This window comes from Nocardia sp. CA-084685, from assembly GCF_050955785.1.
Taxonomy (GTDB): Bacteria; Actinomycetota; Actinomycetes; order Mycobacteriales; family Mycobacteriaceae; genus Nocardia.
Genome location: NZ_CP192094.1, coordinates 5509606 through 5566279, shown reverse-complemented (window position 1 = coordinate 5566279; position 56674 = coordinate 5509606). Strand labels below are relative to the sequence as shown.

Annotated in this window: 59 protein-coding genes (2 of these 59 running past the window's edge); 24 read left to right on the top strand and 35 right to left on the bottom strand. The window is 65.9% G+C overall.

Translation table 11 applies throughout. The features are described 5' to 3' along the window. The 12 genes from ACQP2U_RS24890 to ACQP2U_RS24835 form a co-directional block, all read left to right on the top strand. On the top strand, window positions 1-285 hold the 3' portion of the coding sequence (locus ACQP2U_RS24890) for a hypothetical protein (protein WP_433709701.1). Its footprint begins 255 nt before the window's first position; 285 of the gene's 540 nt are visible here — the last part of the coding sequence; the start codon falls outside the window, past its left edge; its stop codon occupies window positions 283-285. Continuing rightward, window positions 282-1283, top strand: coding sequence for a hypothetical protein (locus ACQP2U_RS24885; protein WP_433709700.1), 1002 nt, complete (start codon window positions 282-284; stop codon window positions 1281-1283). The genes ACQP2U_RS24890 and ACQP2U_RS24885 overlap by 4 nt, the downstream gene beginning before the upstream one ends. 54 nt (window positions 1284-1337) lie before the next feature. After that, window positions 1338-2246: a hypothetical protein gene (locus tag ACQP2U_RS24880; protein ID WP_433709699.1), complete on the top strand. Its 909-nt coding sequence runs from the start codon at window positions 1338-1340 to the stop codon at window positions 2244-2246. 76 nt (window positions 2247-2322) lie between these two features. Then, a complete protein-coding gene (locus ACQP2U_RS24875) occupies window positions 2323-3261 on the top strand; it encodes a hypothetical protein (RefSeq protein ID WP_433709698.1) in 939 nt (312 codons plus the stop codon). A gap of 13 nt (window positions 3262-3274) precedes the next feature. Then, entirely contained in the window at window positions 3275-4255 is a 981-nt protein-coding gene (locus ACQP2U_RS24870) for a hypothetical protein (RefSeq protein ID WP_433709697.1), read from the top strand. 216 nt (window positions 4256-4471) lie between these two features. After that, the gene (locus tag ACQP2U_RS24865) at window positions 4472-5536 is read left to right on the top strand and encodes a hypothetical protein (protein ID WP_433709696.1); all 1065 of its coding nucleotides are present in this window, start codon (window positions 4472-4474) and stop codon (window positions 5534-5536) included. A 46-nt stretch (window positions 5537-5582) separates the two neighbouring features. Further along, window positions 5583-7460 carry a type IV secretory system conjugative DNA transfer family protein gene (locus ACQP2U_RS24860; protein WP_433709695.1) on the top strand — a complete coding sequence of 626 codons (1878 nt, stop codon included), beginning with the start codon at window positions 5583-5585 and terminating at the stop codon, window positions 7458-7460. Next, the gene (locus ACQP2U_RS24855; protein WP_433709694.1) at window positions 7457-8344 is read left to right on the top strand and encodes a DUF4913 domain-containing protein; all 888 of its coding nucleotides are present in this window, start codon (window positions 7457-7459) and stop codon (window positions 8342-8344) included. Before ACQP2U_RS24860 ends, ACQP2U_RS24855 begins: the two co-directional genes overlap by 4 nt. A gap of 420 nt (window positions 8345-8764) precedes the next feature. Then, the gene (locus tag ACQP2U_RS24850; RefSeq protein ID WP_433709693.1) at window positions 8765-9628 is read left to right on the top strand and encodes an MBL fold metallo-hydrolase; all 864 of its coding nucleotides are present in this window, start codon (window positions 8765-8767) and stop codon (window positions 9626-9628) included. A gap of 127 nt (window positions 9629-9755) precedes the next feature. Continuing rightward, the gene (locus ACQP2U_RS24845) at window positions 9756-10514 is read left to right on the top strand and encodes a hypothetical protein (protein ID WP_433709692.1); all 759 of its coding nucleotides are present in this window, start codon (window positions 9756-9758) and stop codon (window positions 10512-10514) included. A gap of 163 nt (window positions 10515-10677) precedes the next feature. After that, entirely contained in the window at window positions 10678-11115 is a 438-nt protein-coding gene (locus ACQP2U_RS24840; RefSeq protein WP_433709486.1) for a transposase, read from the top strand. Beyond that, a complete protein-coding gene (locus ACQP2U_RS24835) occupies window positions 11112-12125 on the top strand; it encodes a transposase (protein WP_433709485.1) in 1014 nt (337 codons plus the stop codon). Before ACQP2U_RS24840 ends, ACQP2U_RS24835 begins: the two co-directional genes overlap by 4 nt. A 375-nt stretch (window positions 12126-12500) precedes the next feature. Here ACQP2U_RS24835 and ACQP2U_RS24830 read toward each other — a convergent pair whose 3' ends face one another. Then, window positions 12501-13151, bottom strand: a complete 651-nt coding sequence (locus tag ACQP2U_RS24830) for a TetR/AcrR family transcriptional regulator (RefSeq protein WP_433709691.1) — start codon at window positions 13149-13151, stop codon at window positions 12501-12503. A 264-nt stretch (window positions 13152-13415) separates the two neighbouring features. Between ACQP2U_RS24830 and ACQP2U_RS24825 the strand changes: the two genes are divergently transcribed. Further along, entirely contained in the window at window positions 13416-15032 is a 1617-nt protein-coding gene (locus tag ACQP2U_RS24825) for an ISL3 family transposase (protein WP_433709690.1), read from the top strand. A 60-nt stretch (window positions 15033-15092) separates the two neighbouring features. After that, entirely contained in the window at window positions 15093-15374 is a 282-nt protein-coding gene (locus ACQP2U_RS24820) for a hypothetical protein (protein ID WP_433709689.1), read from the top strand. Between the two features lie 71 nt (window positions 15375-15445). Here the strand turns inward: ACQP2U_RS24820 and ACQP2U_RS24815 are convergent, their stop codons facing one another. The 8 genes from ACQP2U_RS24815 to ACQP2U_RS24780 all read right to left on the bottom strand — a co-directional run bounded on the left by ACQP2U_RS24815 (window position 15446) and on the right by ACQP2U_RS24780 (window position 20744). Further along, complete coding sequence (locus ACQP2U_RS24815) at window positions 15446-15616, bottom strand: hypothetical protein (RefSeq protein WP_433709688.1); 171 nt, start codon at window positions 15614-15616, stop codon at window positions 15446-15448. Next, complete coding sequence (locus ACQP2U_RS24810) at window positions 15613-16206, bottom strand: TetR/AcrR family transcriptional regulator (RefSeq protein WP_433709687.1); 594 nt, start codon at window positions 16204-16206, stop codon at window positions 15613-15615. Before ACQP2U_RS24810 ends, ACQP2U_RS24815 begins: the two co-directional genes overlap by 4 nt. Before the next feature lie 500 nt (window positions 16207-16706). After that, entirely contained in the window at window positions 16707-17015 is a 309-nt protein-coding gene (locus ACQP2U_RS24805) for a hypothetical protein (protein ID WP_433709686.1), read from the bottom strand. A gap of 37 nt (window positions 17016-17052) precedes the next feature. Beyond that, window positions 17053-17391, bottom strand: a complete 339-nt coding sequence (locus ACQP2U_RS24800) for a hypothetical protein (RefSeq protein WP_433709685.1) — start codon at window positions 17389-17391, stop codon at window positions 17053-17055. Between the two features lie 96 nt (window positions 17392-17487). Next, a complete protein-coding gene (locus tag ACQP2U_RS24795) occupies window positions 17488-18285 on the bottom strand; it encodes an aldo/keto reductase (protein WP_433709684.1) in 798 nt (265 codons plus the stop codon). A 34-nt stretch (window positions 18286-18319) separates the two neighbouring features. Then, the gene (locus ACQP2U_RS24790) at window positions 18320-18940 is read right to left on the bottom strand and encodes an AAA family ATPase (RefSeq protein ID WP_433709683.1); all 621 of its coding nucleotides are present in this window, start codon (window positions 18938-18940) and stop codon (window positions 18320-18322) included. After that, window positions 18937-19551 (bottom strand): 3'-5' exonuclease, encoded by a 615-nt coding sequence (locus ACQP2U_RS24785; protein WP_433709682.1) that lies wholly within the window; start codon window positions 19549-19551, stop codon window positions 18937-18939. The genes ACQP2U_RS24790 and ACQP2U_RS24785 overlap by 4 nt, the downstream gene beginning before the upstream one ends. Further along, window positions 19548-20744 (bottom strand): radical SAM protein, encoded by a 1197-nt coding sequence (locus ACQP2U_RS24780; RefSeq protein ID WP_433709681.1) that lies wholly within the window; start codon window positions 20742-20744, stop codon window positions 19548-19550. The genes ACQP2U_RS24785 and ACQP2U_RS24780 overlap by 4 nt, the downstream gene beginning before the upstream one ends. A gap of 383 nt (window positions 20745-21127) precedes the next feature. On the opposite strand from ACQP2U_RS24780, the gene ACQP2U_RS24775 reads away from it, so the two are divergent. Then, window positions 21128-22276 carry an XRE family transcriptional regulator gene (locus tag ACQP2U_RS24775; RefSeq protein ID WP_433709680.1) on the top strand — a complete coding sequence of 383 codons (1149 nt, stop codon included), beginning with the start codon at window positions 21128-21130 and terminating at the stop codon, window positions 22274-22276. Between the two features lie 18 nt (window positions 22277-22294). Beyond that, window positions 22295-23008: a creatininase family protein gene (locus tag ACQP2U_RS24770; RefSeq protein ID WP_433716574.1), complete on the top strand. Its 714-nt coding sequence runs from the start codon at window positions 22295-22297 to the stop codon at window positions 23006-23008. Between the two features lie 264 nt (window positions 23009-23272). Here the strand turns inward: ACQP2U_RS24770 and mobF are convergent, their stop codons facing one another. The 21 genes from mobF to ACQP2U_RS24665 form a co-directional block, all read right to left on the bottom strand. Further along, on the bottom strand, window positions 23273-29293 hold the full coding sequence (gene mobF, locus ACQP2U_RS24765; RefSeq protein WP_433709679.1) for a MobF family relaxase: 6021 nt from the start codon (window positions 29291-29293) through the stop codon (window positions 23273-23275). Between the two features lie 342 nt (window positions 29294-29635). Next, window positions 29636-30052, bottom strand: a complete 417-nt coding sequence (locus ACQP2U_RS24760) for a DUF4326 domain-containing protein (RefSeq protein ID WP_433709678.1) — start codon at window positions 30050-30052, stop codon at window positions 29636-29638. A gap of 87 nt (window positions 30053-30139) precedes the next feature. Beyond that, a complete protein-coding gene (locus ACQP2U_RS24755) occupies window positions 30140-30535 on the bottom strand; it encodes a hypothetical protein (RefSeq protein ID WP_433709677.1) in 396 nt (131 codons plus the stop codon). Window positions 30536-30642: 107 nt separating this feature from the next. Beyond that, on the bottom strand, window positions 30643-32226 hold the full coding sequence (locus ACQP2U_RS24750; RefSeq protein ID WP_433709676.1) for a hypothetical protein: 1584 nt from the start codon (window positions 32224-32226) through the stop codon (window positions 30643-30645). A gap of 430 nt (window positions 32227-32656) precedes the next feature. Further along, a complete protein-coding gene (locus ACQP2U_RS24745) occupies window positions 32657-33091 on the bottom strand; it encodes a hypothetical protein (RefSeq protein ID WP_433709675.1) in 435 nt (144 codons plus the stop codon). A gap of 17 nt (window positions 33092-33108) precedes the next feature. Further along, window positions 33109-33630: a hypothetical protein gene (locus ACQP2U_RS24740; protein WP_433709674.1), complete on the bottom strand. Its 522-nt coding sequence runs from the start codon at window positions 33628-33630 to the stop codon at window positions 33109-33111. Between the two features lie 88 nt (window positions 33631-33718). Next, window positions 33719-33928 (bottom strand): hypothetical protein, encoded by a 210-nt coding sequence (locus ACQP2U_RS24735; RefSeq protein WP_433709673.1) that lies wholly within the window; start codon window positions 33926-33928, stop codon window positions 33719-33721. 240 nt (window positions 33929-34168) lie between these two features. After that, window positions 34169-34699 carry a single-stranded DNA-binding protein gene (locus ACQP2U_RS24730; RefSeq protein ID WP_433709672.1) on the bottom strand — a complete coding sequence of 177 codons (531 nt, stop codon included), beginning with the start codon at window positions 34697-34699 and terminating at the stop codon, window positions 34169-34171. Between the two features lie 58 nt (window positions 34700-34757). Continuing rightward, window positions 34758-35069, bottom strand: coding sequence for a hypothetical protein (locus tag ACQP2U_RS24725; protein WP_433709671.1), 312 nt, complete (start codon window positions 35067-35069; stop codon window positions 34758-34760). Between the two features lie 22 nt (window positions 35070-35091). Beyond that, window positions 35092-35505 (bottom strand): hypothetical protein, encoded by a 414-nt coding sequence (locus tag ACQP2U_RS24720; RefSeq protein WP_433709670.1) that lies wholly within the window; start codon window positions 35503-35505, stop codon window positions 35092-35094. Beyond that, on the bottom strand, window positions 35502-35729 hold the full coding sequence (locus tag ACQP2U_RS24715; protein ID WP_433709669.1) for a hypothetical protein: 228 nt from the start codon (window positions 35727-35729) through the stop codon (window positions 35502-35504). The genes ACQP2U_RS24720 and ACQP2U_RS24715 overlap by 4 nt, the downstream gene beginning before the upstream one ends. A 150-nt stretch (window positions 35730-35879) precedes the next feature. Then, the gene (locus ACQP2U_RS24710; RefSeq protein WP_433709668.1) at window positions 35880-36311 is read right to left on the bottom strand and encodes a hypothetical protein; all 432 of its coding nucleotides are present in this window, start codon (window positions 36309-36311) and stop codon (window positions 35880-35882) included. Window positions 36312-36814: 503 nt separating this feature from the next. Beyond that, entirely contained in the window at window positions 36815-38320 is a 1506-nt protein-coding gene (locus ACQP2U_RS24705) for a YifB family Mg chelatase-like AAA ATPase (protein ID WP_433709667.1), read from the bottom strand. A gap of 168 nt (window positions 38321-38488) precedes the next feature. Continuing rightward, entirely contained in the window at window positions 38489-38698 is a 210-nt protein-coding gene (locus tag ACQP2U_RS24700; protein WP_433709666.1) for a hypothetical protein, read from the bottom strand. After that, window positions 38698-39921, bottom strand: a complete 1224-nt coding sequence (locus tag ACQP2U_RS24695; protein WP_433709665.1) for a DUF4192 domain-containing protein — start codon at window positions 39919-39921, stop codon at window positions 38698-38700. Before ACQP2U_RS24695 ends, ACQP2U_RS24700 begins: the two co-directional genes overlap by 1 nt. Window positions 39922-40610: 689 nt before the next feature. Further along, window positions 40611-41471, bottom strand: coding sequence for a bifunctional DNA primase/polymerase (locus ACQP2U_RS24690; protein WP_433709664.1), 861 nt, complete (start codon window positions 41469-41471; stop codon window positions 40611-40613). Continuing rightward, a complete protein-coding gene (locus ACQP2U_RS24685) occupies window positions 41468-41800 on the bottom strand; it encodes a hypothetical protein (protein WP_433709663.1) in 333 nt (110 codons plus the stop codon). Before ACQP2U_RS24685 ends, ACQP2U_RS24690 begins: the two co-directional genes overlap by 4 nt. Before the next feature lie 116 nt (window positions 41801-41916). Further along, window positions 41917-43785: a ParB/RepB/Spo0J family partition protein gene (locus tag ACQP2U_RS24680; protein WP_433709662.1), complete on the bottom strand. Its 1869-nt coding sequence runs from the start codon at window positions 43783-43785 to the stop codon at window positions 41917-41919. A gap of 104 nt (window positions 43786-43889) precedes the next feature. Further along, a complete protein-coding gene (locus ACQP2U_RS24675; RefSeq protein WP_433709661.1) occupies window positions 43890-44201 on the bottom strand; it encodes a hypothetical protein in 312 nt (103 codons plus the stop codon). A gap of 258 nt (window positions 44202-44459) precedes the next feature. Continuing rightward, a complete protein-coding gene (locus ACQP2U_RS24670; RefSeq protein ID WP_433709660.1) occupies window positions 44460-44678 on the bottom strand; it encodes a hypothetical protein in 219 nt (72 codons plus the stop codon). 74 nt (window positions 44679-44752) lie between these two features. Next, entirely contained in the window at window positions 44753-45991 is a 1239-nt protein-coding gene (locus ACQP2U_RS24665) for a hypothetical protein (protein ID WP_433709659.1), read from the bottom strand. A 525-nt stretch (window positions 45992-46516) separates the two neighbouring features. Here ACQP2U_RS24665 and ACQP2U_RS24660 point away from each other — a divergent pair. Continuing rightward, window positions 46517-47530: an AlbA family DNA-binding domain-containing protein gene (locus tag ACQP2U_RS24660; RefSeq protein WP_433709658.1), complete on the top strand. Its 1014-nt coding sequence runs from the start codon at window positions 46517-46519 to the stop codon at window positions 47528-47530. 435 nt (window positions 47531-47965) lie between these two features. On the opposite strand, the gene ACQP2U_RS24655 is transcribed toward ACQP2U_RS24660, so the two are convergent. The 3 genes from ACQP2U_RS24655 to ACQP2U_RS24645 all read right to left on the bottom strand — a co-directional run bounded on the left by ACQP2U_RS24655 (window position 47966) and on the right by ACQP2U_RS24645 (window position 49171). Next, window positions 47966-48502, bottom strand: a complete 537-nt coding sequence (locus tag ACQP2U_RS24655; protein ID WP_433709657.1) for a hypothetical protein — start codon at window positions 48500-48502, stop codon at window positions 47966-47968. 182 nt (window positions 48503-48684) lie between these two features. Further along, window positions 48685-48954 carry a hypothetical protein gene (locus ACQP2U_RS24650; RefSeq protein WP_433709656.1) on the bottom strand — a complete coding sequence of 90 codons (270 nt, stop codon included), beginning with the start codon at window positions 48952-48954 and terminating at the stop codon, window positions 48685-48687. A gap of 49 nt (window positions 48955-49003) precedes the next feature. Next, entirely contained in the window at window positions 49004-49171 is a 168-nt protein-coding gene (locus ACQP2U_RS24645) for a hypothetical protein (RefSeq protein ID WP_433709655.1), read from the bottom strand. A 261-nt stretch (window positions 49172-49432) separates the two neighbouring features. On the opposite strand from ACQP2U_RS24645, the gene ACQP2U_RS24640 reads away from it, so the two are divergent. Continuing rightward, a complete protein-coding gene (locus tag ACQP2U_RS24640; RefSeq protein ID WP_433709654.1) occupies window positions 49433-50782 on the top strand; it encodes an AlbA family DNA-binding domain-containing protein in 1350 nt (449 codons plus the stop codon). An 89-nt stretch (window positions 50783-50871) separates the two neighbouring features. Here ACQP2U_RS24640 and ACQP2U_RS24635 read toward each other — a convergent pair whose 3' ends face one another. Next, window positions 50872-51090, bottom strand: coding sequence for a hypothetical protein (locus ACQP2U_RS24635; RefSeq protein ID WP_433709653.1), 219 nt, complete (start codon window positions 51088-51090; stop codon window positions 50872-50874). 240 nt (window positions 51091-51330) lie between these two features. Between ACQP2U_RS24635 and ACQP2U_RS24630 the strand changes: the two genes are divergently transcribed. Beyond that, window positions 51331-51912, top strand: coding sequence for a hypothetical protein (locus tag ACQP2U_RS24630; RefSeq protein ID WP_433709652.1), 582 nt, complete (start codon window positions 51331-51333; stop codon window positions 51910-51912). Between the two features lie 26 nt (window positions 51913-51938). On the opposite strand, the gene ACQP2U_RS24625 is transcribed toward ACQP2U_RS24630, so the two are convergent. Next, window positions 51939-52121, bottom strand: coding sequence for a hypothetical protein (locus tag ACQP2U_RS24625; RefSeq protein WP_433709651.1), 183 nt, complete (start codon window positions 52119-52121; stop codon window positions 51939-51941). Window positions 52122-52182: 61 nt separating this feature from the next. On the opposite strand from ACQP2U_RS24625, the gene ACQP2U_RS24620 reads away from it, so the two are divergent. The 5 genes from ACQP2U_RS24620 to ACQP2U_RS24600 form a co-directional block, all read left to right on the top strand. Continuing rightward, entirely contained in the window at window positions 52183-52728 is a 546-nt protein-coding gene (locus tag ACQP2U_RS24620) for a hypothetical protein (protein WP_433709650.1), read from the top strand. 259 nt (window positions 52729-52987) lie between these two features. After that, window positions 52988-53809, top strand: a complete 822-nt coding sequence (locus ACQP2U_RS24615) for a hypothetical protein (protein ID WP_433709649.1) — start codon at window positions 52988-52990, stop codon at window positions 53807-53809. A 958-nt stretch (window positions 53810-54767) separates the two neighbouring features. Continuing rightward, window positions 54768-56120, top strand: coding sequence for an MFS transporter (locus tag ACQP2U_RS24610; protein ID WP_433716573.1), 1353 nt, complete (start codon window positions 54768-54770; stop codon window positions 56118-56120). A gap of 30 nt (window positions 56121-56150) precedes the next feature. Continuing rightward, window positions 56151-56564, top strand: a complete 414-nt coding sequence (locus tag ACQP2U_RS24605; RefSeq protein WP_433709648.1) for a carboxymuconolactone decarboxylase family protein — start codon at window positions 56151-56153, stop codon at window positions 56562-56564. Window positions 56565-56577: 13 nt separating this feature from the next. Beyond that, window positions 56578-56674 carry the 5' portion of an NAD-dependent succinate-semialdehyde dehydrogenase gene (locus ACQP2U_RS24600; protein ID WP_433709647.1) on the top strand. The gene runs 1370 nt beyond the window's last position, so 97 of the gene's 1467 nt are visible here — the first part of the coding sequence; it begins with the start codon at window positions 56578-56580; the stop codon falls past the right edge of the window.

Below are 56674 nucleotides of genomic sequence, written 5' to 3'. Positions count from 1 at the left end.
GACCCCAGGTTCGCTGAGCGCGCGGAGTCCGCGGCCCTGGTGTGGGCACCGCTGAGCGCCACGCAATGGCAGCAATGGCATACCACCGCCACCCCAATCATCGCATCCGCTGGCGTGAGCAGCGACGACCATCCCACCGACACCGCGACCACGGCCGACCGCGTGCTGGCCGTGGACCTGCAACCCGGTGACCTACCCCCGATCAGTTGGGCGGTGTACGCCCACGCCACCCGTACCACTGCCGCGTCGGGGTGGGTGTTGTCGGGATTGGAGGTGTTTTCGTGAGTGGCGATCCGGTCGAAGAGAGCAGTCAGGCGCTGCGCGGCGGTTTCGTTCAGGCGTTGCAAACCGCGCACACCACCGCCGCTCTGATGCGCGGGCGTGGTGGGGAAGCGCGGTCGAAGACGGAGTCCGAGCAGCGGGTTCGCCACGCAAGCGCCAAGGAGTGGCGCTCGTTCCTCGAACACCGTCTCCGCGTGATCGACGCCGTAGAGGAAGCGAGGCATAAGCGCGACCTCAACGCCGCCAAGGTCGATGAGGTGCGAGCGCGTATCGAGAGCGGCGGGCGAGCACATCAGATGGAGCAGTGGCAGAAGTGGCGCCAAATCCAGCGTGCCGATACCGACCTGTCCCGCCGAAACAAAGCAGCAAAGCTCGAACGCAAACACTTGACTAACCGGGAGACGCGCGCGGTCGAGCTGCACAAGCTCGATATTGAATACAAGGAGCTGTTGATCGAGATCCGCCGCCGTGCAGCGGGTTTCAGTGACACCCTGACCGCGCAGGGGGAATCCGGCGAGGCGAAGGCTTCGGCAGCCGCGTTCGCCGCCGCAAAGGGCGCGAAGGGACTATCCGACCAACACGATCGCGATGCCGACGCCTTCGACGAGCGGTTCGTCGAGGACACCGGCGCCGACTACACCGAGGTCGTCGATGCGACGCTGGTTGCCGATATTGGCACCGAGAGCGAAATCATCGAGGCCACCGTCGTCGACGATTTCAGTGGCTTCGATGACCTCGACGCGGGAGCGTGGGAGCACGCCATATCGGTGGGGATCGAGGACGTTGTCGCTCTCACCGAGGAGCTCAGTTTCGCCACCCACCTCACCCACGAGTTCGCTGATTTGTCCGGCGACGAGGGAATCGAGCCCGATGAGGGTTCAGTGATCAGCGAGGCGATCGACGCGACCGGCGCCACTGGCGAGGGAATCACCGAGGCCATGGATTTCGATCTGGACGCCGAACCACCCTCAGCGGCACCGGATCTGGGGATTGAGCCATGACCAGCGAAACCAGGATGCCGGCGGTGTGGCTGCTACATGGCGGGGGTCGGTGAGATGGATACACCGACGCCGCTTCAGGCGCATCTGCTGAAAACGGTGCAGAACATCGCCTACGACAACCAGCAGCGCCTCGAGCGAACTCGCCATGCCGGAAACGTCAGTGTTCCGCCAGAAGTGTTGCAGCACTTGCGTATCGGTGAGCATTCGCTTGAACAGCTCGAGGCTGTGGCATTCGCGGTCGGTGTGCCGAAGGCATGGATCGACTACGTCCGCGCTGCGGGTGAGCGTGGTGGGCAGTGGCAGCCGGGACAAGTGCTGCTCGGGTCGGGACAGGTCGATCGGGCCGCACTGACCGACGCGTTGGGCATTGAGGTACGCGGCTTGCGGGATATGGCGGGTGTGGCGGCCGCCTACATCCGCCATGGCGAGCTGAATGTCGATGCGGTGTCGCGGTTTCGGCGCGTGATGGGGATGACCTGGCAGCGCGTCGGCGCGGTCTCGCACGCCTTGTCCTTGAGTGAAGAAGAACGCCACCAGGTATGGCAGCGCGGCGCGCAGCATTGGCCGACCGCGGTCGCCGGGAAGTTCGCAGAGCACAGTGACCGGCAGCTCGCGGCGCGATGGAACCAGGTGGCAGACACCGACTTCACCGCTCTCACGATGCCAGTCATCGTGCTGCAAACCGCCGGAATCACCCACGACGACATCGCTACCCACATGCCGATCTCCCCGGACCGCATGGTCGAACTCGCCGTCGACGCAATCAGGACCCTCGATCGGCGTCCCAGGGAGCCCGCGGTCACTGATCCCGACTGCGAGCGCTATGGCGCGCGAATCAATGCTGCGATCGAGGCCGCCGGAATGACCGGTGACCCACCGGCGGCTCTCGGGCCTGCCGAGCTCACGACCGACGGGCCGCACGCCTTGGCAGCGGCCGAGTCCGACCAAGGCCATGACCCGTGACCCTGGATCGTTCGTCGCCTCGCGGAGGCCGGAAACGACCGAACACCAATCCCTTTCAGGAGAGAGGCAGTTAGCCATGAGTGAACCGATACCCGGGATGGAGGGGCTGACCAACTGGAAGATGCGGCTGCTCGAACGCATCCAAAACACCGCCGCCGACCACGTGCGGGTCCTACTGCAGGGCCACCCGACCTACGAATCCCACTACGGCAGAGGCGAAATCCAGATGCTGGCCTGGCGTACCCACCTACGGGCGCTGGCCGCGGATCGCCATGAGATCGAGATCCACGCCAGCGCCGTCGGTCTTCCGCCCGAGGCGATCACTCAGGCACGGGAGTTGGGAGAGCGGGGACTGCGATGGGGCGATAGCGTGCATTACCCACCTACCATGCGCCACGGGGAGGACCCTGTGCGCGGCGACATGGTCGAAGGCGTCGCAAACGACGTGTGGCAGCTCGAGCATATGGCTGCGATCATCGTCGCCCACCGACTCCGCAGCCGCGACGGCCGATTTCCTCCTGACCCCGAGGCGCAACAGCAGTTCGACCGGAACATGTCCGCCCTGTGGACCCGCGCGAACGAGGCAGGCTACGTCATCGGCCTGACCGCCGACGAGCACCACCAGTTGTGGGGCCGCGACCAGGCTGGGTGGGCACAGTTGGTGGCAGCGACGGTGCACCGCTACGGCGACGCCCCGCTGCACGAACGATGGCGTACCTACACCTGGCGCGGCATCGAACACGAAACGCGGCGCAGCATCGACAACCTCGCAGCAGGCCGGATGCAGGGATCAGAGGTGGCGCCGTCCCCAACCCCGAACCAGCTCATCGAACGCGCCACCCAAGCCCTCACCGGAAGCACCACACCGAGCCAGGCCAGCGCCGACAGAAGCATCGACCGAGCCGTCGACGTGGCGCTACCGGTTGATCCGGTGGCGGGATGGGACAGCGAACCGGCGTCGGAACCCGATATCCGTCCACCCGAACCTGGCTCCTCGGTCGGCTTTGAACGGTGAAACGGGGACGACGATGACAACTCCCGAACCCGAATTCTCCCAGCCACCGACGGTATCCCGATGGCAAGCTCAGCTGCTGATGCGCATCCGATTCCTAGCCGCCGAGCACACGCGCATCCGCGACACCGGATGGGAAAACTTCGAAGCCCTCACCGCAGACGGCAATCCGCAGACATCGTGGCAAAAACATTTGGACGGGCTCGAGGCCGAGCGTGAGCAGACCGAACAGACCGCGCTCAGCGCGGGGATCGAACCGGCCTGGATCGAGGACGCCCGCGAACTCGGCATCCAGAGCACTCGCCCGCGCGTAGATGCCGGAGTCCGACAGAATCCGGTGCGCGATAACGCCGCGCAGGACTTCTACGTCGACATGCTGTCATTAGACCTTTGGCATCTGGAACGGATGGCCGGTCTATCCGCGGCCCGCGCGGACCGCATCGCTACCGGACGGTGGACTTTCGGTACCAATCCCATTGCGGCAGCGCAGTTCGCTCAGAACATGAGGCTTTACCACGAGCGGGTCACCGCGCTCGCACACGCAGCGCAGATCACCGCGACCGAAGCCGACTTGCTGTGGGGCTCGGGTGCCGACAGCGACCGACGCAGCCATGCGGTCCATCTCGAAACATATGACGAACTGACGCTCGTCAACGAATGGAACTCCTACGCGACTGCCCGCAGCGACCTCGCGGTCCCGCCCTACATTCCTACCGGCTCCGATACCGGCATCCCCGTCGCTGGCATCGAAGCCATTCCACCGACACCGCAACAGATGATCGACGCCGCTTCCGTGTCGCTGCGCGCGGAATTCGTCGACGCGGCCATCAACAGTGCCGCCAGCGAATCGGATCACAACGCCGAGCCCACCGCCATCACCGAGGCCATCGCCACCGCCCTCCCCGAATGCGCTCACAGCTGGGACATCGAACCCGACCACGGCGACCAGATGACAAACCCATACCGCCCGACCGAGCTGGGCACAGACCCCTACTAGCTACCTATCGAAGCACGCACCGACTACTGATCCGCTAGAGACGCTCGTAGCACACGCTTTTCGTCGACGCACCGGTCACGGGTACTGACCGGAACGCCGAAACTGTACTGCCAGGGGACATCCGAACACCGCCGCACCGCCGATAGCCGGTTCGCGGCACACGCCCTTCCCTCACCGGAGGTCGACGATGTCCACCACATCCGAATGGGCTGCGCGATGAGCTGGCCCGAACCACGGTACGCAGCCACCGATCCGGCCTACTACCACGACGCAGCCGATCAGACCGAAGCTCAGATCCGGGCCGATTTCACCCGCTACTACCAACTGCGGCTGTTCGCGCCATTCGCCGAAACACCTGAGCAGAAGCAAGAGTTCACTACCCAAGCCGATCAGCTGGCAGCCCAGTGGGGCCGCCACGAATCCATCGAGCACCGCAGACAGTGGGAACAACTACAAGCGGCGGTCTCCGGGTGGGAGCTTCGACCGGAAGCCACCCGCGCCGCCTACACCCAGATCGACCAAGCCAAAGCCGCAGGCGAACTCGGTGTCGATGAGGTCGTATGGCGCAACCTACGCCAAGCCGCCGAAGTTACCGGTCACGTCGAAACCACCATTAACGGCTCCAATCAAGACGGCGTGCGCTGGCGGCCCCCGGACCACTCCGCCGGACACGACGCCGAGCACACCAGCCTGCTGGACCGAGCCCTCGGTGGCCGCGGTCCGGAGCTGGCCAGTCTGGCCGAGGTCGACGCGATCATCGCCGAAACCGATCAGCTGCTCGCGGCCGAGGAAGAACTCGGCGACCTCGACACAGGCGCCGACGAACGCGCCGCACGCCAGCACGCCGCGTTGCGACGACTCCAGGATCTCGCCGCCGAACACGCCTGGCTGTCGCAGCGATGGGACGGCACTCCCGAACAGGACCAGGCTCACATCGCACGCCTGGAGTCCCTGCTCGCAGAGGCCCGCACCGCCCGCGTCGACGCCGCAGATGCCGGTGTCCCGCCCGACGATATCGAGGCGGCCTACCGGGCAGGACGCGACGGCACACTGTCGCAACGTGTCCTGCCCGTTTCCGAGCCCGTGCACGAGGGGATCGAGAACTTCAGCCGCGACGGGCTACCGCGCACCGACCGGGGTGGTGGCGCGGCCATCGATGACGCCACTACAGCCGCTCTGCCTGGCGCGGACTTCGCAGAGTGGAGCACCACCGACGGCGTCGAGGAAAGCGCCGTGACCACGCACCGCACCCACAGTGTCGATGCCGACGTGACGTTGTGAAAGCCGTTTCACCCCAACCGTTTACATCATTTGGAGGATTTTGGCCATGATCTCGACACGAGAGACCCGTCGCCGCACCAAACGCGGTCTGGGTGAGGAAACCGCGCTTCTGCTGGCGTTCCTGGCGTTGATGGCTTTCGCTCTGGCGTTGTGGGCGGCGTTGAGCCTGGGCAGCTGGTGGGCCGGACTGCCTGTCACCGGCCATCCGGTGACCGCGCTGCTCGAAGTCGTCGCTGGACAGCACCGTTGGCCGTGGCAGGCCAGTGTGCTGGCTGTCGTCTTCACCGCCGCGGGAGCCGCGCTGGTCGTCGCGGGCTGGCGGGCATTGAGCGCTCGCAGTGAGATCGACGCGGCCGCGCGCACGATGCAACGCCCGGCCGCGATTCGGTTGGCCCGCGCGAGCGATAACGCGGTCGCCAACGAGCGACTCCTCCGTGACGCCGACCCAGCGATTCAAGCCCTCAAGGGTCCACCGCTAGGAAAGACAGTGATCGGCGGCGTAGATCTATTCGTACCAGCCGAAATGTGCGTGACACTCGCAGCCGGCGCCCGCACCGGCAAGACGATGGTCTGGGCGGTGCCTGCGGTTCTGGCCGCCTGGGGGCCGTGCCTGGCTACCTCGATCCGACCGGACCTGTACCGGCACACCGTCTATGGGCGCGAACAGCGAGGTCGGATCTGGCTGTGTGATCTGCAAGCGGTCACCGGCACGATCGAGTGCGGGTTCTGGGTTAACCTGCTCACCCAGGTCACAAACTTGCCCGCCGCCCGAAAGCTGGCCGGGTTCTTCGTCTCTGCCGCCTCTGGATCAGCGTCGCAGGCCGCCAACGCCAAAGTCGACAGCTATTTCGACGGCGGCGCTCAAGAGTTACTGAGCCTGTATATGTACGCCGCGGCGTGCGCGGGCGGGGATCTGCTGCACGTCGCCGAATGGCTCGGCAGAGACCAGGATCAGACCGCGGCGTTGCTCCTGCGTCACTACGGCCATCAGCGGCCCGCCGAACGCATCCTCGAATCCCAAGCCCTGTACGCCCGCCAACGTGACGGCCTATTCGATATGGCCAGGCGGTATTTGAACGTCCTGTCCGACGAGGGCTACGCCCGGATGATCACCCCACCACGACGCCAGCTCCTGGCGGTACGGGAGGAAACGGACAAGAAGACCCGCAAAACCCGCGTCGTAACCGACAAGACCGAACAGGACTCGACCCACAGTCTGCCGGAATTCAAACCTGCTGAATTTGTGACGTCGACTGACACGTTGTATGCGCTGTCGATGGCCGGTCCCGATGGAGCCACGCCGTTGACCTCGGCGTTGGTCGGCCAGATTCTCGAGGCTGGGCTCGAGGCGGCGCGGGCACGACCGGATGGGCGGCTGGCGGTGCCGCTGCTGGGGGTGCTCGACGAGGCAGCCAACTGCGCCCGCATCTCGGAGTTGCCTTCCTATTACACCTACGCCGGTGGCTGCGGGATCATCCTCATCACGATCCTGCAGGTGCTCGAACAAGGCGAAGACCTCTGGGGCGCAAACGGTCTCAAGACGATGCGCGCCCAATCCATCGAGGTCTACGGCGGCGGGATCGCCGCGGTCGACTACCTCGAACACTGGTCGGCGATGACTGGGGCCCATGATGTGGCCGACCGCTCCCGCAGCCACGGCGCCGGGGGAGTCAACCGCACCCTGACCTGGCGGCCCGAACCCATCCTCGACGTCGCCGTGCTGGCCGCACTGCCCAAAGACCGTGCCCTGGTTCGACTCCCCAACCACGGACCGGTAGTCGTGCGCAAGATCTGGTGGTCCGATACCGAATACGCACCCCTGATCCGGAAATCGTTGGAGCGCTTCGCGAAAGCCGCCCACCCAATCAATGGGGCAGCTGAAGTCATCGACGACGATCCGGCAGACGGTGGTAGGCAGTCATGAGCGCGTCGACCGCGGCGGCGGGCAAAAAGAACCCGATGCCACCGGCATACCGGCATTTCACCGAGTTCACCGAAAAATGGCTGCTTCCCACGATCAACGTCCGGTTGGCCGAAGCGAACCGGGAGAACACTTACACCTGGTGCAGCAAATGGTGGGCCCACCGTAGCGTCGCCGTGCGAATTGCGCACCTGCACAGCGCGTTCGAAGCCCAACGACGCGCTCAAACTGCCAACGGACTCAGCACGTTCCTGCTTTCACACCTCGACGCCCACTTCAAAGTCATCCTCGACGCTGCCAACGGCCCACTGCACCGCTGCACCCGCAGTACCCACCACGCCACACCCTCGCTGCCGTTCGAGCCCGTCCCGGCCGGGTGGTTCGCTCCTGCGAACCACCTACCCGATACCGCCCCCGAGGGCGAGGAACAGGGGCCGACCAAGCCGCCGCCGCGGTTCGCCCACTACAGCGTGTTCGTGCAGGACTGGTTGCTGCCGGTCACCGCGGTGCGGATCGCGGGCTCCAACCGGGAAGGCCAGTACAGCTGGTGTCGGGAGTGGTGGCGCCACCAAGCGGTCGCGGTCCGCTTCGCCGGCCTGCACAGGATTTTCGAAGCAGCGGGCCTGGCCGAGGACAAGTCGGCTATGAGCGCGCTATTCGTGCGCCACATCGACCCCCACATGCGCTACATCCTCGACGCCGCTAACGGCCCACTGCACCGCTGCACCCCTGACCAACACCTCGACATCCCAGGACTGCCCGCCGAACGGATCCCCGCCGCCTGGTTCGGTGCCCCCGGTGCGAAGACCCGCATCGAGCACCTGGGATTCGGCCCCGATTTCAGAGCCTTCGCAGTTAACAGTGCGGCGGGAAGGCCGGAGTTGTGACCACGCCGACGCGGCCGCAGGCGCGGGTGCTCTGGTCCCCGCAGAACGAGTCGGTCGCGGTCGCCACCATGCTGGCCGAGGCGACATACGGATGGGACGCATCAGCCGAGTTCGACAGCGGTGATTACGCCGCCGTCGACGCGTATCCGAACGCGGGACCCGACCCGTATCAGCCGGTAGCGGTTGTCCACCAACAACTTTCAAGCGAGGCGATATGCATTCAGCGAACGTTGCCACCACCACCGGCGTCGTCGCGGGTCAGCAGTCGGCGACCACGGCGCCCTGCATGTTCGCGCCATGACACGGCCACCCGCCCGTCGTGACCAGCGTCGTCCCAGAGCTCACACACGCCACGCTCGGCCCGATCCCGCGCACCGCCTCCCGCGTCCGCCCCAAACCAATCCGACAGGAGCCTCCACTATGACCGTGAGCCCGGAACACTTCACCCGGTCCGCAACAAGCCGTCAGCGCCAGCTAGGCGATCACCGCGTCACCTACCTACCCGACGGGGTCGCTCTGCTCGACCCCCGCGAATGGCTGCCCAGCTCTGATGACCGGATCTTGGCCGAGCACGCGCATCTGATCAATCCCGACGGATACCTGGTCGCGAGTATCGGCGCACTGCTGATCGAACATGGCAACCGGACCATCCTCATCGACACAGGCTTCGGACCACTAGCAGTGCCCACTCCCTACGGGCTGATGCGCGGCGGGCAACTACTCACCAGCCTTGCCGCCGCAGGCAAGACCTTGGCCGACATCGAACTGATCGCTATTACCCACCTGCACCTGGACCACATCGGCTGGCTATGGCAATCCATGCCCGAGACCACCGCTGGCCCTTTCGCCGATATCCCGGTCCTGGTCGGTGACACCGAATGGGGCCAGCGCGACCACGCCGCCACCGCCGGAATCAGTGCAGAAATGCTCGACACATTCAGCGCCCAAGTCCACACGATCGCCGATGGCGAAGAAATCTTCCCGGGAGTGCGTGCTCTCGCCACCCCCGGGCACAGCCTGGGCCACCTCGCCTACGAAATCACCTCGTCCCGCCACCGGCTGATCGTGTTCGGCGACGCCATGCAAACCCCACTCCAGATCACCCACCCCGATCTGAACGCCGCCGTCGACGCCAATCCCGCCGAATCCACGGTCACCGCTCGTCGACTGATCGACCAACTCACCCAACCTGACACCCTCGGCTTCGGAATTCACTTCGCCGACGTCCAACTCGGCCGCGTCACCGTCGACACTGGCGGGGAACGGGCATGGCAACCCGAATAGCCACCCTCCCAACATGATTCGGAGTCACGGAGCTATCACACCTCCCATCGACCTTCCCGCAAGTCTGACAGGGCTCGAACCGAACTTCTTGCCGTTGCGGCGCAACTCCTGCACTTGACGGCGACGGGTGCCCGCCGCGGACCGTCAAGTGCGGTTTGATTATTTGGGGACCTGTGCGAAAGTGCGGCGCGCCAATGTGATCGCTTCGGATTGTCCGGCAGCGTCAGTGAGTCGAATCATAAGACGTCAACATCACATTCCGTACCAGCACAATGACTTCCACAATGTCGATCGCCGCGGGCCCAGACGCCGACCTATCCCCGATACTCTCGACTCTATGATCATCTGGCTGAACGGAACATTTGGTGCCGGAAAGACCACGACCGCAACAGGATTGAACGCTCTGCTGCCCCAGTCGCGGATCTTCGACACCGAGGAGGTCGGGCTCATGCTCCGCCACGTCCTCGGCACCGAGATCGTCCGGGACTTCCAGGACTGGCAGCCCTGGCGAGGACTGGTCGTCGCCGCAGCCACCCAGATCCTCGATTACGTCGGCGGTGTTCTCATCGTTCCCCAGTCAGTCCTTGTCCACCAATACTGGCAAGAAATCCGCGCCGGACTCGAAAACGCCGGCGTCCCACTGCAACACTTCGTTCTTCACGCCGAACGCGACGAACTCCTGCGCCGCATCGAAACCGACCCCGCAAAACCGAACTCTCCATGGCGCCTCGAGCACCTCGACGACTACGACGCCGCCCGCGCATGGCACAACCGCGAAGCCCACGTCATCGACACCACAAGCCTGCAACCACGCCAAGTCGCCGAACTCGTCGCCGCTCATGCCGAGCACGCCCGAACATCAACGACGGGGCGACGAAGGGAATGAGCGACGATTCGGCTCAGCGTCAATGACAAACCACTACATCACCGACTGCCACTGAAACTGGGCCACCCTGGTCCCTACCTGCCAAACTCGGATGAGACCATGCGGTCTGTATCTTTCCTGTAGATGATGTAGGGCGAGTTCAGGGACAACGAGCAAGGTGACGATGGGTGCGGCCGATCTGCCCGCCGACAACGGCGCGGCGAAGAAGCCGAAGAAGAAGGGGACGAATTCGGCGCGGCCGAAGCGACGATCGTTCACGCCGGAGTACAAGGCCGCGATCGTGGCCGAGTACGACTTGCTGACCGAGCCGGGCGCGCGGGGCGCGCTGCTGCGCAGGGAGGGCCTGTATCACTCTCATGTGATCGAGTGGCGGCGGGCGCGGGACGCGGGTGCGTTGAATGCGTTGGCTGCCAAGACAACCGGGCCGAAGCCGGCGAAATCCGAGGCCGATCGCCGGGCCGAGAAGCTGGAAGCGGAGAACGCGCGTTTGCGGGCGGAGCTCGAGCGCAAGGACAAAGCGATGGCCGTGCTGGGAAAAGCTGTCGAGCTGCTGGAGATGCTCTCCAGCAGCTCGGATTCCGAGCCGAAGCCGCCGAAGTGATCGACGCCGCGACCGGCGAGTTGGAGGTGCTGGTCGGCCAGCGCGCGGCGTGCCGGTTGACCGGCAAGTCGCGGGCGACCCTGCACCGGCACCGAAACCCGAAACCACCAGTCCAGGGTCCGCGGCGGCCAGCGGTGCATCCGGCCGCCCTGACCGCGGCCGAGCAGGCCGCGGTGCTGACCGAGCTGCGCAGCGAGCGGTTCGTGGACAAGTCTCCGGCGCAGGTGTGGGCGATCCTGCTCGACGAGGGCCGGTATCTGTGCTCGGTCTCGACGATGTATCGGCTGCTGCGCGGTCACGGCGAGGTGGCCGAGCGCCGACGCCAGGCCACCCACCCGGCCCGGACCAAACCGGAGCTGGTGGCCACCGGCCCGAACCAGGTATGGAGTTGGGACACAACGAAATTGGCGGGACCGGGCAAAGGAATCTACTACGTGCTATTGGTGATGCTGGACATCTTCTCCCGCAAAGCGATCCGCTGGCGGGTGGTCCCGCGTGAATCCCAGTGGATCGCCAAGCAATTCCAGCTCGACGCGATCGCCGCCAACGACGGGGTCGTGCCCGACTACATCCACGCCGACAACGGCGGCCCGATGATCAGCAAACCGGTCTCCGAGCTGCTGATCGACCTCAACATCACCCGCTCGCACTCGCGCCCGCACGTGTCCAACGACAACCCGTACTCCGAGGCCAACTTCAAGACCCTCAAGTACTGTCCGGCCTTCCCGGACCGCTTCGCCTCCATCCGCGAGGCCCAGCGCTTCTGTGAGGCGTTCTTCACCTACTACAACAACCATCACCGGCACTCCGGCATCGGATTGCACACCCCCGCAACGGTTCACGACGGCACCGCCCACCAGATCCGCGCCGAGCGCGCCACGGTGCTGTCCGCCGCCTACGCAGCCAACCCCGGCCGGTTCCGGCGGCCTCCCACCCCACCCAAGCTGCCCAGCGCGGCCTGGATCAACGAACCGGCGAAGGAGAACATCAACACAGAATTCGTGGCATGACCGGTCTCATCCGGTTTGACAGATTCCGGGTCACAGCAGCGAAGTCGCTCAACCTCGTCGGCAACGGGCAGGTGTGTCAGGTATATCGTCAGCTATCGGCAGCACCTCGGTGTCATCGTCCGGATCGCCACCCCACGACCACTGCGACCGCCATCCGGGTCGACGCTTCGGCACCTCGGTCGTATCATCGCTGTTCTCGGCTGCCAGCGCATTGCCTGGTTTCCACGGATCGTCCTGTCTCGGTACATTCCCTACCGTATGCCGTCCCTGGAGCCGGGTCCCGCGCCACCAATATCCCGCGGGAAACGCAAGCACGGCAGTGAAGATCAGCGACACTGCCCAAAGGATGGCGATAAGCATCGACAGACCCGAGCCCTAGTTTTGCCCAGTTCGGCTGTGGGCGGGGATATTTCGTCGCAGCAGGTGCTGCACCAGCGGCCGAACGGTGGCGGTGACCGTGGCCGGTTCTTTGTTTTGGATGACCAGCCCGAAGACCACCGATACCAGTCCGGTCGTGATCGTGTCCAGGTGGACGGTCAGGTCGGCGCTTGTGGCGGTACTCGTAGTGGCGAGGTAGTCGTGGGCGGTGGTGCGGAGAAGCGCCAGGCGTGCAGCTCGCCAGAGCTCCGCCTCGCAGTCGTGCGGTCGTTCGGCGATCATGTCGAGTTCAAGCTGTTTCCATGCCGGGCGCTCGATTATTGCCGTTTCACACCACTCAGTGACAAGTTCGATCAGCTGCTCCCCTTCGGTGACCTGCTCGGCTGACCGCAGCTGTGCCAGCTGCGTGGCTACCTGGGCGATGGCGTGGCGGCTCAGCGGGTCCAGGACTGCATCTGCCAGTTGGGCTTTGGTTCCGAAGTGGCGTTGGGCTGCCCCTCGGGTGTACCCGGCGGCTTCGGCGATGCCGTCGACGGAGGTTGCCCTGTAACCGTTTTCGAGGAAGAGGGTGGTCGCGGCGGTGAGCAGGCGCTGATGTGTATGTCGTCGTTGCGCGGTGCGGGTGAGGCGTCGGCGTGTCTCTGGCATGAGGGTGGGACGGGCTCCAAGGTGAAGGGAAGATGTGAGTGAGACGAAGGGGCGCGCTGTGCGGGACAACTAATAATGCGCTGGTGATTGTCGGCTGCCAGGAGGAAGGGACCACTTCGGAGCCGTTTTTGCCATGAGTATGGGTTCTGGCGCAGGAACCGTGATGGCGCTGGTTGGAGTGTTGCCGTTCAGCCTTGCTGCTGGTACTAATTGCACGGGTGCACTGGTGATCTTGTCCGAAAGTTGTTGCCGCACTTGGCTTGTGTGGTGATCAATAATATCCAGAGCGACGGCGATCGGGTCGTCGTAGAGGCTGTTGTTGCCACGCCGATGGCCCAGTGTCCCGGGTGTGGAACAGCATCTGAGCGTGTGCATTCCCGCTACCGACGCCGGTTGGCCGATGCAGCGGTTGCTGGGCGGACGATGGTGCTGTCGCTGGTCGTGCGGCGCTTCTTCTGCGGACATACCGAATGTGCGGCAAGGACTTTCGCTGAACAGGTGGACGGGCTCACCACCAAGCGGTCACGCCGGACCAACCAGCTGACCTCGATGCTGACCTCGATCGGGCTGGCCCTGGCCGGACGCGCCGGTGCACGCTTGGCGCGGCGGCTCGGGTTGTCGGCCAGCCGCGACACGCTGCTGCGACTGGTCCGGGGAATGCCCGATCCGCCGGTCGGCGCGGTAAAAGTCCTGGGTGTCGACGATTTCGCTGTCAGACGCGGCCGCAGGTATGGCACCGTGCTGCTGGATATGGCCACGCATCGCCCGATCGATGTCCTCGACGATCGGGAGGCCGACACCTTGGCGGCGTGGCTGTCGGCGCATCCAGGGATCGAGATCATTACTCGAGACCGTGCCGGAGCCTATGTCGAGGGAGCCAGACGCGGTGCGCCGCAGGCCATTCAATGTGCCGATCGCTGGCATATCTGGCAGAACCTCGGCCAGGCGGTGGAGAAGACCGTCATCGCGCACCGTGATTGTGTGCGTGAATCATTCACTGCAACAACACGTTCCCGCCGCCAAACTGCCCAATCGGACAACGCCGACGCCGCTGATTCTATGGCAAAGGTCGATATCTCCGGGGTCCGGGATCGGTTCGTCCAGTTGCGGGCCCGCACCATCGAGCGTTACGACGCGGTGCAACGGTTGCGCGGTCAAGGCATGGGCCTGCGCACGATCGCGAAAGAGCTTGGCATCGACCGGAAAACGGCTCGGCGGTTCGCCGCCGCGTCCGATCCGGAAGACGTGATCGCCGCTGCCACCTCCCGGGCCGCGCTGCTGGACGACTTCGTTCCGCACCTGCTCACGAGCTGGAACGCGGGATGCACCGATGTCGCAGTCCTCACCCAGGAGCTTCGCCAGCTCGGTTACCGGGGCAGCCAGCGCACCGTCTACCGCTACTTGCAGCCTTACCGCGCTGGCCGGAAGAAGACCCGGATAGCCGCTGTCCCGGCGGCGCCGAAGATCCGCGCCGTGACCGCGTGGATCATGCGAGATCCCGACACTCTCGCCGGCGATGACGCTCACCAGCTCGCCGGGATTCTGGCCGGCTGCCCGGAACTCGAGGCCACCCGCCACCACGTCGGCGCGTTCGCTGTCATGATGCGCGACCTGCGCGGTAATCGCCTTCCCGAGTGGATGGCGCAGGTCCGTGCCGATAACCTGCCAGCGCTGCACTCGTTCGTCACCGGGCTCGAACACGACTTCGCCGCAGTCACCGCCGGGCTGACGCTTCCGTGGAGCAACGGCCCTGTTGAGGGCACCGTTAATAAACTGAAACACCACAAGCGCCAGTGCTTTGGTCGGGCCAAACTGGATCTGCTACGCAAACGCTTGCTGCTCAGCCACGCGACCGTCGATCAGCATCCGCCAATGAAATGATCACGGTTCCTGCGCCAGAACCCTTCAGGCTGGCAGCCGACATGGTGATGGAGACGCGAGATGACGGCGGCGCGAAGTTCAGGCGTCTGTTTCCAGCAGGAACATCGCGACCTGGAGGTGTACGAAGCGGTCATCCGCCCGATGCGTTCAGTGGATGTACTGAAGCCCGAGTGTCCGCGGGACGGTCAGTTCGATGAGATGGACAGGGCGCCAGCGCCCTACCAACTTGCCGTCCGCGTCGACGAACTCGCTGCGCCCCAATGGATCTGGCAGTGCTGGATCGTTCGACGCAACAACAGAGTGATTGTGCCCGTTGGTGATCCGGTTAGTTGGATCGGCTAGCACGGGCACCGGCATGGTCGCAGGCGTTCGGTCAGTTGGGAGCATGGGAAACCTCGTCGGTGTCTTCGGCGTCAGCAGTTGGCGTGGGGGTTATGGATGTCGAGGGTTTGTAGGCCGGTCAGGATTTTCTCGAGGACCGCTATGTCGGTGACGACCGGTGCTGCGAGTACTCGAGGTGCGTCGGCTGTGGTGGGAGTGCTCGGATCGCTGTCGCCGCCGTCGGGTGCGGGTGTGGGATTCATGCCAGTACCGCGTGAAGGATGCGTTCGATGTGTGGTCGTATCGCCGAGGGGACGGTGAGTCCGGGAGCGCGTTGATCGGCCATCCCGACGGCGATCGATGCAAGGAGCGTCACCATGGTCTCGACATCGACGCTGGATGTGGCGGATTTTATTGTGGTGGTGAGCAATTCGGTAACAGCGGCACGTAGATGAGTCAGGCGTCGGCTGGTCTGGGCATGGCTGTCGACGCCCAGATTCGCGAGGTCGAGTTCCAGCCGCGCCCACCCCGGTCGCGTCGCCAGAATCGTCGTCCACATTGCCAGCGTGGTGATGAGCCGATCGGTATCAGTCGGGTGGAACCGGTTGATTCGCTGGAGTGCTCGGAGATACAAGGTTTCGGCGACGTCGTGGCCGATGACCGCTTTGCGGCTGAAGTGGGTGAAAAACGTGTTCCGGCCGCATCCTGCGCGTTCGGTAATCCGTTCGATCGATGTCGCGGTAAACCCTTCGGCCAGAAACAGTTCGGTCGCGGCGTGCGCGAGTCGTTGCCGCATCAGTTCGGCATTGATGCGCGGCTGGGCGGCCTTGCCGGATGTGGGTGCTTCACGCACGTCACGAGCGGGTGTACTCGCTGGACGGATAGTGGGCATGGCAGATGGATGGTCCCTTCTGTCGATTGGGTCGGATGACGGTGTCGGACTGCGGATCTCGGGTCAGGCACCCCGCCGCAGTGAGTGGAGGCAGCGCTGATTCTCGGGCGAAAGGTCCGGCAATGCGGCTGGAAGCCCGGATGCCGCGGCCGTCCTGGTCGAGGCGCAGGCGTGTCAGCGGAATGCGGCGACGGAGGTGGACGGACGGAGACGGGCGTCGTTGTCTCTGTCGAAGGTCAGGCTGCCCAAGCGTTGTGACAGCGCGTAGTCGGCATCTGGCGATCAGGGCATACCCTCGGCCGATTCGGACTACTACCGGCTTCATCGGGTGCTCCCACGCAATAGCAGCAGGTGCTCGAGGTGGTTGTATTCACGCTGCGCTTTGAGGACGCCGATCCTGACTGGTCAGGCTGTCACCGCGCAGGTGAACCTGTTCGGCGTGGGAATGAAGCACGCGTCGGTCAAGGGGTCGGTGTCCAACCGCCAGTGCGGGGGATGGCGAGGTTGGGGATGACGAGCGTGTAGGTGTGAGTGATGGCTTTGGGGCTGGGCCCGAAGTGCTGCAGGTTGGGGGCGATCATCGCGACGGCTTGATACCGATGGGCGGTGGCGACGATCAGCGTGGTGGGCATGTAGGTGTCGGCATTTATGGTCAGTATCTGGGCGAGGAGGTAGCCGCGTTTGTGGGCGAGGTCGCGGATGAGTTGTTCGTCGTCGAGGGCTGATTCGGTAAGGCTCGTATTTATCACTCCGATTGCATTGCCAGGCAAGCTAGTTCACTCCGATCTTTGTCGATGTGTCTGGTCATCATCTGCGCGCCGCCCGCCGTTGCCGTCCGGGTTCAGGAGGTCGCATGCGGCCAGCGGCGACGAGGGTGCTGATGGCAGACGCCTTCGCTCCGCAATTTCCTTGGGTACAGGCGGCGTGGCACTGGGTGATCTTGTGTGCCTCTGGCACTGTGTAGGGGCGGAAAGGTGCGGCATGCGGGTTGGGCAACGGCTTGGGGCTGTCGGGCTCGGTGCCCCAGGACTCAGTTTCGGCAGGGCTGGCGCGGTCGACGAGTTTGGGTATGACTCCAAAGAGCAGTCCCAGCGTCGCGGCGACGGCCGCGACGACGATTAGGACGGTCTGGAGCTCGCTGGGCATCTCCTTCACCTCTCACTGGTGAGGACGGCGGGCGTGGTCATCGCACTCCTGGTCGATTTCGTCAATTCCCGCCTCTGTCATCGGGACCCAGCTGCCTTACTTGCTGGCCGCGGTGGCGTTCTGCGTTAGATGTGCGAGTGAGGCGGTGCCGGGGATCGGCAGTACGGCAGGCGATTTGTCCAGCAGCCACTGGATCGAGTGGGTCGCGGCGTCTGGATTGTCCCGCTCGATCACCAGGGCTCCGGCGGCGAGCGGTGCGTAGGCAACGAACGCAGTGCGGGTTTGGGTGCAGTAGTCGAGGACGGCGTCGTCGCCCTCGTCGAGGAGGTTGAAGCGGTTCTGCACAGCGGCGATAGGGGTGATCTTCTGCGCTGCTTCGATCTGGGAGACGGTGACCTTGGACAGGCCGACGTGGCGGATCTTGCCCTGGCTGCGCAGGTCGTCGAGGGTACCGATCTGGTCCTCGAACGGAACTCGTGGGTCGATGCGGTGCAGGTAGTAGAGGTCGATGCGGTCGAGTTGGAGGCGTCGCAGGCTCATTTCGACGCATTGGCGCAGGTATTCGGGCCGCCCGACCGGCGCCCATTGGTTCGGTCCTTGCCTGGTCATGCCGCCTTTGGTGGCGATGACCAGCTCGTCTGGGTATGGGTGCAAAGCCTGGCGGATCAGGTGTTCGGCGGTGGTCGGGCCGTAGGCGTCGGCGGTGTCGATGTGGTTGCAGCCCAGGTCGATGCCATGGCGCAGGAGTTGTTTAGCTTTGTTGGCGTCGGCCGGACGGCCCCAGTGGCCGGCGCCGGTGAGTTGCATTGTGCCGTAGCCGATTCGGTTGACCGGCAGGTCGCCGCCGATCGAGAAGGTGCCGCTTGCTGCTGCAGGCAATGTGTGGATGGACATCGCTGGCCTTCCGTTGCGATTAGGGATGTCGGGGTCAGTGGTCGTCGTTCTCATCCACCCCGTCGAGGCGGCCCTTGACGAACGTCGTCACTTCGACGAGGGCGCGATCGTGCCCATCCGACGGCAGCAGGTCATGTCCTATGTCGAGTCGTTCGAGAACCTTCGCGACGTGCCGGTCAGCGAGCGCCCGGAACTCCGGGTCGGTACCCCGAGGTTTGCTCAGGTCCAGCGGGATCGTCGGGTCGAGCACCGTGCGCACAACCAGGTCATAGTGGCGGACGTGCCGGGCGACCAACTGCTCGAGTTGGTCGATATTCGCTGGATGTGGTTGAGCGCCACGGTATTCGAGTGCGGCTTCGTAATACCCGAGTGCATCCGACACCGGCCGGTCGATCAGGACCACGTCGGCCTGTGTCCACGCATGCGCCTCCAGCGACATTCCACGCGTGATGATCCACAGTGTGGATGCCCAGGTGTGTTCGTGCAGGATCGGCAACCCGTGCTCGGCGGCCTGCGCGCCGAGGTCGGCGACGACTGCCACCTCGACGCGGTCGCGATGCAGCTGTTCGGCGATCCGCTGGAGAAACGTGCTCTTGCCGGTCGAGTGCGTCCCCGTGACGGCGATCGTCACGGGGCGCACGAAATCGGTGTTCACCACAGTCGCCCTTCCGGTTCTCTGGGCTGAATGAACTCCGCTGGCGCTGCGGCTTGCACGAGTTCGTCCCAGCCGAATCCGCTGTCGTCGACCAGCCGAACCAGCAGCTGCCAGGCTGCCCAGGTGTCCCACCCGGCGCGGTGATGGCCTTGGTCGGATATCGCGGTGGTGTCCAGTTCGGCGTGGGTGACCAGCTTCTCCAACGCGTAGCCGCCGATGCCGGGCCATACCGTCTTGGCGAGTTTCAGCGTGTCGAGCACCATCGGTGGCGTCCAGCCCGGCAGGTGTTCGGAGATAACCCGTCGTTCCAGATTGGCGTTGTGCGCGATGAGGATCCGATCGGTCAGTGTTGCCTCGATCTTGTCCGACACCTCCGGCCAGGTCGGGCATTCGGCGACGTCGGTGTTGGTGATGCCGTGCACCTTTCGGGTCACAATGGGGGTGATCGGGCGGGCGGGGCGGATCAGCCACGACCGCATCTCGTCGGCCTCCACCGTCTCGCCCGATACCGCCAGGATCGCGATCTCGATGATTTCGGGCGGTGTTTGTCCGTTGCCTTCGACGTCGACCACGGCGAAGTCTTTGCCGTGCAGTGCGTTTGGAACGATCATCGTGCTGTCTCCTGAGTGTGAGTCCATCCGATGTCGGCGCGACCGTGGCGACCGATATGGTGCGGGCGCTTGATGTCGTTTACCTGGTACCCGAGATTGTGCTGGAGGAAGTTGCGTCGCCCTTCGGGTAGGCCGTCCACGATCACGGCCCGGTTGGTGATCTCGAGCATGTTGCCGCCGAGGCGCTGAACCCACGCCGCGGTCGATTCCTCGCCTGGGCGACGCAAATCCTCAGCACAGCGTTTGATCTGCGCGACCGGGCAGATATCGCACAACTCCCGCGCGCCGTAGTGCCCGTTGTAATCGGCAACGCTGTGTGCGAACGTCACCCCGCAACTGGTCTTACGGAATAGCGGCGATCCGAACCCGGCACGGTTGGCCAGGATCCGCTGCTCGAGCAGTTCGGGGAAAATCTTGCGGGACGGGCCCCCGTCGTACAGCTCGGGAAGACCGTTGTCCCGGTAGTAGTCGCGGATCTGGTCTTTGAAGAAGAGGCCGGTGAACACGGTGGCGTGGGCGAAATGGCTGAGTTCACGCGCCCGGTCCAGGTGGGAGTCGGAGTCGTTGAGGCCCGGCACGATCGGCCGCCAGTACAGGATCACGCGATAGGACTCGGCGTGCTCGAACGCGGTCCGCAGGGACGCCGCCGCGATATTGGAGTCGACTGGTTCGATGCGCTCGTCATCAATTCCACTGTGTGTGACCAGGATCGTCAGCCGGATGTTGTGGAAGCTGTTGAGGACCGCGCAGTCCTCGGGTTCGATCCGCCACCGCGTGATCACTAGGACGTGGTTGGTGATGCCCTGCTCGTCGAGCAGCCGCAGCATTTCGAGGGTATGTGGCTTCACCGCGGGCAGCATCGGGTCGGTCGCCCTGTTCAACAGCTGGATCGGGGTCACGTGGGGTCGGAAGTGCTTGTTGCGCAGCAGCATCCGCGCAGCAGCTGCTTCGTCCATCAGCCGCCGGGGCACCTTCATCTCGAAGTTTTCGAAGGTGTGGCGCACGCAGTAGGTGCAATCCAGCGGGCAACCGATGATCCAGTTCGCCGACAGCCCGCTCTTGCGGTAGTCGATCACCCGTTGCAGTCCTGGATCGAGCTCGGCCTGCTGATCTGGGGTCAGGATGGGCAACGGCCTTCGGGTGGTCGCTCGAACTTCTAGCGGCACACTGATCGGAACTTGGGAAGTGCTCATGAAAAACGCCCCTTCATATGAAGCGAACCATCGTCGATCTGGTGGCTACGATTCTGGGGACCTGACCAGTGATGCAGAAGCGCTGAATATGCATATTTTTTATGCACGCGAGCAATACTCATGCTGACCGAGGGGGAAGGGCTTGTGTAATGGTCGATTTCGATACGCCACCTGACCTGTGTCCCCGGTGCGCAGGACCGGCACCGGCGGGGCTTCTCTGCGGGCGATGCCGAGGCGCTGACGAGCGGCTGCCACCGCTACCTGATCACGCATGGTGGTCAGGGGACCTTCGCCAGGCCCTCGATGCCCGCGACATCGGAAAGGCGATCCGGACATACCGACATCATCCCCACCACGGGCGCCATCGGATAAACCAAGAGGACATGGCGCGGTGGCTGTCGATCACCCAGGGACACCTTTCTCGCATCGAGCAAGGCCGCGTACGGGTGACCAACCTGGACACGCTGTCGACGTACGCGCGCATATTGGAAATACCGCCGCCACTGCTGTGGTTCGAACTCCCGCCTGATCGACAAGATCCAGCGCCTGCGCCGCCGCGATCGAGCATCGTGCTTCCAGAGCGGCTGGCCGCGGCAATCTCTACGCCGACGGACGTTCAACTGGCCGACGCGCTGCTGTCCACGTTGTCCGGGCACTCGGTCCGCGACCAGCTGGCCGGGCCACATGACTTGATTGGCGTTGTGCGGCAAGACATTGCATTTATCGACCAGCGCCTAGCCGCCAGCCGCAACGGCAGCAGAGGTCGTAGCCGACTGCAATACGTGGCGGGTCGCTATGCCGAACTGCTGGGCTGGCTACACCAGGACTCTGGAGATCTCGATGCCGCCGAATCCTGGTCCAGGATCGCCCTCGCGCACGCCAAAGACAGGGACGATGCCCAGTTCCACGCCTACGTGCTGATGCGCAGTTCCAACATCGCCACCGACGCCGGGAACCTGTCCACCGCAGAAGATTTCATCGACGAAGCGCTGTCACACGCTGATGCCCTCACTTCACAACAACGGGCTGTCTTGCTGCGCCAACAGGCAATCGTCAATGCGGCACGCGCGCGATCAGGCGCGCGCGCCGACGTCATGGCGTGTGTGGACGCGCTGACGCGGGCCGCGGAAGCAGCGTCCGAGCCACCCGACGGCCAGGATGATCTCGCCGGCTACTGCTCACCGGCATATGTGGCGATGGAGGCCGCGCACTGCTGGATCAAACTCGGGCACCCCGAGAAAGCGCTGACCATCCTGGAACAGCGGCTCAGTGACTGGAGTGCCGACAGCCGCCGTGATCTCGGGATGGGACTTGCCAGGCTGTCCACAGCGCACGCAGGAGTAGGTTCGTGGTCGGAGGCGGTGGAGGTCGCAGGGTATGCGGCTACCATCGTGGCCGACACCGGATCTCACCGCACGCTCAACCAGCTACGCACTACAGCGACCGTATTGCATGCGGCGGGCCAGACCGGTGCCGCGCGAGAGTTGACCCAGCAGCTACGCATCGCGCAACGCACGAGCCAGTCACGGTAGGAGCCTCGAGTGGAGTTGATGACCACCGCCAGTTCGACCGACGTCGCCGACAATGGCGCCCGTATCGCGGTGCTGCCCGTCGGCAGTTTCGAGCAACACGGTGACCACCTACCGCTCATCACCGACACCGTCATCGCCTGCCTGATCGCGCGGCAGCTCGCCGAAAACTACCCACTGCTGCTCCTGCCGCCCTTGACGATCTCCTGCTCGCATGAGCACGAGACGTTCGCCGGAACTGTCAGCCTCAGCCCGGCGACCGTGATCGCCGTCATCAGCGATATCCGTCGCTCACTCGCCCGATCCGGAATCACCACTCTGGTGCTGGTCAACGCCCACGGCGGAAACTACGTCCTGGGCAACATTGCCCAAGAGGCCAATACCACCGGCCGCAACGTCGTGGTCTATCCCGGTCGGGATGACTGGGACCGCGCGAGGGAGGCAGCCGGAATGGACACCGACTCCCACGATGACATGCATGGTGGCGAGCTCGAGACGTCGATCCTGCTGCACGCCAAACCCGACCTGGTGCGGCCATCGTTCCGGCAGGCCGATCACGAGGCGTCCGAACGTCCGCATCTCCAACTGCTCGGCATGTCGGCATACACCTCGAGCGGAATCATCGGACGCCCCTCAGCAGCGACCGACGTGAAAGGGAAGGCGGCGCTGGACGCCCTTACGAAGTCGTTCGGTGAATACTTCACGCTGATTACGCATGCAGAGGCGAAGGAGTAGGTCGACTCTCGACCGCGGCGTCAATCCTGCGCCATCGCTGCTGCGACTGTAGCCTCCCGTCCAGCAACGAAGCCTCCGCACTTCCCTGGACGCGCTATCTGCGACGCAACGGAGTCGCTGTCGACGAAGGCGTCGATGGTGCCGGACTTACCGGCATGAAGGGGCGAACCATCGGTTTGCAGACCCGTGCACGAGCTTTGGTGACGGGGCCGCAGGTGACCATCGAATGCTGTTCTGGCTCTGTGCGATCGATGGTTCCGCGCCTTACAGTCCGAGGTCATCCCCTGGCCACCGGTGAGATGTCTCGGCACGGTAGTCGATGATCTCTTGGGCGATATCGTCGGCGGTTTCGGTGTGGCGGTGTTGTTGTTCGTGCGCGAGTTGAGTTGGGCTGAGTGTGCGGCGTCGCTGTTGTTCGGCGCGGTATTGGTTGAGCTGTTGGTGGATGTTGGCGATGCGTGTCCGGATCTCGTTGTCGGCGTTTGCTCGTAGGTCGGTGCTGTCGTGCCGGTGGTCGCGAATGGTCGCGGCGTCGGTGTCCAGGAGTTGATCCCAACCGTCGGGGGTGCCGGCGAGGAGGATGGCGTCGCGGTTGGCTTGGCGTGCGGTGGCGCGTGCGGTGCTGTGGTTGCGGCTGCGGGTGGTTTGTTCGGTGATGAGGGAGTCGATGCGGGCTTGGAGGACACGGCGGTGGCTGCGGCGATAACCGGGTGTGGAGTCGAGTGCGGCGCGGGCATCGGCGAGTTCGGTGGCGGTGGCGTGGAAGGCTTTTGCGGCGGTGTGGAGTTGCTGGTCGGCGGTGCGGGCGGCGCGGATCGCCTGTTGCGCTGCGGTGTGGCGGCGGATGTGTTCGTCGGTTCCTGACTCATGATCTGGGGTGTGCTGGGGCGGGTTGAACAGGGCGGTGTCGGTGTCGGCGAGGGCTAGGGCTTGGTGCAGTTCGTCGATGTGGTGGTCGAGTTGGGTGTCGGTGAGCGCGAAGAGCGGATTGTTCACCGCTGGGTCGGTGACGGTTGCGGCGGTGGGTGTTTCAGGTGTGGTGTCGGGTAGCGGGTGGGTGCGGATCCAGGCTTCGATCGCGGCCCGGTGTGCTGGGTTGTGGGTGGTGCGCCAGTCGCGGCGCAGTATCGCGCGGGCGGCGGCGGGGGGTTTGGTGGCGGCGATGTGGGTGCAGCGTGCGTTGATGTGGTCGGCGGGGTCGTGGTCGGGGATGCCTTGCTGGTTACTGTCGCGGCATTCGCCGCATAGCCCGTCGTCGGCGCGGCGCGGTGGTATGGGGGAGGCGTCGGTGCGGGTGCGTTGGAGACTGCAGGCGACACAGCCCAATCCTCTGGTGTCGGGCAGGGCGGCGCGGTCGTAGTCGAGCGGGCGGTACTTCCGGCGCGCATCGGGTAACACTGGCCGGTAGTAGTGATTCGGAACCCCGTCCGGAATCACGTTGTCGTAGGGCTGGTCGTCGACGTCGGCGCGGGTGTCGTGGTAACCCTGCTCGGTTCGGCGGGCATCGATCTGTGCGTCGGTGAGCTGGTTGCGGCGTGTATCGGGGTCGAAGTGGGTGGGGTGGTCGCGGGCGACTTCGCGGCGCCGGTCGCGGCGGTAGCCGGGTTCGGCTGGGCGGGTGGGGATTTGGTAGACGTGCGGGTCGCTGGCTGGTGTGCATGCCTCGATGAGTGCACGATGCTCGGGCAGACGCTCGGCAGCCCACCGCAACCGTGCGCGGGCGACGGGAAAGGCATTGCGGTAGAGGGTTTCGGCGATGTCGGCGAGGACGATGTGTTGTTCATCGGTAGCGATATCGGCGAGCTCGCCGAATACATCGACGGCGGCAGCGATCTGGCCGTTGCGGAACAGTTCGGCCACCTCACGAATACGGTCAGGGAATTGCGCGGCGACGGGTTCAGTTCCGACGTCGACATCGGAGGCCGAAGGTGACGCAGGTTCGGGAGTCATTGTCTGACGGCCTTCCTGGTTGTATTCGGGTTGCGGTGGTGCAGCAGAGGGTGTGGTGGACTCGGGCGAATCCGCGTGATGAGGCGGATCGGCGGCGGGAGTGTCGGTGCGTGGGGTGGGTGTGTGGTGCAGGAGTGCGTCGATGCGCCAGGCCAAAGCGCTGGCGAGTTGGTCGGGGCGCAGGCCGGCGGTGTCGTCGGGTTGGGCAGCGAGGAGCAGTTCGTGCGCGGTGGTGAGTAGTTGCTGGGGTGTCCATGTGGTGCCGGTCGCGCGGTCGATCGCAGCGACCACACGCGGCCACGCCGGGTCGGCGATGACGCGGTCGGCGGCATCATCCCCGAGCACAGCGCGCAGATCGGTGATCCAGTCCGGGCGCAGGTTTCGGTGGCCGAGACCGGTGTCGAGCGCGGAGGGCTCCAACTCCAGGCGCGACCACAGCGCGGCGGCGGGCATCTGATCGGGCAGCGGCCGCAGCGCCGCGGCGTCGGTGAGCCGGGTGTGGATGTCGATTCCCGCGCGGGAGGCGACTTCGATCTTGTCCGCGAGTACAGGCCAATACGGATCTTTCACGACGCGGGCCTCCAACCGCTCGACGGTGGCGGCCCACTTGTTCACCGGCAAACGGATGTCGCCGAGCGCGTGGGTGACTCGTTCGTCGAGGAGCTGTTGGTGCTCACGTTCGAGCACGCCGTAGCGGGCTGCTCCGGTGGGGCGCATGTCGCGGTCGTCGACATGCAGACTGGCGCGCCAGACCGCGAGATCGCCGAGCAGCCGCGGATCGGTGCCGACGAGAGGTCGCGCCCAGTGCGGCGCTGTTACCGGAGTCCACTGGTGGCTGTCGCGGCGGATCTGAGCCGCGAGGTCGCCGACGATGCGGGCACGCGCGGTGAGTTGTGTGGAGTCGAGGTCTTCGCGCAGACCGCGCGGGATTGCTTGTGCCCACGGCAGCGGTCCGGTGCCGGTGGAGTGCACACCGGAGGGGTTCAGACGCCAGTCCAATACCGCGGCAACATCATCGGCGGTGTCGAGTTCCCGCGCCCCGGCTGCGGCGTGCAGAGCAGCGATCGGGTCGCGCCCCGACAGCGCGATCATCGCCAGATGCTGACGCAACACCGGGTAGGCCGGGCTGTCGGTGAGGTTGGGACGCAATGCTTCCGCTGCGGCGTCCAGACGCTCCAGACCATCAGCGCCGAGGGCATTTTCGGCGGCGACACCGAGGGCGTCGAGGTAGATATCGAGTGCGCGCCCGATCCGCGTGCGTGGGTCGAGTGCGTCGCGTAGTTGTGTGTGTGCCGATTTTTGTGCGCCGTCGTGGCCGAGGATGCGCAGCAAAACTTCGACGGCGGTGCGCGGAAACACCGCCGGTTCACTCCAGAACGAGCCTTCACTGCCGTCCAACGCGGTCGGGATGTAGGCGTGGTTGGCGTACACACCGCGGGTGAGTGCGACGTAAAGCTGTTGCCGGGATTCACCTCCAATGAGCGCGACATGACAGGTGTCGGCGGTGATTCCCTGCGCGGAATCGATCGTCGTGGCGTACCCGAGGCGCACATGCGCGGTCACATAGTCGGCGGGAAGCCGCACACTCGCACCGTGTTTTCCCCCGGAACGCAGGTGCGTGACGGTGAGGCTGCCGTCGTCGTGGACGGCGGTGACCCTCCAGGCGTAGCCGTTGCGCACCCAGTCGTGTGCGCCCAAACGTAGGCGTGGATTGTTGCGGCGGGTGCGGATCGTGTCACCGACCGAGGCCCCGAGACCGTCGGCGAGCACGCACTCGGCACCGACAACGCCGCCGGTTCGGGTGATGCGATCGGTGCGGGCGCGAGCGTTGAGCGCTTTGACCACGTCGTGGTTTGCGGTCAGCATGATCGCGTCGCGGCCCGCGAGATGGTCAGCAGCCCAGGCGGTGTAGGTGTCATCGTGGGTCGCGCCCAGGTGGCCCGCGTGCACGCGAGCATTGTCGAGATACCAGCCCAGAGCGGCCGGATCTCCTTCGCGCAGCGCCAAACTGGCCGTCGCTTCCGCCGTGGAGGCGAACCGCACAACGTGGGTCAGGGTCAGGGTGTGCTCGGGAGCGGCGTCATTCATGTCTGCGTCCGCGCCGCCGGCGTCGATCGCGGGCAGCTGCTGATCGTCACCGATACAGCGGACCGTCGCACCACGAGACGCCAGAAACCGCAGCAGCCGAAGCCGTTTAAGGTTACTGAGCTTGACATGCTCATCGACGATCACCAACGTGCCGGAGTCGATTTGCAACACCCATTCCGGCAGCGGCGGCGGGACATCCCGATCCAACGCCGGGTTGTCCGGACGCGGTGTGTGACGTGACAACACGTCGAGGACCTTGTCGACGGTCTCGACCCGGGCGCCGATCGACTCCCCGAGCACCGCAGCAGCGGACGCGGTAGGAGCCAGGCCGAGAACTTGGCCGCCGCTGGTGTGCCATGCATGGGTGAGCACGGCCATCGCGGTGGTCTTGCCTGATCCGGCGGGGGCGTTGGCGGTATGCACTCGTAATCCCGAGGTCGCGAATCCTTCGATCACACTGACCTGCCCGGCATTCAACGGCCTATCCGGGTGCAGCGTGTTGTAGTCGCGCACCGCCGCAGCCACGGTGTCGGGGGTGAGTTGGCGGGCGCCGGACTGCACCGACAGCTCGATCAGCTGCTTTTCCACCGACAACGTGTGCGCCGAGGTATACAGCTGCGAGCCTGCGGCCGTATAGACGCTGGAGCCGTCGCGACGACGCAACAGCTCAGGCACCGTACGCAATTCGGGTGCGTCAGCGATATCGGGGTCGCCGCGTCCGATCGACTGTGCCGGTGAGAGTGCCTCGGTCAAGACGGCTTCGGTGGCCTGTTGCCAATCCTGGCCTCGGATGCGGCCGCGGATCTGCCGCTCGGCTTCGGCGCGCACGTTGTTGGGCCGCCAGGTCGCTCGATGCTCCGCCACCACCTCGAGCACACGCTCGGCCGTGTTAGTGATCCACTGCGCCGACACCGGAACACGCGGCGCACGAATCGGATTCAACGCCGCCACGACCATCCGCGACAGCGGTTCCCGGCCGCCGAGCAGCGCGACGGCTTCGGTCCGCCAGTTGGTGCGTTGTTCGGCCAGTGAGCGCTGTTGGTGTTTGGCGGGGCGGGTTTCCAGGGTGGCGCGCTGGGCGAGGTCATAGATTTCGCCGGGGACGGGTTCGCGGCCGAACTGGTGTTGGAAGTCGGCGGTGAGCTCGCCCAAGCGCACTTTGATCGCGGCTTCGCGCCGTGACCACGCCTCGATCAACCTAGGTGGTATGCCGACGATTTCGCGGATCGGCCGTTTGGTGGGATCGGTTCCGGCGCGTTCGGTGAACTCCACGCCCACCGAATCTTCGAGATGATGCTCCAGGCGGGTGTTGTAGATCTCGGACACGGTGACCAGGCCCTGGTAGATCGCGCCACCGTAGAGGGTGCGCCAGCGCCCGTCCAGGGCGCGAACCCGGTTGGCGATCAGGACGTGGGTGTGCAGGTCTGGGTCGCCGGCGCGGCTGTCGCGGTGGGTGAACTGTGCTGCCACGATGCCCTCGACATCGACCTGCCGGATCCCATTGCGCCCCAACCGGGTGAACACCGCGTGCTGCTCCAGCCAAGCCAGTGCGTCACCGATCGCGGCCTGATGTGCGGCCTCGATCTTCTCCGCGACCGCGCGCGGCGCCAGAGCCCACAGCACTGACACCGACTTCACCGGCGAGAAAGTGATGTCGAAACCTGCGACCGCGGTCGTGTTCGGGCGAGAGTTCTGTGCCACCCACCCCGACAATTCACGCTCATTCAATGGCGCACGGTCGTAGGTTTCGATGAACATTTGTGTCGCGACAGTGGTGCGAATACGCGCCCGTTCAGTGTCGGGAATGGCGTCGTGCGGGTCTGAACCGCGCACAATATTGTGTTGCTCGAATGCCTTCGCGCACCGTTTCCGGAAATCGGAAACCTCGGCATAAACCCGAAACGGGTTACCCAAACGAGAGGATTTATCGGCTGCGCGGGCAGCATCTTTGTGTTTCGCGCCGAGGCGGATCTGTTCGTCATAGACAGCGGTTTCGATCACGTCGGCGTTGGGATGACGCCCCAAACCGAACAGCGATTTCATCTGCTCTTCGGTGACTTCATCACCCATGGTGATGCCGAGAGACCCCAGGCCGGTGCCGTGCCAGCGCCCCGGTGCCTCCCCGTGCGCGGAGTAGTAGTCGGCCAGGCTGGACCGGCCGCGAGCGGGATTATCGTTCGCGGCGACATTACGCAGGTAATACTGATAGCCATTGCCTGCCACGACTTTATGAATTGTCGCGGTCATATATCCATCAGGCACGTATCAGGCGATTACCGCAATGGGTTGGATTTGACTATTTTTTAGTCAAATCAAGCAAATCCCCAGGTCGTTACCAAACCGTTACCCTCAATGAAAGAGGTGTGCTTGTGAGGAAGAGATAAAGAGAGGAAGGAGGAGGGGGTAGTAGAAGAAGTGTACGGGAGGTGAGGTATGTAGATGGGTGGATGAGGGCGATGTGTAGAGAAGTGTTGGGAAGAGTGAGGCGACACGGCGGTCGGAGGGTGCTGGTGAATGGGGATGGAGCGGTTGATCCCGGCCCGCGCTGCGATCGGAGTCGTCGGCTGCCTGCGGGCGGGCCGGTCACACTCACCGTGGCGGTCGGGCGCGAAGTGCCGCGAGCGGGTCGAGGTCGGGGTCGAGGGTCAGGGCGGCGAGGGTGTGGCCGTGGCAGGGTTTGGGTGCGCACCAGCAGCCGAGGACTTTGTGGGCGAGTTCGCGGCGGCGGAGCCGGGCGAGGAGGTCGGGCCGGTCGGCGAGGTGTCGGGCGTGAGCGGTGAGTACGTCGTCGCGGTTGCCGTCGCGTCCGAGGATGTAGGGGTTGCCCCAGTTGCTGGTGCGGTCGACGGGCACGAACAGGCGATGGCGGCGTGCCCAGTCGATCAGGTGCGCGTGTCCGCTGGCGGCGCGCATCGACACCACGACTGGCCGCCCGGTGGCCAGGGTCTGGTGTAGGTCGGTGATGGTGAGGTGCGCGGGGTCGGTGGGCGGTGCGAGGTCGGTCATGGCGAGCGGGTTCCTTTCGGGTCGGGGGTGCTGCCGGTCTGGATACCCCCTGACCGGGCACCGAGGGTGGGGTGGTGGGAGGTGGGCTCAGCTCGCTGGGGCGGGAACCGGCGTCCAGCCGTGGGACTGGCAGGTGTAGTGGCGGTCGTCGAGCCCGACGAGGTCGCCGACCGAGAGTGAGCGGAGTCGCTTGGCGTACAAGGCGTCGGTGTGGGCGTGGTGGTCGTCGTCGTGTTCGGGATGGTCGTTGAACGCGGCGAAGACACGCTCAAGCAGAACCTCGTCGGTGTCGACCGCCGGGTCGACGCGCAGCACGAAGTCGTAGGCCAGCGCCACCGGTGCGCCGGGCCGGTATCCGGTCAGCAGGGCGGCGGGGTCGATGTTGAGGTAGACCCGCACCCGGACCCGGGTCGAGCGGGGTGCGAACACGGCGTCGCGTAGCGCGCGCATGGCGCGGCGGGCTCGGTTCGGGAGTCGATGCACGGTCGTGCTCCTGTCGGATCGGGGGAGGTTGGTGACCGGTCCGCCGCAGGGGTGTCGGCACTGCGGCGGACCGGCGAACAAGGTGAGGAGGGTCGAGCAGGGGAAGGTCAGGCCACCGACGCGGTGCGGGCGGTGGTGGGGACGAGGCCGAGGTCGATGCGGCAGTCGGTGCAGTAGTTGTCGGCGTGCACGATGGTGTTGCGTGCGCAGGCGTCGCAGCGTCCGATGCGCTGCCCGGCCCCGAGCGCGGCGCCGCCTCGGCGCGGCCGTCGCGCGGCGGGGCGGGGTGCGCGCTGCGGCTGTTCGAGGTTCATCGCCATCCATCGGGTGATCAGCCGCCAGGTCGGTCCGGTGTTCGCGGCGGCGGTCCGCACCCGGTCGAGCAACGCCCGCACCTGCGCGGGATGGGCGGCGGCGATGTACGCGCACCGGGATTCGACGAAGGTCCGCATGCCGAACCCGGCAGGAAGGACGGGGATGGCGGGGTGGGCGTCGGCGCGGCAGACATCGCAGAGCCCGTCGTCGCTGACCACAACCCCGTCACGGGCGTGGAAGGGTCGGCGGTCGCGGGCGGGTCGGTCGATCCAGCAGCCCACGCACGGCCACCCGAGATACGGGGTCATCGCCGCGAGGTCGTAATCCAACCCTGAGCCCTGCCAGGTGGACTCGCGGAGGTCGAGTTCGCTGTAGGGCAGGTATTCGTCGCGGTCGCTGGGGACCGGGATCCCGGTGCGGCGTTCGGCGAAGCGTGACTGGTCGGCCGGGGTGATCCGCGGCGGCAACTGCGGCCGGGTGCGGCGGGCACGCGCGCGCCGGATCCGCGGTTCGGGTTCGGTGCCGTGCTGGCGCAGGAATTCCCGCGCCGCGTCCTCGAGACCGGCGTGACGGCGGTCGTGGGCGATGTGGCGTTCGGGGAGCTCGGGTGCGAGCAGGTGCCGGTCGGCTTCGGTGTAGCACTCGGCGACGTGCAGGAAGTAGCTGCGGTCCCACAATTCGGCCTGCACGTGCGCCCACACCATCCCGGCCTTCTTCCGGGGTTCGGGCACCGGCGGGGTCCGGTCGTCGTCGACCGCGGTGTCGATCGCGTACAGCCGGTGGGCGGCATAGCCCGCGTACTCGCGGTGGCGGCGTTCGGCCACCGTCAGGTCACGCTCGCGGTGGCGCAGGCTCACCATGGCGAGGGTGGGGGCGGGGATTCGGGCACGGCGGGCGGCGATCGCCTCGGGTCGGTAGCGGGCGGCGTCGGTCGCCGCGGTGGGGGTGGCGGTGTAGCGGTCGCGGTATCGACAATCGCGGATGGAGCGACGCACCCATTCGGCCGCCTCGATCGAGATCTCCGACTGCTGGGGAAGCTCGGGCCGGTACAGCCCGGGATCACCCTCGGCGGTGTGATCGACGATCAGCGTGCGGAGCTCGGGGCGGGACTTGGCCATCCACCCGAGCTGACGCGCGGCGGTCTTCCACGGGGACCGGGTCATCAGGTCGGCGGCGCGGTCGAGGAATTCACGCTCGACCGGGGAAGCCAATGCCAGCACGGCGGTGAACCGTTCCCGCGCGGCGTCGGGATCGGTGTCGAGCAGGTACTCGATCTCCCCGAGCGCGGCGGCAAACGGGGAAACAGTCTGCGCGAGTTCGCCGACGGGCGCGGCAGTGGCGGTAACGGTGTCCGGTGCGTTCAACGTTGCGGTCATCACTGGGTTCCTGTTCTGTCGTGGAAACAGCTCGGCCCCGCACCGGAGGCACGCACACGCGTACGTAACCCCGGCACGGGGCTGGGCGGCTGGTCGTCTGACCCGCCTGAGTGCGGCCGACCAGGGTGGGAGCCCGACACGGCGGAGGGAACGCGGCGGGAACGGACGGCGCCGAATTCGCTGCGCACACCAGCCCTGGCCGGCGGATGGCCGGACATGCGGCGCGCCGGGCGAATTCGGTGACGGCCGGGCGCGGGCCCGCAGCGGTGGCGGGAGCCCACCCTGGTAGCACTCAGAAAGGCGGGGCAGACGGCCAGACGGTCAGCCCTCACCAACCGCCACCCCTGATCGCTGACGCGATCAGCAGCAACGCGAAGCCCTTCCGGTCGCAGCCGAGTCGGACCGGGATGGGCTCACGAGCCGGGCTCGGTCACCGCCCGCGGGTGCGGTGGTGCGGGTGCACGGATTCGATGAACCGCAGCGGCACCAACACCTGTGCCCGCCCGCGGTCGGTGCCGTGGTGGTGGAGGACGGCGTGACGGCGACCGACCGCGTCGATGTGCCCCTGGTGGTGATGGCCGCCGACGAGGGCGATCGTGGCCCCGGTTCCGGATCGCCGCAGCCGATGTAGTTCGACGGCGATCGAGGCGGCCCGCCCGTGCGCGATGTCGGTGCCGTGCTCGGGCGCGCCGGTATCGGTATCGGTGTCGGTGAGTACGGTCAGACGCCTGGTGATGACCGCGCGCAGACGCGCGATGGCTTCCCACGGCGCGGCCTCGCCGTCGAGAGCCTCGAGGCGGTCGAGCAGGTGGCGAAGGAACCGGATCCCGGTCGTGGCCGTCTCGCGCGGGTCGTCTGCGCTCATTGCATTGACCCTGGCCCTCAGGCCACCAACCGGTCGCCGGTCCCGGTGCCGGTCACCGCAGCGGTGACGGTCTCGATACCGCGACGGTGGCGGTGCCGGAGGGCCCGGTGGCGGGCGCGGCGCGCGATCGCCTCGTCGGTGGTGCGCATTGCGTCGGTGGCCGGGCTCGGTTCGGCGTGCAACCGCAGGTCGTAGCAGTCCTCACGGAGCGGGCCGCGCACCCAGTCGCGGACCTCGACCTCCATCGGGACCTCGACGCCGGGGAAAGGTCCCGACCTTTGATCGAGAGGGCGGGTGTCGGCGGTGCCGAGTCTGGCCGCGGCGGTGGCGAGGACTCTGGCCAGTGCGGCGCTCGGTGAATGGGCGTGGCCGCGATACAGCAGTCCCAGCCACGTCCAGTCCTCGGGAGCCAGCTCGGCCGACGCCGCGGCCATCGCGGCGCGCGCCCGCGAGGGCGCACGCTCGGCGAGTGCGATCAACGCCGCCGCCGCTGCCGAGGCGGTGACCGCGGTGGGTTCGGTGAGGACTGGCTCGGTCATCTGGGTTCTCCTGGTTGGGTGAGAAAGTGGTGGATTCACATGGCCCCCAGAGGATCCGCCGCTCTCGTCTCGAGATCGTGGGTTCGATTCAGGGCCGTTCTTCGCGCATCTGCGACTCGCGGCACACGCGCTGCCAGGTGCGCATGAGTCGATCACCGGCGCGCATGGCCGCGACGGCGTCGGCGCGGTCGCTGGACTCGCACCACAGCTGCCCGTCGGAGCCGAGCACGGTGTACCAGCGGGTCGGCTCCCAGTCGCCCTGGTCGCGGGTGTAGGTCGAATTCCCGGTATCGCTCACGCGGCTGTTGACCTTTCGACACTGGATCGGCGCACGGAAAGCTCAGGCGCACCGGATTGGGGATCGGTCCGCGACCGTCAGCCAGTGCCGCCCGCCCCGGGTGCGCGGACGTGGGTGAGACGGTGGTGGATACACCCGTCCGGGGGTGTCGGGTGTATCCACCACGCGCGCGCACCCTCCCCGCGCGGGCATCGCCACTGATGCGGGGTGGGCGGGGGCGCAGTCACGCAGCGCGCGTTTCTAGAACGGGGGCTCCTCGCCCCCACCGAATCCGCCCCCGAACCCTCCACCGAATCCGCTACCGGTGCTGGCCCAGGGATCGTCCCCGCCGTTCCGGTTGCCGGTGGCGGCGCCGACGAGTTCACCGGAGCGGTCACTGCTTTCGTTGCTCGTGTTGGTGCGGTTGGCTTTTCGCTGGGTGACCTTGGCGGTGGCATAGCGCAACGAGGCACCGACCTCGTCGACCTCGAGCTCGACGACGCTGCGTTTCTCGCCCTCGCGGGTCTGGTAGCTGCGCTGCTTGAGACGGCCACTGACCAGAACACGCGCTCCACGTGTCAGGCACTCCGCGGCATTCTCGGCGGCCTCTCGCCAGAGGCTGCACCGCAGGAACAGCGCCTCGCTGTCCTTCCACTGATTGGTGGCGCGGTCTAAATATCTCGGGGTGGAGGCGACGGTGAAGTTCGCGACCGCGACACCCGCGGGCGTGAATTTCAGCTCGACGTCGGCGGTCAGGTTGCCTATCACGGTGATGACGGTGTCTCCGGCCATGGGTGTGCTCCTTCACTATTCGCGGGATGTGGTGTGCGACCACGGCGTGGTGCGGTGGTCAGGGATGTGTGCGGGTCGTGGCGTCGACGGCGGCGATTAATTCGGTGACGGTGGTGACCACGCGGGCACGGATGTCGATCGCGGCGGTGACCGCGCCCGGCAAGGGGAGCGCCTGCCGGGGATGGTGACGATCTTCGTTGAGTTCGGGCAGGTTGGCCTCGATCCACGCCAGCAGTCCCCCGGCGTGGCTGATCACGTGGTGGGCCGATCGGCGGTGGTGAGGTGATCGTGGCAGGCGTGGATGATCGGAGCTGGCTATCAGGTGGGGGCTGAGCGTGCGCAGCAGGGGGTCGGCGTCCTGGCGGTTCATGGGGGCTGAGCCCTCGGGCCTGTCACTGCCTCGGTTGGTCGTGGGGTGTGATGGCCTCGATGAACCGCAGCGGCAGCAACACCCCCGAACCGTTGCGATGTCCGATGACGGTGTGGTGGCGGTGCACGTCGTGGACACGGACGCGGTCGTGGCGATGCCCGCCAACGGTGGTGATCGTGACCGCGGCGGCGGCGGCGTGGCGGAACCGGTGCAGCTCGACGGTGAACAACGCGATCACCGGATCGAGGTCGACATTGTCGAGGTGTGCGGTGTCGGTGAGGATGCTCAGCCGCTGGTGCAGCAGATCCCGGACGTGGACGAGCTCGTCGAGGCGGGTGCGGTCACTGAACCAGCCATCGATACCGGAGACGAGGTGGCGCAGAAACGCAACCTCGGTCCCATCGACATCGGGTGGAAGGGTGCCCTCGGCGCTCATCGCCGCACGCTCGGTGTGGGCCGCTGATGGTGCCGGGTCGCGAGCGCGGCGGTCAGGTTGTCAGCGTCCTCGGACCCCAAATCGGAGTAACCCCAACCGATTCCCAGGTCGTGCGCCTCATCCAACACCGGAGACATCCCATGGCCGACGGTGGCGACGGTGGCGCAGCGGCCGTCGAGACGCGACAGTTGCGGCAGGACGCATGCCAATTGCGGATAGGGCATGAGCAGAGCCTCCTTTCAGGAGAACGGGCAACCGAAGTGCCAATGCGCGGTGGACGCGGTACCGCAGCGGCACGGTTCGGCGCACGGCCGCGGGGCATGGTTGCGGGGCAGGTAACGGGCGGCAGCCGCACGACCGAAGGTGGTGCCGGGTCAGCAGGTGGGTCCGGTGGGGCTGAAGGTCATCTCGAACTTGTGGGTCGAGACGGTGAAGACCAGCCAGGCGTCGCGGGCGGCGTAGGTGCGGATCAGATCGATGAGGGCACCGTCGTGGGCGGGGGCGGTGAGGTCGATGTACTCGGCGAAGTCGTCGCCGAGTGGTCCGCCGTCGCTCCAGTGGGTGCCGGATTCGTGGCCGTGGGCGTAGACGATCCGGGCCATGTTCTCTGGGCTGCCGGGTTCGCCGGGCTGGCGGGGGATCGCGTTGCTCATCAAATAGATTCCGTCGTCCTTCACCCAGATCAGCGACGGCACCGCAGGACCGGGATCGGCGTAGGGCGAGCGGGAATGCTCGGTCGCCGCCATCGCGTGCTCGGCGAGGTCGATCACCTTCGACAGCCGGAACCAGAGTTGGACCACGGGCATGGCAGAGCCTCCCTTTTCGTCGGGTATCGGTGGGCCGAGTCGGGCGACGCAGTCGACGCGGACGAGTTCGGTTGTGGCGGTGGGGTTTGCGACTGGGTCACGAGGACCGCTGGCGGGCAGAAAAGGCCGCGCACCCACAGGGGCCGACCAGCAGCGCGCCTTCGCCGGCAGTATCCGGGTGAGGCGCCGCGCAATCGGTCACGGAAGTCAGTGACGACCCAGCTGCAACGGTGGGCGCTCAGGCCAGGTTGATCGCAGATGCCCTCGGGCGGGAAGGGTGGTGCGCCCGAAGGGGGCGGGCGCACCACCTTTGGGTGCCACGCGGTGCGCCGGGCAGGGGTTGGCGCTGGCGTGGACGTTGCACCGGGTGAACGCAGAAAGCGACCCCCCAGGGACCCCCGACGAGTGAGCTTAGCTCCCTTGCCGGGTGCCCCGTGAGGGAAGCCCGAACTCAGCTCGGCGACCACACCGCCGCGTGGACTTGTCGTGCCAGGCGTAGGGGCTCAGGTCAGTGGCGATCGTGTGCGCTGGCGCAGCATCAAGGCGTCGGTGACGTCTTGATTGTTGGGTCGGTCCGCCGCCCGCAGATCACACAGGGTCCAGGCCAAGCGAAGTACGCCCTCGGCTCCGCGGGCGGAGATACGACCGGTCCGCAGGGCAGACTCGATCGGGGTGGTCACCGCCGTCGGGTACGAGAAATCGTGACGCAAAACCGTGCCCGGCACTTCGGCATTGCTGTTGTACCCGTGTTCGCGCCACCGCCACGCCGCCGCTGCACGGGCCGCGCTCACACGCGCACGGACGGTCTCACTGGTTTCTCGGGCGAGGGTAGTGAGCCCAGTAACGTTGTGGAACAGGTCAACCCAGATATCGATGTGATCGGTCCACGCACTGGCGAGTCGGTCGAGGTAACGTCGCCGGACCATGGGAGAACAGCCGCAACCAGTTTCGGTGGCGGCCCCGCACTGGCACACACAACTAGCGACAACGAGTTGGAATCGGGTCGGGTAGCGGGTGATGCCGTCGCGGCGGGCGATGCGAACTTCACCCTCGGTCAACGGTGCCCGCAGTGGTTCCCGTACGCGGGTTCCGAGTTCGGTGACGTCATCGAGGAACAACACGCCGTGGTGGGCGCGGCTGAGGGCGCCGGGCAACGGCTGGGGAGAAGAGCCGCCGCCGAGCATGGCCGAGACGGAGCTGGAGTGATGCGCGGCGACGTACGGCGGCATCGTGGACACGACCTGGTCGGGGTCGGTTCCGGCGGTTGAGGCGATGGCGGCGACTTCCAGCGCCTGGGCGTCGGTTAGGGGCGGCAGGATGCCCGGCAGGCTTTGCGCCAGAAGGGTTTTCCCGGACCCGGCACCGCCGAGCAGAGCGAGGTGATGCCCGCCGGCGGCGGCGATCTCCAGGGCCCGCTTGGCGTGTGAGTGACCGGCGATATCGCCGATATCGGTTCGCGGCAGCGGATATTCGGGGACAAGCCGGTCTGGTGTGGTCAGTGGTTGTTGGTGGCGAAGCCATCCCAGAACCGCACGCAGATCCGGGGCGGCGAGGATGTCGATCCCATCGACGGCGGCGAGTTCGGTGAGTGCTTGCTCGGGGACGACGACAGCTGGATGGTTGTTCTGACGCGCGGCGAGCACGGCGGGCAGCAGCCCGCGGCAGCGGCGCAACCTCCCGTCCAGTGCCAGCTCGCCGAGGAACACCACGCCGGTTCCCCGTTCGGCGGGGACCGCACCGGATGCGGTGAGCACCGCAACGGCCAACGCAAGATCGTGCGCGGCACCCGACAACGGGACCGCCGGCCAAGCAGCGAGGGTCACCCGGTGGTCGGGCCAATGCTCCCCGGAGTTGGTGATGGCAGCGCGAATACGGTAACGCACCTCCGCTCCGATGCCTTCGGTGCTGGCGGTGACCGAGGGCAGGCCCGCAGCGATGTCGGCGTGGACTTCGATGACCTGTCCGGTCACACCGGCGACGGCCACGGTGTTACTGCGCCCGAGCCTCATCAGAACACCTCCTGCCGATGGCTGGGGGAGCGACCGATTCTGGTTGCGCGCGTATGTGTCCGCGACGAGGGCGAACCCGATGGTGGTGGCTGGGGCGGTGGTGAGGACGGTTTGTTCATGATCACCTCGAATCTGGATCAGCGGAGACAGTGTTGGGTGGGGCGGTGATCAGGAGGGAAGGTCGCCGGTGGGTGTGGCGGTGAGGGTGATGCTGGTGACGCGGTCACGGGCTGGGGGTGTGTGAATGCGCACCTCGATGCGCGCTGTGAGCGCGCCGGGTGCCGGGGATCCGGTGTGCCAGGGTTCGAACCGGTCTTCGTCGAGCGCGGGCAGGTTCGCGCGGATCCACGCCACGAGTTCGGCGGCGCTACCGATCACTACAGTGCGGTGTGGTCTGGAGCCGTACCGCTCATCGGCTCGGTGCCGAGGTCGATGCCGAGCTCAGCGGCGATCCCCAGACCGCTATAGGCCAACCGGCGCAGGACCTCGGGGCGCAATCCGGTGCGTAGCGCTGTCTCCAGCAGGATCGCCATGGAGTGCGCGGGATCAGCGTCGAGAGCAGCCTGAAGGGCGACGCCCGCCAGCGGGCCGTCGCCGCGGAGGTATGCACTGTAGGCGAGAAGTGTTGCGGCATCAGCACGGTCACTGCCCGGCAACGCTCGCGTCAGTGCGGCCCACAGGTTTTCCGCGGCGGCAGCGTGCTCACCGACAGCCAAGGCGAACAGCGAGTCGCGCACCGTCCGATCACGCAGCGCCGCGGCCAGGTCCGCGCATGCCGGGGCGGTGAGCGCCCCACCGGAGTCGGTGTCGGCGATCTGCCACAGGATGTTTTCGAGTGCGCGCCGGTGATATCCGTCGGGATCACCGCGCCGGACCGCCGTCGCATAGCGTTCGTGCGCGAGAGCGCAGGCGGTGTCGAGAAAGGCCGTCACCTGCTGGGCCAGTTCGTGGTCGGGGGTGACCAGATCGGTCAGCTCCGAGCGGTCGCTGCGGATCGGGCGCCCGTTGAGCACGTGCGCCACGGTGACCATCGATGCGGCCGGGTCCGGCAGCATCCCACGACGATTCGCCTCCAGCAGGCTCCACCACCGCTGGTCTTTCTCGATCGCTTGCACGGCCCACGCGCCCTCGAGGAACACCTCCCGCTGCGCGAGCCGCCGCGCGAACTCGGCGACGAGCGCGGCCGACGGCCCAGTAACCGTCGCGCTGTGTCTGCGCGTGCGCCGCGATTCGCGCACCCGATCATCGACGATTACAGCGAGCACCTCCGATGCCCCCTCCGCTGCACAGATCTGCGCCACAGCCTGTGCGTACGCCGCGGCCAGACCACGCCGACTCCTGCCGTCGGTTTCGAGATCGAAGCGCAGTACCGCGTCGATGATCGGACTGTGGCCCGGATTCGGTGCATCCCGCAGGACAGCGACTACCAGGGACCGCTGCGGTATGAACCCGACCATGGCGGGCACCGCAACAATCAATTGCCCGGGATCATCGACATGCAACCTGTCCGCGGCCGCGTGCTCCTCGTAAGTATGGCCGGAGGCGGCGGAGGGCGTCCCGGTGCTGGCTGGCCACTGGGCGTCGTCGGTGTTGTCGGGCATGGGTTTTCGTCTCCTTCGCAATATCGGTGGTAGGTGCGATTCGGCAGAGGGTCGGCCGTGCCGGTCCGGCCTCTCGGCTCGTGGAATGCGATCGGTTGTGTCGATGCCGCGCCAGGAGGCGCAGTGGCCTCCTGGCGGGGTGGATCAGGGGTGCACGCGCCCGGTGGGGTGTGGCTCGACCGGTGGTGAGGATCAGTGGGTGGCCCTCACCTATCCAGGCGGAATGGACGTTGCTGTGGAGTGAAAGTCGGTCCCGCCGAGGCAATGTCCGGTGGGGCCGTAATCCCAGTCATGGCGAAGGAAGGGGGTGAACCATGCCGCACCGAGGGTGAGGCGATCACGATCGACGACGACCGCAGAGAAGTCACCGGGAGGGCCTTCGCGTGCCCGCATCGGCAAGGTGCCGCCGCCAACCAACACACCCCCGACCCCTGCACACACCAGAATTCGTCGGCGGACATGATGCCCCCAAAACGCCTGCGACGTAGGCATATTGAGTGCTGTCCAACACACGGCAGCCGAGACCGGGCTGATGACGGCGAGCCACTGCGGCAGGGGCGTGAGAGCGGTCGTATAGGCCCCCCGGCAACGGGTGCCGTGCCCGCTGCGAAGTTCGGGCGATGGAGCGGGGCAGCGGTGGATATCGACAGCGGCGAGGCGCTCGCCTCCCCCGCAGGGTCCGGTGTCGGTCATCGCCGCAGGTAGCGGGGGCGGCTGCGGGAGTAGCGCAGGCCGTTGGCGATGGTGTGGTCGGCCTCGCCGGTGGTGAAGCCTTCGACGCCGACGTGCACGGCCGCAGCATTCGTCAGGATGGTGCGGGCGTGGTGTTCGGTGATCTCGTCGGCGGCGACCAGTCGCCCCAGCACGAGCGCGGAGCGGAACAGGGTGTGGTTGCGCAACCGGACGCGCGCGGTCGCGACGCGGTGGGTTTCCCCGGTCAGGATCGCCGCGAGGTAGGCGTCGGGGTGCGTCGCACCGGTGGAGGGTGGGGCCGGTGTCGGTGGTGGCGGTGTGAGCAGGGTGACGATTTCGGTGGGTAGGTCGGCGACGGGGTGGTCGCCGGCGAGGGTGTAGTCGCCGTGGCGGGTGCGTGAACCGGCGGCGATGATGTAGCCGCCGTGGCCGCGGGTGTCGATACCGTCCCCGAGACGCCCGATGCTGCACGGCAGCCGCGGTGTTTCGGGAGCCCGGTAGTAGAGGTGCCAGCCGTGCGGGGTCGCCACCGTCCACGTCACCGGCACCGGCGCGCTCGATCTCGCGGTGAGGCGGGTGAGGGCGTCGGCGAATCCGGTGGCGGGCGGGCGCATGTGGCGGGGGTCGAGGTCGATCACGCACAACCCGGCCGGTCCGGTCGCGATCGCGACGTTCCGGGCCGGGTCCTGCTCCCACCATTGGTGAATGCGGGTCGGGTCGGTGCTGGCGTGGTCGGGCCAGCGTTTGAACACCGGCGGTTTCTTCGCCCCGGGACGGACCGGGAACACCGGCCACCCGCGCGCGGCGGTCTCGAGGGCCACCGCCCGCAGATCTAGAACCCGCGCGGTGGTGGTCACCAGCGGGATCCGTTGTGGCGGGCGGTGCGCGCGATCCAGACCGCGGTGGCGTGCAGTTCCCGCATCCGCTCGCGCACTGTTTCGAGGGTGTCGGGGTGCGCGGGATCGGTGGGCAGGGCCGGGTAGTCGAGGTGATCAGCGCGCAGGAGCAGATGCCAGGACAAGCTCATCTGGTCGAACACGCGCACGGTGGAGCGGAAGTGGCCCTGTGCCGCGACGGTGATGATGATGTCGGCGGGCTGGTGGTCGACCACGCACAAGCTGCGGGCCTGATATCCGGTGCCGGTGCGGGCCAGGGCGTCGATGGTGGGTTCGTCGGGGGTGCGCACAACTGACTCCTTCAAGGGAATGCCGCGAAGACCAGCAATGCGGCGAAGATCGTGACGCGGTCCCGGTGCGCCCGAAGGGGTTTCGGGCGCACCGGGAGCCGGGTGTGGCGGATCGGTCAGGCCGCTTCGGGTAGGTCCTGGGCGTCGGTATCGGTCTCGACGGACGCCTCGGTGTCCGCGGGTTCGCCGGTGGTGGGGTTGTCGATGTCGATGTCAACGGCTTTGATCTCCCCGAGGGCGGCGAGTTCGACCGGGACGAGGGTGTAGCCGAGTTCGCGCAGGAACCCCAGGTAGCGGCGTGCGCCGGAGTCGGCGTAGCGCCACAGGTCCTTGTCGGCGCGGTGTTCGTAGCCACCCAGCACCAACGCCAGCGCGATGACCTGGGCGCGGGCGGGTTTGATGGTGTCGAGGGTGGCGAGCATGTCGTGGCGCGACCGGTAGCCCTCGATTCCGAGCAGTTTCAGCGCGGAGTCGAAGGCGTGGTACTCGTTGACCAGCCCCGGGTCGGCCAGCAACGCCCGGGTCAGGAACAACGCGGCCTGCGCGGGCGGGGTACGCCGCGCCAGCAGCCGGGTCACGAACTCGACCCGGGTTGCCTTGGCGGCCAAACCGAGCTTGTTGAGCTCGCGCACCCGCCGCCGCGCGGCCCGCTCGATCTCGGCCGCCTGCGCCGCTGCCTCGGCGGCGGCTTCGGCCGCGGCGCGCCGAGCGGCTGCGGCCTGTTCGTCATCGCCGGCCCCGCCGTGGGTGCGGTGCTCGCCGTAGGGGTCGTCGACGTCACCGTCGTCGGTGAGATCACCCGTATCAGCGGTTTCGGTGTCGTTGTCGGTGTCGACGCGTTCGCGCAGCCCGGCCGCGTCCAGGAGGTCGCGGGGCAGGAAGTACTCGGGCAGCAACTGGTCGCGCTGTTCGACCTCGCGGGCGTGGCGCAACCCCTCGGCGGGTTCGGTGTCGGGCTGGTCGCGGGTGTCCCAGTCCACGGTGTCGGGGTCGACGAGATGGCCCGTATCGACCTCGACCCACACCTGCTCCTCGGCGACGTCGATCCACACCAGCCACGCCCTGGGATTTGCCGCGATGTGGGCGAACTCGATGGCGTTGCCGTCGCCGTCGACGAGTTCGGCCGCGCACGCCAGTCCCATGTCGGTGTTGTCGAGGTCGGGGTAGTCAGTGAGGATCCCGAGCCCGGCCTGGGCGTAGGGGAGGGCGTCGGCGAGGTAGGCGCGTCGTTCGGCGCGGTCGGCGGCGATGCGGTTGGCTTCGTAGTCGAACAGTCCGCTGCGCACGTTGAGCAGCCGGTTGACCGCGTCGAGGTCGCCGACGTTCTCGTATTCGGCGATGACCGCGGCGTGGGCCAGGTCGTACTGGTCGTCGTCGATGAGCCCGCGTGCGGTGGGCGAGGTGCCGACCTTGCCGACGAGTTTGACTTCGTCGCGTTTGGTCTGCAACGCCTTGGCCACGCGGGTGACCGAGGCGCCGAGGTCGAGCATCGCCGCGATCCCGGCGGCGCGGTCGCTGTTGGTGAGCGGGATGCGGCGGTCGTTGAGGGTGATCTGTTCGGTGATGCGCTCGATCTCGGCCTCGGTCGTGTCCACGCTGGGGTCGAAATCGCGGATGTAGACCGGCACCTCGGGCAGTTCGTAGGCCAGGGCGGTCAGGGTGCGGACCTGCCCGTCGCGCACGATCAGGCGGCTGTCGGGCATCCGGATCACCAGGATCGGGTCCCGGACACCGTGTTCGCGGATGGAGTCGGTGACCTCGGGGTGGTCTTCGAGTCGGAAGGTCTTGCGAACGTTCTCATCGATCTCGAGGTCGGCGGGATTCGCGGTCGGCCCGGTGCACAACTCGTCGGGGGAGCCGCGGAATTCGGCAGCAACGTCGGTGTCGGTGTCCGGGTCGGTGGTGGGATCGGGGGCGAGGTCGATGGCGGAGGCCACGTCGCCGATTTCGGTGTCGGTGGTGGGAGTGTCGGTGTCGGTGGGCATCGAGATGAGCTCCTATCGTGAAAGAGGCAGGGACCGGCCAGCTTTGGACTGGACGGTCCCTGCCTCGGGGACGGGACTTCGATGGGATGGGGCGAAAGGGCGGACTAACCGCTCGCGGGCTTGGTGGGTTCCGGGGGGTCGGCGTCGATGACGATGTCCAGATCGGCGCGGGCGGTGGCGATCTCGCTGTCGATGCCACCGTGTTTGTGGTGCACGTCGCGATAGTAGGCGCGGCACACGACCCCGGAGATCGAATCGGCGCTGCCCTTGCCGCTGGCGTGACAGCACGGTGTCAGCACTGCCTTGTGCTTGGTGGCGAACCTGATGACGACACAGCCTTCGACGTCGAGGCCGAGGATCTCATCGACACTGTCGAAGCCCCTGGGCAGTCGCAGTTTTCGCTTTTTGTTCGTCATGGGCGCAGATGTCCTTCCTGGATTGGGAGGGGTCTCCCCGGTGCGAAGCAACACGACATCGCGGTCGCCCGGGCCGGGAGCGTGTCGATCACGTCTGTGACTGCGATGTCCTGGCCGCAGCGCACGACGTCGGTGACCGCGTGGCCGGTGGCGAGATCGTTGGACACCGACCGACCAGCGGTCCGTGGCTTGACGGTGTCGCTCCGACCAGGCAGGTGTCACCACGTGGTGGCGGGCGCGGGCGCTCGCGAGCGGGCGCTACTTCTTGGTGCGGGCGGCGACGTTGATCGGGCGCAGGTGCCGGGCACCGTGCGGCGCGGCGGGGTCGGTGTAGCCCCAGTGCTTGGCTTTCCAGTCCGGGAATTCCTCGCGCCAGCGGGCCACGGTGTCTGCGTCCAGCGCGGTCACCGCGCCGGCGGCACCGAAATGTTCGGCGGTGTCGAATTCGGCGCGGGTCAGGGTGGTGGTCTCGGCCATGGGTACAACTCCTTCGAGAGACAGGGACAGGGAGTGAGGGACTTTTCGAGCGGGGGAAGGGGATCTCGGTGCCCTCAGACCAGGGTCATCGCGGTGAGGGCGAGGTCGTCGAGGTTGTCGGCGCGGTCGGGGTCAGCGATGGTCTGGGAGTAGCTGGTGACCGCGTTGGCGATCCCGGCGGCGGTGAGCTGGCCCCCGGCGATGAAGTGCGACAAGATCCCGGTGCGTTCGTCCTCGGTGAAGCCGAGTCTCTTGCTCATCACCTCGAGGGTGCGTCCTGGCTGGGTGACCGGGGTCGCGGCGTGGCGTTCGAGTTCGGCCACGCGGGCGTTCAGGAACCCCGGGGACATCCACTCGCTGACCTTGTCGCGGGTCTCGGCGGTGATGACCGCGAGGCGTTTGCGCTGGGTGTCGGGGGACCAGGCGCGGGTGCCGCCGATTTCGAGGCGGTCCCCGACGTGGCGTTTGGTGAACGCGAACAGCGGCAGCGTCAAGCCGTTGCCGCAGATCTGGACCATCAGTTCCGGTTTCAGCGTGACCGCGTGGTGGCCGATCTCGGAGTTGGAGAACCGCAGCCCGGCGAACACGACCGGTTCGGTGCCCGGTCGGTAGCTGCGGCCTTCGCGGGCTGCCAGGCGTCGTCCGGTTTCGATCTGCCCGGCGGCGCGGCGGCGTTCGGCTTCCAGTTCCGGGTTGGCGAACGGGGTCCGATAGTTCTCGAGCAGCCTCGGGGCGAGGGCGCGGATCTTGGGGGAGTACACCTTGCAGTGCATGGAGGATTCCGACAGATCACACGAGCGCACCGTCACGTCGGTGTCGGCGAGGCGGATGCCGTCGAGGACGGCGGTGAGCACGTCGAGGTTGTCGATGATGCCGTAGCGGTCCGAGAGCACCGCCCGCAACACCCCCGGCTGGTCGGGGTGGCTGGAGGTGAACAACCGCAGCAGGAACGAGCGCTCGTCGGGGCCGCCGGGCAGGCGCGGGTCCTGCGGTCCGTGGAGCAAGCCGTTGATGTTGGCGTCGTAGAGATCGGTGCGTTCGATCTCGCGCAACGCTTTCAGATAGCCGGCGGGGATTTTCAACTTCGACCCCAGATGCGCATCCGCGGCGCCGGTCGGCCGATACAGGCCATCGACCGGGGTGACACCGCGCTCGTCGAACACCGGCTCCACCCCCGACAACTGCAACAACCCATCGCAGGCCCGCAACGCTGATGCGGGGGCCAGGACATCGAGTTTGGCGGCCTGCTGATCGTTGAGCAGACCCACCAGGTCTCCCAACTCGGCGTGACGCACACAGGAGGCGATCGACATATCAGCGTATTCCTTTCTCGGACAGTCGGATACGACGCGACACCCACCGATGCGGCGGGTGTCGTGTGAGGGAGGGTGCAAGGGGCAGTTCGTTGGGTGCAGGGCACGCGGGCGTGCTCAGGCGCTGGTAGGCGCGCTGGGGGAGCACGTCGAAGACGGTTGTCGTCCTCGGTCGGATCGCGGCGAGCACCGGCCGAGGCGACCGCCTCGCGATGCGTGGCGGCCTCGGCATCGGGGGTACTCGGTCGCGTTGACCCGCATCCGCCTCGCCAGGTGAGTGCTCGAAGGGCTCAGGCGTCAGGGGCGAGTCTGTCGCCTCGGCCGCTACGGCGTAGTTGTCGAGGTTGTCGATCTGTTGGATGAGTTCTTCGATGGCATCGAGTTGTTCGGCAGTGGGCGCGGGTATCGCCACGATCGCCGTGGTGCGGTAGCAACCCTCGTCGGCTAATAACCGGATCTCACCTACTGGGCACGCAACCACTTTGGCCGCCAAAAGCTGTCGGCACCCGGTGCGATACTTGCTCTGTGCCTCTCGCCATCGACGCTACGCGCGCGCTTCGGACTCCGGCGCAGCTGGAACAACTCATTCGAGCCGTGTATGCGGCGGATCCGGCCGATGAGACCCGAGCTGTTGAATGGAAGGTCGGTTTCGATACCATCACGTCGAACGAGGCATCGTTCACGATCGCGAAAACCATTCTGGGGTTCGGAAACCGCCCAGTTGAGGTCGCGAAGAAGGATTTCGAAGGCGTCGGCTACTTGCTCGTCGGCGTCGAGCCCGGCTCGCTCCAAGGGCAGGCAGTGCCCGACAGCGCGGAGCTCCTCAACGCCGTCCGTCGATACGTCGGGAATGGGATACCGATATGGGATCCACGCACCGTGGACGTCGACGGGCGAACCATACTCGTGATCACTGTCGAGGCGCCCCGATCTGGAGACAGAATCGCACTCTTGCGCAAGGCATTTCAGCCTGCAAAGGGAGGAGTGTTCGCCGAAGGTACCATTTTCGTCCGCCAGCCAGGCGCCACGGAACGCGCCACGCGCGAGGATCTCGAGATGCTACAGGACCGACTCCTCGACGGCGCCGCAGAGAACAGCGCTGCAGTCCGCGAGCTTGAGCAGCGCCGCGAAATCCTCCTCTGGACGGCAGAACTCATCGAAGCGGGTGAAGTCTGGGCCAATTCCATGGAGATCCTGGTCGTCGCCAGCGCTTCCGAATCGTGGAGTTCGAACGACTGGGTGGAGTGGTTCAAGACCGACAGCGGGCGTGAGCAGGTTGCCTCGATGAAGCTCTTGCAACGCAATGCTCGCAAGATCCGGTTGTTCTCCAAAGACACGGCGCTCTTGGCTGCAATTGCCGCAGTCGAGGCGGTTCTCACGGATTCAGAGGCTTTCGACGCCTGGCACGCGTCAAAGGGGAAGAGTTCAGAGGGCCGCGTCCAGGCATATCGTCATCTGAATCGTGTACGTGCTGGACTCCAGGCTGTGGAGGCGGCTGCTGTCCCGCTCGAAGTGGAGGCAGTCGAGGAAGTGCGCTGACCTGGCCCTGCTGCACAGTCCGCGATCTGGAAGGTAAGCACTCCCGCCCGCGAAGTGCTGTGCTGTACTGGACCCGGCCTGCCCAGAGCGCCGCCGCCGTTCACCCGCGACGGATCGTTGTGCTCTCCAGGACGCGTGTCTCGCAATGTATGCGATGACGAGCAACAAACGCATCGGTCAGGTTGGTGGAATCGATGAACATCGGCTGCTCCTTTCACAGCGGTACGGAACGGTTCGCGAAGGTCCACACCGTTTCGATGGTCCACGCGCGGCCCGTGACAGCAGCGCCCGCGCCAGCCGCCGCGGCTCACCTACCGCCCCGAACGGGCAGTGATCAGTGCCGTTCATGAGGAAATCCCCTCTCCTGGTAGTGAATTGGCCGCTCCGATTCAGCGCACCATTCACACGACGCCCCGACCGGGCCGGTAGGGGGTGTTATTCGCCGAAGGCGGTGATGGGGCGGCCCGAGCGCCAGTTGGTCCAGGCGTCGGCGATGTTGGGGCGTGAGCCGTCCGCGGCCACGAGCACGGCGTAGGCGTGGGCGAAATCGACGGCGTCACCGGGGGCGATACCCGCCGCGTCACACCAGCCGCGCGCGTAGCCCAGCGCCTCGGCGCACAGCCACCACGCCGTCCGGTTCCGCAACGCCGCGTCGTACTCCTGGAAACCGGGTACCCGCTCGATTGGTGCCGGGGCGGGAGCGAGGTTCACGGTGAGGTCACCGCTCACCCGCCACGCGACCCACGCACCTGCCAGACCCGGCACGAAAACGCCTTCGCCGGTGAGGGATTCGGTGACACGGTCGGCGTAGGCGGACGCGAACGCCGTAGCGGTGGCGGCTTCGGGGGTAGATGGGTGCTGGATATGCAGCACGCCCCACACGAAGCCTTCGGCACGCGCGCGAGCGATATCGGTGCGGGCGTGGATTTCGGTGTCGGTGGCAGGCGGGTCAGCGGGTACGGGTGTGGACATGAGGCGATGACTCCTTCGAACGAACGACAGCGCCGCCCCGGGCAAGGACGGAGGCGGCGTATTGGCCTGTCTGACAGGGGGCTTCGAGACAACCGCGCACCGGCACGGTGACCACGGTCTCACCGACCCGCATTCGGTAGTCGCCGAGGCGTGCGGGCGTGGTGCGGGCAATTCGAGGAGCCCTATGGGGTGCCGAAACCGCGCAGATGCAGGGCTTCGACGATGTCGTGGGTGCTGGGACGGTCGGCGCCGCGGCGGGTGATCCGGCCGACCCGAAGCGCCACCTCGAGCGGAGCGGCCTCGGTTCGCGACAACGGAAAGTGTTGGCGCAGTGGCGGTGCGGGGACGCGGGCGTTGGTGGTTGTGGCTGTGTTCGCGCCAGCGGGCCGCTGCCGCCGCGCGGGGCGAGGGTGACTCGGTGGCGGACCTCGGCGCTGGTTCGCGGGAGTCATCCAGGTCCCGCCCGGACTGGGAACCGTGCCCTCGGGTGTGCGGGCGGGGTCAGGATGCGGGCAGGTAGGCGCGGGCCTCGACCAGGACACGGACCTGGTTGTGGACCTCTTCGGGCCAGCACACCGGGCCGGTGACCGCGAACTCGGTCACCGGGAGTTCGACAGGGTCACCGTGCATGCGCCCGATCGGGCGGCGTTGCGCGCGCAGGCGCACCATGCCCGGTTCGGTGATGGGTTCGGGTGGGGTGGCTGGTTGTGGGTGGGACCGAAGTGGGCATGGGCAGGACCGCCTTTCACGGTCGACGTCATGGAAGTCCAGGTGGGAAAGCGTGCCGCGGGGCGGGGCTGCGGCCCTGGCACGCAGTCATCGGCCACGCCCCCAGCACGGTTCCCCCCGACGCGACACCGACACAACGGACGTTCCGATCATCCCCGGGCGTGGCGGGAACAATGAGCGGTCATGCATAGCTTCCCGCGATTGACTGCTCTGTTCGGTGCTCCGGTCGATGCGCTTACCAGGGACCACCTCGAAACGGCGGTCGACCGCCAGATGCCCGAAGCCGAGGATCTGGACTTCAAAAGCGACCTCTACGGCAAGACGCCCGAGGCCAAACAAGAACTGGCCAAGGATGTCTCGGCCCTGGCTAACGCCAGCGGCGGAGTCCTGATCCTCGGCATCGCCGAACGGAACTCGGTGGCGGAGTCGCTGAAACCGGTCCCGCTTCAGGCGAAGGGGGCCGAGAGCATGCAGCAGATCTGCCAATCATGGATCCGGCCGTTCTTGCCCGGACTTCGCATCACAGAGGTACCCGACCCGGCGAAGGAGGGCAGCGGCTACTACGTGATCTTGGTGCCACGCAGCGCTGACGCCCCGCACGCCGCGATGCGGAATAGCGATGGCACGCTGCTCAGCTACCACCTGCGTGATGGAGCGACCATACGCTGGCTGGCCGAAGCGGAAATCGCTCGCCGTTACCGAGACCGGTTCGTCAGCCGCGTCGAACTGACCGCGGCCCTCGACCTGGTCCACGACGACGGCGTCAGCCACATCAGCACCGCTACCGGACAACCGTGGTTGACTCTGTCGGCCTATCCCAGCGCTCCGAGAACGCACCGGGTCGGAGGCTCCGCCACCATCCAGCAGATCACCGACGAAGTGACCGAGTGGGGCTCGGCAACGCCGCCTATGCCCGGCTACTTCCTCGGCAGTCACCTTGAAGGCTATCCGGGGGTCCGGCGGGCGTTGATCACCCGCTCGACAACCTACGGTGGTGAGTTGAACGAGACCTTCGCCGAACTTTACTTCAACGGAGCAGGATTCGTCACCCACACGGCAATGACCGTCGCGGGCCACGGCGACTGGCCCGAACCGCTCGCGCTCGACGTCCTCGAACTCAACCTGCACGCAATGGTGTCGCTGCTGGCCAACCACGCCGCCAGCTCCGGCGCCGGCGGTGACTGCGAATTCCGTGCCCAACTGCGCCTGCCTCCACACATGGCGGGAAAGGACGCCAGCATTCGCACGGTCCGGCCCACAGTGGTGCTCGCGCCAACCCCGGGATCGAGCGAGACATACGAACAGGTCCGGCGATCGATCTCCGTCCACGCCGAGTTCGTCGACGCCCGCACCACATCTAGCCTCGAAGAACTCGCCGAGAGCTGGAAAGCGCAGGTGCGGACCGCGCATGCCTTGGCCGTTGACATCCTGGGACGGTTCGCCGTTGCCGATGCTGTCGTTCTACGCGCAGATGGCACCTTCAATACTGCGGCCGTCGACACCGTGCGTGGCAACGCGATCGCGCAGTGGGCGCAATCCGCTAAGCCCTGACGACGAGCCAGCTTGCATGGTGCAGAGAAGCTCGCGCGCCAATGCTTCGGTGCCCGGCCAATCGGCGCGGCCCATGTCGGCATGGACAGTTATGACGCGGTGGAGGATTCGTGCTTCGTAGAAGAGGTGGGCCAGGAGTCGAGGCTGGCCTGGCTGTCCTTGCCACCGCTGATACTGATGACGTAGTGGTCGTAGCTGAGCAGGTCCGGGCCTGGCGACAGCGCGAAATCGACGCCGCAGCGAGGGAGTAGGAGTTGCCGAGCGCGGGAAACACGTTCGTCTAGTTCGGACAGTAGGTCGGTGGTCATCACCCAACCGGCTCGTCGGGCCAGTGGTGGGTCGGGGCATTGAACAGATCGACCAGAGCACGCACGCGAAACTCCTTTGCAACAATCGGATTGGTAGCCGACTTCTAAGGGGGAGCGTGTGGCGGATGGGTGCGGGAAGTCCCAGGCACACAGGTTCGACCTGGGCGTGCCGCGAGTACAACGCGAGTAGAATCGGGTGCGGGAGAATCTGCAGGCGGGCCTGAAATTCAGGAGGCCGCCATGTCCTCACATCGCCCTTCGCGGTCACCGCGGACAATTCGATCCCCGGAAGTCGTTGAACGACTGCAACGCTCGCGCGACCGCATCCGGGAACGTCGAGCGCTGGCACGTCAGCGTGAGCGCACGATCACCGAGGCGGTGAAGCGGTATCTCAGTAACTGGCAGGCGATCACCGCGTGTGAAGCCAAGCGTGACAACGAGATCGAAGCACTGCGTCAGCAGATCAGCGAGGTCGAGTCACGCGCGGCGCGCGAGATCGCCCGCCACCGCGGCGACCAAGCTGAGGCCGCAGCAGTGATCCGTGATCACGGTCAAACCGACGACGACGTCGCTGAACTGCTCGAGATCAGCACCAAACAAGCCCGCCAGCTCATCACCGCTGGCCGCGCACACCGCGGCACACCCTCACCGGGCGCTTCACCGGCATCCACCGCCGCGCCGACCGAGCAACCCGAGCATGCTCGCCACGTTCCTGCCGAGCGCAGCCGCCAGGAATTGCGGGAAGAAATCACCGACCCAGTCGGTACCGGCGCGGCCCGCGCATCAACACCTCCAGGGCCGACAGGCCACGACCAAATCTGAAAGCTGTGGCTGAAAAGGGGAGATCATTACGGTTGTTCGGCGGGAACGGCGTAGGTCAGATCGGTCGGCCACGGGTAGGTTCCTGGCGTGTCGGCGACGGCTTCGACGACTGCTTTGGTCGGGTCACCATCCACGCCGATCTCGACGATGCGAAACACACTCACCCCTCCCGGGGCTACGTGGATCAGGGACCCTACTTCGAACTGCACGAGCGCGAGAGTATCGGAGGGCACCGACAGGTCGGTATTTTCTTGAGATACGCTGACAATCGTGTCTGTACCACCGCCGATGCTGGCGACCACCGGGCGGCCGCCAGCTGACACCGGCCGCTGGGCGGTAGAGATGAAGTGGGACGGGATGCGTGCGATTTGCCGCGTCTCCGGCGGGCGTGCGGAACCCTACAGCCGCAACCGCAATCACGTCACCGCGTCCTACCCGGAATTGGCCACCACGGTCGAGGAGCTCGCCGGTCGCACCGATCTGATCCTCGATGGCGAAATCATCGCACCGGATCCCGTCACCGGGATCCCGTCATTTACTCGACTTCAACGGCGTATGCATTCATTTCGCCCGACGCGCGAACTCGTGGCCGCAGTACCCGTGCAGCTGTCCTGCTTCGATTTGCTCGAACTCGAAGGCGAGAACACGATGACACAGCCGTATGTCGAGCGCAGAGCCCGTCTGAGTGAACTCGGCCTCACTGCTCGCGATGTACAAGTTCCGCCCTATTGGACCCATATCTCCATCGAGACGATGCTCGACACCGCGGCATCCCATGCGTTGGAGGGAATCGTCAGCAAACGCCTCGACTCTTAACCGGAGTACGCCATATCCGCGTATCGAAGGCCTTGCCGTTAACTGATCTGGGTGGTCGAACAACGCGCTCAGCGGCATTACAGGACGTTGACAGGCTAACGATTGGCCTGCCGGGCAACACGGTCAGCGCCAGATCAGTGCATTCATAGATAGGCCGGACTCTGACCACCTGTCACCGTTGGAGACCGTGCCGCGCTGTCCGGACACGAGCGGAAGAAATTGTCGGGCGCGATCGGCCGGGGCACGATAGTTTTTGGCCATGACCGATCGAGTGACCGCTCAGCGTGATCACAATGATGTGTGGCGAGACAAGATCCAGGAACTGATCGATCACCACCGATCCTTGTTCGATAAGGCAGGACGCCAGATTCCGTACCCAGTGGAACCAGCCAGCGATCTGCAAACTGACCGAGACCGCGTCCCTGATCTCTGGGTCGATTCCGTGGTCCAACGTCAGATCGCGCACTCGATCGACTGTGCGCAAGGGATCCGCGACCTAGCTGAGATCGGCACCCACTCATTTGCGCATTTCGTGCTGATACGAGGGATTTTCGAATCATCAGCGATGGCTGTGTGGCTCCTGGAGTCGGACGACCAAAAGATCCGGCTCGGACGTCTACTCGCTCAACACGCCGATCATTGGCGCGAATATAAGAACGCCTACGATCTGACCGACATCGACGTTGGCACTCTGTACGCCGACCGCGCAACCGGTCTCAAGAAGATGATGCAGGACGCTGGCCTGCGGCCCGCCGACTGTAAGTTTCCTGGCTACACCAAGTTGATCAAGACCGTCGACGACAGTCCGTGCACACCAACCTCGCTTGAGCTGGCATGGCGTCTGTGCTCCGGAGTCGCCCACGGAAAGACCTGGGCAACCGCAGCAGTCACTACTGAGGTCGAACCCGGGCCGACGATCGTCTCCGGCCAATACAGCGGTCGAATGCCCGACTATCAGACCGTCAAGACTATGCTGGGAACGGCATTCAGGACACTCAGTCACGCCGATGTCCTATTCGAGATCAGGCGAACCTCCCGACCACACGCCATACGGTCGGTCCTCCAACCTCACCCAAGCTGAACCGCCCTGGCGCCCAATCGAGTTAACCGATCGGCGATAGCAGCCTGCTCGCAACGGGCATCAGACCCGTGGTCGGGGCAAGCCATAGGCACGGTTCGCGTGAAGTCGCCACGAACGCATTCATCGAGAACCTGACGTGCGGACCCAGCGCACCGAAATCCGCTGCCCCAGCGCGATCATCGGCATGTGCGTGGTGCGCCGCGAGGCGCTTCGTCGTATCCCCGGCGCAGCCGGGACGGATTGGAGGGAGGTCTGTGGGTCTGATGACTAACCCTGCGTCGAAAGGCTAAGGGGACAAGAGCATGTCAGGAAACCGGCGACCGGGTCCAGGTATCAGGGACGGTGCGTCGGGGGACCCGTGCAATAAGGCGAAAGCTGGATTGCCTCAAGCCCAATCTCCAGACGGTGCAAGTGCCCGCCCGTCGGAAAGATACCTGTCACCGAGCGAGTCCAGACACACCGCGGCGGTCGTGCTGACGTAGCCGCAGCGATCACCGCGACCCGGACACCGATATCCGGTTCGGTCGCCAGCTGACACCGACCTGGCGCTGGCAGCGGACAATATTGTATGACGGTCGGTTGAGGCGGTGTATCCCTTAAGTCGCAGATGGGAGGGTTATCCGCAGCGCTTGAGTGATAACAAGCTTGAACAAATGCCCCCGGTGCCGCCAGTCGGCTTGCAGCGTCGGGCGGTGGATGTCGCGGCCGTTGTGGCGTGTCAGTCTGGGGTAGGGCAGCTTCCATTGATGCAGCTCAAAGCCCTATATTGCCGAATTCCATCAGCTGCGGCTAAGCGCCGGGCCTGCGGGATCTCGCTCGTTCCGAGACAATCATCAGCCAGGTCACTCGCAAGATTGTATTGCAATCCTACAGTCAGACAGTTATCGTGATGACGGCTTCGCTGTGCCGGGGCCCACCAAGAGATCCGGATCTAGGGCTTGACAGCAGGAGACGCCCAATGTCAAAGACGACAGATGGTGGACACACCTCGATCACCAATCAACGGCAGATCAGCGTGGCTGCGGCATGCGGCAGCTTTATGGAATGGTTCGACTTCGCCACGTACGGCTTCTTCGCCGCCACGATCGGTCAACTCTTTTTTCCCAACGACAACCCCGCCACCGAACTCTTGCTATCACTCAGCGCGTTCGGAATCGCCCTGGTAATGCGCCCCCTGGGCGGCGTGGTCTTCGGCATAGTCGGTGACCGCATGGGAAGGCGAGCGTCGTTGACCGGCTCTGTGGTCTTGATGGCAGTCTCGACGACTCTCATCGCCCTGCTGCCCACCTACGCCTCGATAGGTATTTTCGCGCCGATCGCCCTGGTCGTCTTGCGCATGCTGCAGGGCACGTCGGTGGGTGGCGAATGGGCCGGCGCCGCAACCTTTCTCGTGGAGCAGGCCCCCCGAAATAGGCGCGCGATGCTGGGGAGCGTGGTGCCCGCTACAGCCGCCGTCGGCGGCCTCGGCGGCGTAGTTGTCGCTCTCACGCTGACGAATGTGCTGGTTCAGGGCCAGATGCTCGACTGGGGCTGGCGCGTTCCCTTTCTTCTCGCGACACCCCTGGGCCTCGCCGCGCTGTACATCCGACTGCGGTTGGAGGACACCCCGATCTTCACCGAGATGAAAGCGGACGGCGCCATCGCACAGGCGCCGACCCGGGAGGCGCTTCGCCGCAACAAGCGGGCGATCGCTCTGTGCTTCTTCGCCACTGCGTCGGCAACGGTCGGCTACTACTACCTGGTTACCTCCACCCCGAACGTGCTGATGTCCGAGGAAGTCGGCATGAGCAGGATGGCCGCCTTGTCCGTCACCGGGGTCATCCTCGCCATCTACACAGCGGTGTGTCCGCTCGCGGGCCTCATTTCCGACAGGATCGGACGACGACCGACAATTCTACTCGGGGCCGCCGGCCTGATCGTCGTCTCCATCCCCGCATTCCAGCTCCTGAGCAGCGGCAACGTCGTCATGGTTGTGCTCGCCATGGCGGTGTTCGCGCTCTTCGAGGCGATGGTGAACGTGACGATGGTCGTTCTACTGATCGAACTCTTCCCCGCCCGGACGCGAATGACCGGCTGTAGCTTGGGCTTCAACCTCGCTGGCGCGCTGTTGGGTGGCCCTGCGGCAGTGATCGTCGCGGCCTCGGTCTCCGCGATCGAATTCTCGGGCGCCGGTGGTATTTACACGGCTGCTGTCGCGGCGATGACTCTGGTCGGCCTGTACTTCCTGCTCCCCGAGACCAGAGGCCGAGATCTCTCCGGCCACGAGGAAATCGCCCAGAAGAAGGAACTGTTGGTTTCCCTTTCCGACTGAGCCCATCCAGAGAAAACAGGAGTGACACGAATGTCTGTCAACAACATCGAGGCCCATAGCAAACTGGAAGCGGGCATCGCTACCCGCCGACTGGTTCTGGGCGCGGAGCACGTGGACCGTTCCCTGGAAAGGGCCACCGAGTTTTCCCGCCCGATGCAGGAACTGGTCACCGAGTACTGCTGGGGAGCGGTCTGGTCCCGGCCGGGCCTGACACTGCGAGACCGTAGCCTGCTCAATCTTGCGATGCTCACCGCCCTCAACCGCCCGCACGAACTCAAGCTCCATGTTCGCGGCGCACTGAACAATGGCGTGACCCCGGCCGAACTGAGAGAGGCCCTGCTCCAGGCGTGCATCTACTGCGGGGTGCCCGCCGGTATGGAGGCATTCCGGACCACGGAGGAAGTCCTCATCGAGCAGGGCCACAACCTCAACAAGCAGGACTGAAAAGGAATCCGCCATGCATGAGATGCACGACCACCATATCCGCACCGAGCTCCTACGGGACCTCTGCCTCATCGACGGGGTGTGGACGGCTGCCAGAAGCGGCGAGTACT

Coding starts and splice junctions, on each gene's coding strand:
- ACQP2U_RS24880 (WP_433709699.1), top strand. CDS start 1,338: ATGGATACACCGACGCCGCTTCAGGCGCATCTGCTGAAAACGGTGCAG.
- ACQP2U_RS24875 (WP_433709698.1), top strand. CDS start 2,323: ATGAGTGAACCGATACCCGGGATGGAGGGGCTGACCAACTGGAAGATG.
- ACQP2U_RS24870 (WP_433709697.1), top strand. CDS start 3,275: ATGACAACTCCCGAACCCGAATTCTCCCAGCCACCGACGGTATCCCGA.
- ACQP2U_RS24865 (WP_433709696.1), top strand. CDS start 4,472: ATGAGCTGGCCCGAACCACGGTACGCAGCCACCGATCCGGCCTACTAC.
- ACQP2U_RS24860 (WP_433709695.1), top strand. CDS start 5,583: ATGATCTCGACACGAGAGACCCGTCGCCGCACCAAACGCGGTCTGGGT.
- ACQP2U_RS24855 (WP_433709694.1), top strand. CDS start 7,457: ATGAGCGCGTCGACCGCGGCGGCGGGCAAAAAGAACCCGATGCCACCG.
- ACQP2U_RS24850 (WP_433709693.1), top strand. CDS start 8,765: ATGACCGTGAGCCCGGAACACTTCACCCGGTCCGCAACAAGCCGTCAG.
- ACQP2U_RS24840 (WP_433709486.1), top strand. CDS start 10,678: ATGGGTGCGGCCGATCTGCCCGCCGACAACGGCGCGGCGAAGAAGCCG.
- ACQP2U_RS24830 (WP_433709691.1), bottom strand. CDS start 13,151: ATGCCAGAGACACGCCGACGCCTCACCCGCACCGCGCAACGACGACAT.
- ACQP2U_RS24820 (WP_433709689.1), top strand. CDS start 15,093: ATGACGGCGGCGCGAAGTTCAGGCGTCTGTTTCCAGCAGGAACATCGC.
- ACQP2U_RS24815 (WP_433709688.1), bottom strand. CDS start 15,616: ATGAATCCCACACCCGCACCCGACGGCGGCGACAGCGATCCGAGCACT.
- ACQP2U_RS24800 (WP_433709685.1), bottom strand. CDS start 17,391: ATGCCCAGCGAGCTCCAGACCGTCCTAATCGTCGTCGCGGCCGTCGCC.
- ACQP2U_RS24795 (WP_433709684.1), bottom strand. CDS start 18,285: ATGTCCATCCACACATTGCCTGCAGCAGCAAGCGGCACCTTCTCGATC.
- ACQP2U_RS24785 (WP_433709682.1), bottom strand. CDS start 19,551: ATGATCGTTCCAAACGCACTGCACGGCAAAGACTTCGCCGTGGTCGAC.
- ACQP2U_RS24780 (WP_433709681.1), bottom strand. CDS start 20,744: ATGAGCACTTCCCAAGTTCCGATCAGTGTGCCGCTAGAAGTTCGAGCG.
- ACQP2U_RS24775 (WP_433709680.1), top strand. CDS start 21,128: ATGGCGCGGTGGCTGTCGATCACCCAGGGACACCTTTCTCGCATCGAG.
- ACQP2U_RS24770 (WP_433716574.1), top strand. CDS start 22,295: ATGACCACCGCCAGTTCGACCGACGTCGCCGACAATGGCGCCCGTATC.
- mobF (WP_433709679.1), bottom strand. CDS start 29,293: ATGACCGCGACAATTCATAAAGTCGTGGCAGGCAATGGCTATCAGTAT.
- ACQP2U_RS24760 (WP_433709678.1), bottom strand. CDS start 30,052: ATGACCGACCTCGCACCGCCCACCGACCCCGCGCACCTCACCATCACC.
- ACQP2U_RS24750 (WP_433709676.1), bottom strand. CDS start 32,226: ATGACCGCAACGTTGAACGCACCGGACACCGTTACCGCCACTGCCGCG.
- ACQP2U_RS24745 (WP_433709675.1), bottom strand. CDS start 33,091: ATGAGCGCAGACGACCCGCGCGAGACGGCCACGACCGGGATCCGGTTC.
- ACQP2U_RS24740 (WP_433709674.1), bottom strand. CDS start 33,630: ATGACCGAGCCAGTCCTCACCGAACCCACCGCGGTCACCGCCTCGGCA.
- ACQP2U_RS24730 (WP_433709672.1), bottom strand. CDS start 34,699: ATGGCCGGAGACACCGTCATCACCGTGATAGGCAACCTGACCGCCGAC.
- ACQP2U_RS24725 (WP_433709671.1), bottom strand. CDS start 35,069: ATGAACCGCCAGGACGCCGACCCCCTGCTGCGCACGCTCAGCCCCCAC.
- ACQP2U_RS24720 (WP_433709670.1), bottom strand. CDS start 35,505: ATGAGCGCCGAGGGCACCCTTCCACCCGATGTCGATGGGACCGAGGTT.
- ACQP2U_RS24715 (WP_433709669.1), bottom strand. CDS start 35,729: ATGCCCTATCCGCAATTGGCATGCGTCCTGCCGCAACTGTCGCGTCTC.
- ACQP2U_RS24710 (WP_433709668.1), bottom strand. CDS start 36,311: ATGCCCGTGGTCCAACTCTGGTTCCGGCTGTCGAAGGTGATCGACCTC.
- ACQP2U_RS24705 (WP_433709667.1), bottom strand. CDS start 38,320: ATGAGGCTCGGGCGCAGTAACACCGTGGCCGTCGCCGGTGTGACCGGA.
- ACQP2U_RS24695 (WP_433709665.1), bottom strand. CDS start 39,921: ATGCCCGACAACACCGACGACGCCCAGTGGCCAGCCAGCACCGGGACG.
- ACQP2U_RS24680 (WP_433709662.1), bottom strand. CDS start 43,785: ATGCCCACCGACACCGACACTCCCACCACCGACACCGAAATCGGCGAC.
- ACQP2U_RS24675 (WP_433709661.1), bottom strand. CDS start 44,201: ATGACGAACAAAAAGCGAAAACTGCGACTGCCCAGGGGCTTCGACAGT.
- ACQP2U_RS24670 (WP_433709660.1), bottom strand. CDS start 44,678: ATGGCCGAGACCACCACCCTGACCCGCGCCGAATTCGACACCGCCGAA.
- ACQP2U_RS24665 (WP_433709659.1), bottom strand. CDS start 45,991: ATGTCGATCGCCTCCTGTGTGCGTCACGCCGAGTTGGGAGACCTGGTG.
- ACQP2U_RS24655 (WP_433709657.1), bottom strand. CDS start 48,502: ATGTCCACACCCGTACCCGCTGACCCGCCTGCCACCGACACCGAAATC.
- ACQP2U_RS24650 (WP_433709656.1), bottom strand. CDS start 48,954: ATGACTCCCGCGAACCAGCGCCGAGGTCCGCCACCGAGTCACCCTCGC.
- ACQP2U_RS24645 (WP_433709655.1), bottom strand. CDS start 49,171: ATGGTGCGCCTGCGCGCGCAACGCCGCCCGATCGGGCGCATGCACGGT.
- ACQP2U_RS24635 (WP_433709653.1), bottom strand. CDS start 51,090: ATGACCACCGACCTACTGTCCGAACTAGACGAACGTGTTTCCCGCGCT.
- ACQP2U_RS24630 (WP_433709652.1), top strand. CDS start 51,331: ATGTCCTCACATCGCCCTTCGCGGTCACCGCGGACAATTCGATCCCCG.
- ACQP2U_RS24615 (WP_433709649.1), top strand. CDS start 52,988: ATGACCGATCGAGTGACCGCTCAGCGTGATCACAATGATGTGTGGCGA.
- ACQP2U_RS24610 (WP_433716573.1), top strand. CDS start 54,768: ATGTCAAAGACGACAGATGGTGGACACACCTCGATCACCAATCAACGG.
- ACQP2U_RS24605 (WP_433709648.1), top strand. CDS start 56,151: ATGTCTGTCAACAACATCGAGGCCCATAGCAAACTGGAAGCGGGCATC.